The sequence below is a fragment of the Stenotrophomonas sp. STEN029 genome (assembly GCF_056760015.1).
In genome coordinates this window covers 1-57,671 of sequence record NZ_JBRREC010000014.1, presented here as the reverse complement: position 1 = coordinate 57,671, position 57,671 = coordinate 1, and the positions used below count along the sequence as shown (strand labels likewise).

At 61.3% G+C, this 57,671-nt stretch carries 51 protein-coding genes and 1 pseudogene (1 of these 52 running past the window's edge); 21 read left to right on the top strand and 31 right to left on the bottom strand.

The features are described from left to right. The 6 genes and pseudogenes from ACVOLI_RS05155 to ACVOLI_RS05130 form a co-directional block, all read left to right on the top strand. On the top strand, positions 1 to 172 hold the 3' end of the coding sequence (locus ACVOLI_RS05155; protein ID WP_481533784.1) for a cation diffusion facilitator family transporter. It extends 458 nt beyond the left edge of the window; only the last 172 of its 630 coding nucleotides appear in the window; its start codon lies beyond the left edge, outside the window; it ends in the stop codon at positions 170 to 172. Between the two features lie 29 nt (positions 173 to 201). Further along, the gene (locus ACVOLI_RS05150) at positions 202 to 1,488 is read left to right on the top strand and encodes a TolC family protein (RefSeq protein ID WP_296247968.1); all 1,287 of its coding nucleotides are present in this window, start codon (positions 202 to 204) and stop codon (positions 1,486 to 1,488) included. Next, positions 1,485 to 2,504 carry an efflux RND transporter periplasmic adaptor subunit gene (locus ACVOLI_RS05145; protein WP_296247966.1) on the top strand — a complete coding sequence of 340 codons (1,020 nt, stop codon included), beginning with the start codon at positions 1,485 to 1,487 and terminating at the stop codon, positions 2,502 to 2,504. The genes ACVOLI_RS05150 and ACVOLI_RS05145 overlap by 4 nt, the downstream gene beginning before the upstream one ends. A 10-nt stretch (positions 2,505 to 2,514) precedes the next feature. Continuing rightward, positions 2,515 to 4,566, top strand: a pseudogene (locus ACVOLI_RS05140) (efflux RND transporter permease subunit); the annotation flags it as partial. Between the two features lie 232 nt (positions 4,567 to 4,798). After that, positions 4,799 to 5,461: an ArsR/SmtB family transcription factor gene (locus tag ACVOLI_RS05135; protein ID WP_296247981.1), complete on the top strand. Its 663-nt coding sequence runs from the start codon at positions 4,799 to 4,801 to the stop codon at positions 5,459 to 5,461. A gap of 87 nt (positions 5,462 to 5,548) precedes the next feature. Next, positions 5,549 to 5,929 (top strand): OsmC family protein, encoded by a 381-nt coding sequence (locus ACVOLI_RS05130; protein ID WP_296247984.1) that lies wholly within the window; start codon positions 5,549 to 5,551, stop codon positions 5,927 to 5,929. A 100-nt stretch (positions 5,930 to 6,029) separates the two neighbouring features. On the opposite strand, the gene ACVOLI_RS05125 is transcribed toward ACVOLI_RS05130, so the two are convergent. The 9 genes from ACVOLI_RS05125 to ACVOLI_RS05085 form a co-directional block, all read right to left on the bottom strand. Next, entirely contained in the window at positions 6,030 to 7,364 is a 1,335-nt protein-coding gene (locus tag ACVOLI_RS05125) for an MFS transporter (protein ID WP_296247986.1), read from the bottom strand. 74 nt (positions 7,365 to 7,438) lie between these two features. Further along, a complete protein-coding gene (locus tag ACVOLI_RS05120; protein ID WP_296247988.1) occupies positions 7,439 to 7,687 on the bottom strand; it encodes a hypothetical protein in 249 nt (82 codons plus the stop codon). A gap of 59 nt (positions 7,688 to 7,746) precedes the next feature. Further along, complete coding sequence (locus ACVOLI_RS05115) at positions 7,747 to 8,388, bottom strand: hypothetical protein (protein ID WP_296247990.1); 642 nt, start codon at positions 8,386 to 8,388, stop codon at positions 7,747 to 7,749. Between the two features lie 13 nt (positions 8,389 to 8,401). After that, positions 8,402 to 9,085, bottom strand: coding sequence for a HupE/UreJ family protein (locus ACVOLI_RS05110; protein ID WP_481513629.1), 684 nt, complete (start codon positions 9,083 to 9,085; stop codon positions 8,402 to 8,404). Between the two features lie 44 nt (positions 9,086 to 9,129). Continuing rightward, a complete protein-coding gene (locus ACVOLI_RS05105; protein ID WP_296247992.1) occupies positions 9,130 to 12,261 on the bottom strand; it encodes an efflux RND transporter permease subunit in 3,132 nt (1,043 codons plus the stop codon). A gap of 9 nt (positions 12,262 to 12,270) precedes the next feature. After that, entirely contained in the window at positions 12,271 to 13,506 is a 1,236-nt protein-coding gene (locus ACVOLI_RS05100; protein WP_296247994.1) for an efflux RND transporter periplasmic adaptor subunit, read from the bottom strand. After that, complete coding sequence (locus ACVOLI_RS05095) at positions 13,503 to 14,738, bottom strand: TolC family protein (RefSeq protein WP_296247996.1); 1,236 nt, start codon at positions 14,736 to 14,738, stop codon at positions 13,503 to 13,505. The genes ACVOLI_RS05100 and ACVOLI_RS05095 overlap by 4 nt, the downstream gene beginning before the upstream one ends. A 646-nt stretch (positions 14,739 to 15,384) precedes the next feature. After that, positions 15,385 to 16,437, bottom strand: a complete 1,053-nt coding sequence (arsB, locus tag ACVOLI_RS05090) for an ACR3 family arsenite efflux transporter (protein WP_481513624.1) — start codon at positions 16,435 to 16,437, stop codon at positions 15,385 to 15,387. Further along, positions 16,437 to 16,751, bottom strand: coding sequence for an ArsR/SmtB family transcription factor (locus ACVOLI_RS05085; RefSeq protein WP_296247998.1), 315 nt, complete (start codon positions 16,749 to 16,751; stop codon positions 16,437 to 16,439). Before ACVOLI_RS05085 ends, arsB begins: the two co-directional genes overlap by 1 nt. Before the next feature lie 38 nt (positions 16,752 to 16,789). On the opposite strand from ACVOLI_RS05085, the gene arsH reads away from it, so the two are divergent. The 4 genes from arsH (at position 16,790) to chrA (ending at position 19,780) form a co-directional block, all read left to right on the top strand. After that, positions 16,790 to 17,527: an arsenical resistance protein ArsH gene (arsH, locus tag ACVOLI_RS05080; protein WP_296248002.1), complete on the top strand. Its 738-nt coding sequence runs from the start codon at positions 16,790 to 16,792 to the stop codon at positions 17,525 to 17,527. After that, the gene (gene arsC, locus ACVOLI_RS05075; protein WP_296248004.1) at positions 17,524 to 17,946 is read left to right on the top strand and encodes an arsenate reductase (glutaredoxin); all 423 of its coding nucleotides are present in this window, start codon (positions 17,524 to 17,526) and stop codon (positions 17,944 to 17,946) included. Before arsH ends, arsC begins: the two co-directional genes overlap by 4 nt. 36 nt (positions 17,947 to 17,982) lie before the next feature. After that, positions 17,983 to 18,411: an arsenic resistance N-acetyltransferase ArsN2 gene (arsN2, locus tag ACVOLI_RS05070; protein ID WP_296248007.1), complete on the top strand. Its 429-nt coding sequence runs from the start codon at positions 17,983 to 17,985 to the stop codon at positions 18,409 to 18,411. Positions 18,412 to 18,577: 166 nt separating this feature from the next. Beyond that, on the top strand, positions 18,578 to 19,780 hold the full coding sequence (gene chrA / locus ACVOLI_RS05065) for a chromate efflux transporter (protein WP_296248008.1): 1,203 nt from the start codon (positions 18,578 to 18,580) through the stop codon (positions 19,778 to 19,780). Positions 19,781 to 20,622: 842 nt separating this feature from the next. On the opposite strand, the gene ACVOLI_RS05060 is transcribed toward chrA, so the two are convergent. The 10 genes from ACVOLI_RS05060 to ACVOLI_RS05015 all read right to left on the bottom strand — a co-directional run bounded on the left by ACVOLI_RS05060 (position 20,623) and on the right by ACVOLI_RS05015 (position 33,608). Then, the gene (locus ACVOLI_RS05060; RefSeq protein WP_296248009.1) at positions 20,623 to 21,372 is read right to left on the bottom strand and encodes a hypothetical protein; all 750 of its coding nucleotides are present in this window, start codon (positions 21,370 to 21,372) and stop codon (positions 20,623 to 20,625) included. Between the two features lie 63 nt (positions 21,373 to 21,435). After that, positions 21,436 to 22,161 carry a response regulator transcription factor gene (locus ACVOLI_RS05055; RefSeq protein ID WP_296248012.1) on the bottom strand — a complete coding sequence of 242 codons (726 nt, stop codon included), beginning with the start codon at positions 22,159 to 22,161 and terminating at the stop codon, positions 21,436 to 21,438. Positions 22,162 to 22,163: 2 nt separating this feature from the next. Then, on the bottom strand, positions 22,164 to 24,158 hold the full coding sequence (locus ACVOLI_RS05050; RefSeq protein WP_296248014.1) for a heavy metal translocating P-type ATPase: 1,995 nt from the start codon (positions 24,156 to 24,158) through the stop codon (positions 22,164 to 22,166). A gap of 77 nt (positions 24,159 to 24,235) precedes the next feature. Continuing rightward, entirely contained in the window at positions 24,236 to 27,463 is a 3,228-nt protein-coding gene (locus ACVOLI_RS05045; protein ID WP_296248016.1) for an efflux RND transporter permease subunit, read from the bottom strand. An 11-nt stretch (positions 27,464 to 27,474) separates the two neighbouring features. Continuing rightward, entirely contained in the window at positions 27,475 to 28,722 is a 1,248-nt protein-coding gene (locus ACVOLI_RS05040) for an efflux RND transporter periplasmic adaptor subunit (protein ID WP_296248018.1), read from the bottom strand. Next, a complete protein-coding gene (locus ACVOLI_RS05035) occupies positions 28,719 to 29,972 on the bottom strand; it encodes a TolC family protein (RefSeq protein ID WP_296248020.1) in 1,254 nt (417 codons plus the stop codon). Before ACVOLI_RS05035 ends, ACVOLI_RS05040 begins: the two co-directional genes overlap by 4 nt. A gap of 59 nt (positions 29,973 to 30,031) precedes the next feature. After that, positions 30,032 to 30,370 carry a hypothetical protein gene (locus tag ACVOLI_RS05030; protein ID WP_296248022.1) on the bottom strand — a complete coding sequence of 113 codons (339 nt, stop codon included), beginning with the start codon at positions 30,368 to 30,370 and terminating at the stop codon, positions 30,032 to 30,034. Positions 30,371 to 30,508: 138 nt separating this feature from the next. Then, a complete protein-coding gene (locus tag ACVOLI_RS05025) occupies positions 30,509 to 30,880 on the bottom strand; it encodes a diacylglycerol kinase (protein ID WP_296248024.1) in 372 nt (123 codons plus the stop codon). 60 nt (positions 30,881 to 30,940) lie between these two features. Continuing rightward, on the bottom strand, positions 30,941 to 32,596 hold the full coding sequence (locus ACVOLI_RS05020) for a phosphoethanolamine transferase (protein ID WP_296248027.1): 1,656 nt from the start codon (positions 32,594 to 32,596) through the stop codon (positions 30,941 to 30,943). 820 nt (positions 32,597 to 33,416) lie between these two features. Further along, positions 33,417 to 33,608: a DsbA family protein gene (locus ACVOLI_RS05015; RefSeq protein ID WP_296248029.1), complete on the bottom strand. Its 192-nt coding sequence runs from the start codon at positions 33,606 to 33,608 to the stop codon at positions 33,417 to 33,419. 134 nt (positions 33,609 to 33,742) lie between these two features. Here ACVOLI_RS05015 and ACVOLI_RS05010 point away from each other — a divergent pair, with 134 nt between their 5' ends. Together ACVOLI_RS05010 and ACVOLI_RS05005 are read left to right on the top strand one after the other, a co-directional pair. Beyond that, positions 33,743 to 34,108 carry an ArsR/SmtB family transcription factor gene (locus ACVOLI_RS05010; protein ID WP_296248031.1) on the top strand — a complete coding sequence of 122 codons (366 nt, stop codon included), beginning with the start codon at positions 33,743 to 33,745 and terminating at the stop codon, positions 34,106 to 34,108. Between the two features lie 138 nt (positions 34,109 to 34,246). Then, a complete protein-coding gene (locus ACVOLI_RS05005) occupies positions 34,247 to 35,212 on the top strand; it encodes an arsenic resistance protein (RefSeq protein WP_296248033.1) in 966 nt (321 codons plus the stop codon). Between the two features lie 562 nt (positions 35,213 to 35,774). Here ACVOLI_RS05005 and ACVOLI_RS05000 read toward each other — a convergent pair. Beyond that, entirely contained in the window at positions 35,775 to 36,215 is a 441-nt protein-coding gene (locus tag ACVOLI_RS05000) for an N-acetyltransferase family protein (protein WP_481533783.1), read from the bottom strand. Positions 36,216 to 36,442: 227 nt separating this feature from the next. Between ACVOLI_RS05000 and ACVOLI_RS04995 the strand changes: the two genes are divergently transcribed. Further along, entirely contained in the window at positions 36,443 to 36,922 is a 480-nt protein-coding gene (locus ACVOLI_RS04995) for a hypothetical protein (RefSeq protein ID WP_481533782.1), read from the top strand. Positions 36,923 to 37,005: 83 nt separating this feature from the next. On the opposite strand, the gene ACVOLI_RS04990 is transcribed toward ACVOLI_RS04995, so the two are convergent. The 9 genes from ACVOLI_RS04990 to ACVOLI_RS04950 form a co-directional block, all read right to left on the bottom strand. Next, entirely contained in the window at positions 37,006 to 37,536 is a 531-nt protein-coding gene (locus ACVOLI_RS04990; RefSeq protein ID WP_481533787.1) for a lipocalin family protein, read from the bottom strand. Between the two features lie 38 nt (positions 37,537 to 37,574). Then, entirely contained in the window at positions 37,575 to 38,651 is a 1,077-nt protein-coding gene (locus tag ACVOLI_RS04985; protein WP_481533781.1) for an SAM-dependent methyltransferase, read from the bottom strand. Beyond that, a complete protein-coding gene (locus ACVOLI_RS04980) occupies positions 38,648 to 39,433 on the bottom strand; it encodes a DUF1295 domain-containing protein (protein ID WP_481533780.1) in 786 nt (261 codons plus the stop codon). Before ACVOLI_RS04980 ends, ACVOLI_RS04985 begins: the two co-directional genes overlap by 4 nt. After that, a complete protein-coding gene (locus tag ACVOLI_RS04975) occupies positions 39,430 to 39,978 on the bottom strand; it encodes a DUF2878 domain-containing protein (protein WP_481533779.1) in 549 nt (182 codons plus the stop codon). Before ACVOLI_RS04975 ends, ACVOLI_RS04980 begins: the two co-directional genes overlap by 4 nt. A gap of 1 nt (position 39,979) precedes the next feature. Then, positions 39,980 to 41,239 (bottom strand): class I SAM-dependent methyltransferase, encoded by a 1,260-nt coding sequence (locus tag ACVOLI_RS04970; RefSeq protein WP_481533778.1) that lies wholly within the window; start codon positions 41,237 to 41,239, stop codon positions 39,980 to 39,982. Then, the gene (locus tag ACVOLI_RS04965; RefSeq protein ID WP_481533777.1) at positions 41,236 to 42,003 is read right to left on the bottom strand and encodes a DUF1365 domain-containing protein; all 768 of its coding nucleotides are present in this window, start codon (positions 42,001 to 42,003) and stop codon (positions 41,236 to 41,238) included. The genes ACVOLI_RS04970 and ACVOLI_RS04965 overlap by 4 nt, the downstream gene beginning before the upstream one ends. Then, positions 42,000 to 43,277 (bottom strand): NAD(P)/FAD-dependent oxidoreductase, encoded by a 1,278-nt coding sequence (locus tag ACVOLI_RS04960; protein ID WP_481533776.1) that lies wholly within the window; start codon positions 43,275 to 43,277, stop codon positions 42,000 to 42,002. The genes ACVOLI_RS04965 and ACVOLI_RS04960 overlap by 4 nt, the downstream gene beginning before the upstream one ends. 1 nt (position 43,278) lies before the next feature. Next, on the bottom strand, positions 43,279 to 44,235 hold the full coding sequence (locus tag ACVOLI_RS04955; RefSeq protein ID WP_481533775.1) for an acyl-CoA desaturase: 957 nt from the start codon (positions 44,233 to 44,235) through the stop codon (positions 43,279 to 43,281). 83 nt (positions 44,236 to 44,318) lie between these two features. Then, positions 44,319 to 45,086 carry a hypothetical protein gene (locus ACVOLI_RS04950; RefSeq protein ID WP_481533774.1) on the bottom strand — a complete coding sequence of 256 codons (768 nt, stop codon included), beginning with the start codon at positions 45,084 to 45,086 and terminating at the stop codon, positions 44,319 to 44,321. 133 nt (positions 45,087 to 45,219) lie between these two features. Between ACVOLI_RS04950 and ACVOLI_RS04945 the strand changes: the two genes are divergently transcribed. The 3 genes from ACVOLI_RS04945 to ACVOLI_RS04935 are packed head-to-tail and all read left to right on the top strand — an operon-like array spanning position 45,220 to position 47,218. Next, positions 45,220 to 45,843 carry a sigma-70 family RNA polymerase sigma factor gene (locus ACVOLI_RS04945; RefSeq protein WP_282266405.1) on the top strand — a complete coding sequence of 208 codons (624 nt, stop codon included), beginning with the start codon at positions 45,220 to 45,222 and terminating at the stop codon, positions 45,841 to 45,843. Further along, positions 45,840 to 46,514 carry a ChrR family anti-sigma-E factor gene (locus tag ACVOLI_RS04940; RefSeq protein ID WP_481533773.1) on the top strand — a complete coding sequence of 225 codons (675 nt, stop codon included), beginning with the start codon at positions 45,840 to 45,842 and terminating at the stop codon, positions 46,512 to 46,514. The genes ACVOLI_RS04945 and ACVOLI_RS04940 overlap by 4 nt, the downstream gene beginning before the upstream one ends. Positions 46,515 to 46,531: 17 nt before the next feature. Then, positions 46,532 to 47,218 (top strand): Rossmann-fold NAD(P)-binding domain-containing protein, encoded by a 687-nt coding sequence (locus tag ACVOLI_RS04935; RefSeq protein WP_481533772.1) that lies wholly within the window; start codon positions 46,532 to 46,534, stop codon positions 47,216 to 47,218. A gap of 39 nt (positions 47,219 to 47,257) precedes the next feature. Here the strand turns inward: ACVOLI_RS04935 and ACVOLI_RS04930 are convergent, their stop codons facing one another. Continuing rightward, on the bottom strand, positions 47,258 to 47,743 hold the full coding sequence (locus ACVOLI_RS04930; protein WP_481533771.1) for a TspO/MBR family protein: 486 nt from the start codon (positions 47,741 to 47,743) through the stop codon (positions 47,258 to 47,260). Positions 47,744 to 47,950: 207 nt separating this feature from the next. Continuing rightward, positions 47,951 to 49,486 carry a TerC family protein gene (locus ACVOLI_RS04925; protein WP_481533770.1) on the bottom strand — a complete coding sequence of 512 codons (1,536 nt, stop codon included), beginning with the start codon at positions 49,484 to 49,486 and terminating at the stop codon, positions 47,951 to 47,953. Positions 49,487 to 49,850: 364 nt separating this feature from the next. Between ACVOLI_RS04925 and ACVOLI_RS04920 the strand changes: the two genes are divergently transcribed. The 5 genes from ACVOLI_RS04920 to ACVOLI_RS04900 all read left to right on the top strand — a co-directional run bounded on the left by ACVOLI_RS04920 (position 49,851) and on the right by ACVOLI_RS04900 (position 57,501). Continuing rightward, positions 49,851 to 50,366, top strand: coding sequence for an RNA polymerase sigma factor (locus ACVOLI_RS04920; RefSeq protein WP_481533769.1), 516 nt, complete (start codon positions 49,851 to 49,853; stop codon positions 50,364 to 50,366). After that, a complete protein-coding gene (locus tag ACVOLI_RS04915; protein ID WP_481533768.1) occupies positions 50,363 to 51,400 on the top strand; it encodes a FecR family protein in 1,038 nt (345 codons plus the stop codon). The genes ACVOLI_RS04920 and ACVOLI_RS04915 overlap by 4 nt, the downstream gene beginning before the upstream one ends. 135 nt (positions 51,401 to 51,535) lie before the next feature. Further along, positions 51,536 to 54,469: a TonB-dependent receptor gene (locus ACVOLI_RS04910; RefSeq protein ID WP_481533767.1), complete on the top strand. Its 2,934-nt coding sequence runs from the start codon at positions 51,536 to 51,538 to the stop codon at positions 54,467 to 54,469. A gap of 11 nt (positions 54,470 to 54,480) precedes the next feature. Continuing rightward, positions 54,481 to 56,073 carry an alkaline phosphatase D family protein gene (locus ACVOLI_RS04905; protein ID WP_481533766.1) on the top strand — a complete coding sequence of 531 codons (1,593 nt, stop codon included), beginning with the start codon at positions 54,481 to 54,483 and terminating at the stop codon, positions 56,071 to 56,073. Positions 56,074 to 56,235: 162 nt separating this feature from the next. Beyond that, complete coding sequence (locus ACVOLI_RS04900; RefSeq protein WP_481533765.1) at positions 56,236 to 57,501, top strand: glutamate carboxypeptidase; 1,266 nt, start codon at positions 56,236 to 56,238, stop codon at positions 57,499 to 57,501. Positions 57,502 to 57,671: the final 170 nt, after the last annotated feature.

Genomic DNA, 57,671 nt, shown 5'->3' with positions numbered 1-57,671 from the left:
CGATGTCGCGGCAAATCTGGGGGTCCTGGTCGCTGCGGGGGGCGTTGCGCTGACGGGCCAGGGTTGGCCGGATGTTCTTGCCGGCGTGGTCATCGGCCTGCTGTTCCTGCGATCGGCCATCAGCGTGATCGCTGAAGCATGGCCTGCCTGGAAGGCCTCGCGCACTCCCTGATCTCCCACTTTCTCATTGGATCTACCGGCATGAAGCCTCGTCTAACCTCGTTTTTCCTTTGCCTGGGACTCGTCTGTGCGCCAGCGTGGGCGGAAAACAACCAGCAACTAACGCTCGACGCAGCCATCGAACGCGTCGCTCAAGGGCATCCAGAACTCCGCCTTATTGAAGGCCAGCGGCGTGTGCTGGATGCTCGCGCCGAGATCGCCGCTCAACGCCCGCAGATGACCGCGGGATTGGAACTGGAAAACGTCCTTGGCAGCGGAAGTTACAAGGGGGCCGATCAAGCCGAATTGAGCGTCAGCCTGGCGGGTACGCTGGAGCGTGGCGGGAAGCTGGATGCTCGCCGAGTTTTGGCGAGTGCGAATATCGACCAACTTGCTCCCCAGCGCGAGATGGCGCGATTGGATCTACTGGCAGAGACGGCACGCCGCTATCTCGTCATCGCTGGGGCCGTGCAGCAGCAACGCATCGCCAAGCTGGATATCACCCACCGCCAACGTGCGGTGGATGCAGCGCGGCGTAGACACCAGGCGGGTGGTGCACCGGAGTCGGTCGTGCTGACTGCGCAATCTTCGTTGGCCGAAGCAGAGCTTGACCGTGATAGTGCAGCTCAGGCCGAACGGGCCGCGCGTCAAAGCCTCTCAGCCTTGTGGAACAGCACCACACCTGCTGCGGGAGACGTGACCGGTGATCCGCTGGTATTACCGGCAGCAGGCGAGTTCGCAGCTTTCTCCGAGCAACTCACCCGATCGCCTGAACTGGCGCTCCTGCAGGGAGAGGCAAGGGTGCGAGAGTCCGAATTGCGGCTGGCCCGCACTGCGTCCCGCGCGGACATCGGTTGGCAGCTCGGTGCACGCCGGTTTCAGGACAGTGACGACACCGCCTTGTTTGCCGGCATTTCACTGGGGCTTGGAAGCAGTGCTCGCGCGGCTCCGGGCATTCGCGCCGCGGAAGCAGAACTGGCTCTGATTCCGTTGCAGCGTGAGGCGTTGCAAGTCCGCTTGCACGCTGCCGCAGCACAGGCGTTTGGCGAGTACCAGACATCGCGGTTGGAAGCTGCGCGTCTGGGCAGTGATGTGCTGCCGCGCTTGGCGCGCGCAGAAAAGTCTGCAGCGGCAGCTTGGGCAGCGGGTGCAACCAGTTACCTGGAGTGGGCGCAACTGCAGGACCAGCAGGCACAAGCCATGCGCCGGCAGCTACAAGCTGCGCTGGCGGCACAGAGTGCACTGATCGAACTGCAGCGCCTGACCGGCCAACCAATTATTGATTCCACGAAATCTCCTTCATCCGCACAGGACCCGACCTCCCCATGACCCTCCTTATGACGCATGCTCCCCGCTGGCTGCTGGTTGCGACGCTGGCCTCCGCGCTGGCTGCCTGTGGTGGCAAACAGGCAGGCGAGGACAGCCAGCAGCCAACCGACCCCCATGGTCATGCGGAAGGAGAAGACTCCGGCAGCCACGAGGAGGGACACACGGAAGCTCATGCTGACGATCACGAAGATGGTGCACTTGAGAACACCACCATCTCCGCGCAGGACGCCAAGGACAACGGGGTTGAGGTCGCGGCTGTTGCGCCCGGCGCAATTCGCACCCAACTCGAAGTGCAGGGGATGATCATCGCTGGCGACAGCGCCCAGTCGCAGGTCACGGCAAGGTTTCCCGGCACGGTGCGAGCGCTGATGGCCAACGTGGGCGACAACGTAAAGGCGGGTCAGGTGCTGGCGACGGTCGACAGCAACCTGAGCTTGAGTGCCTACAGCATCAACGCACCGCGTAGTGGGGTGGTGGTGACACGCGCGGCTCAGGTGGGTGGGGGCGCTGCGGAAGGGCAGGTGCTGTTCGAGATAGCCGATCTTTCACAGGTGTGGGTCGATGTGCACGTATTCGGTGCAGAAGCCGCATCACTGCGGCCTGGAGATGAGATCGAAGTGGTCGACCTCTATGGCGGTGAGCCTTCGGTTGGCCGCTTGCAGCGCATTCTTCCCGGGACAGCGATTGCCAGCCAGAGTGTGGTGGGGAGGGCGGTCCTGGAGAACCCGGCCAGCAACTGGCGGCCCGGTGCGGGAGTAAACGTCAGGATCACCACTGCAAGTGAGAACGCCGACCTGGTCGTTCCGCAATCTGCAGTGCAAAGCATGGATGGACGCGACGCTGTCTTTGTTCGCACTGGAGATACCTACACCTCTCATCCGGTGACGCTGGGAAAGCGCGACGCGACGCATGTACAGGTACTCGAAGGTGTTGCTGCCAGTGACGAGGTCGTGGTGGAACAGAGCTACCTGATCAAGGCAGATATCGAGAAGTCGGCGGCTGGCCATGACCACTGAGGATTCCCGAATGCTGGAACGTTTGATCCGGGCCTCCATCAGCCACCGCTGGCTGGTCATGGCATTGACACTTGTACTCGTTGCCGTTGGGGTCTGGAGTTTCCGCCACCTGCCCATCGACGTGACGCCCGATATCACCAATGTCCAGGTGCAGATAAACACCGCTGCTCCTGGCTATTCCCCGCTGGAGGTTGAGCAACGCATAACCTTCCCGGTCGAAACGGCGATGGCCGGCCTGCCGAAGATGGAGTCGTTCCGCTCGTTCTCACGCTACGGTCTTTCCCAGATCACGGTGGTGTTCAAGGACGGCACCGACATCTACTTCGCCCGCCAGCAGGTCGCTGAGCGCTTGCAGCAAGCCAAGTCGCAGATTCCCCAGGGAATGGAGCCCATGCTCGGGCCTATCGCCACGGGAATGGGGGAGATTTTTTCATACACGATCGACGCTGACCCCAAAGCGCGTAAGCCCGATGGTAGTCCTTACAACGCCACGGACCTGCGGACCCTGCAGGACTGGGTGATCCGTCCCCAGCTGCGAAATGTTCCCGGTGTTGCCGAGGTGAACACCCTAGGTGGCTTCAAGCGTGAGTTCCACGTCACGCCTGATCCCGCTCGTCTGCGTGCGTTGAATCTGACGCTGGAAGACGTGGTTCGTTCTCTGCAGGCAGCCAACCAGAACATAGGTGCCGGCTACATTGAACGCAGCGGTCAGCAGTATCTGGTGCGGGTCCCGGCTCAGGCAGACCCCGGGCAGATCGGCGACATCCTGGTTACGCGTCGCGAGGGGGTTTCGATCCGGGTCCGCGATGTAGCCACAGTCGGTGAAGGGCAGGAGCTGCGCAGTGGTGCGGCTTCACAGAATGGCCATGAAGTGGTTCTGGGCACCGCCATCATGCTGATGGGCTCGAACAGCCGTGAGGTCTCGCAAGCGGTCGCCAAACGGTTGGAGGAGGCCTCCCGTAGCCTGCCTGCAGGCGTCACGGTGACACCTGTCTATGACCGGACCTTGCTGGTGGACCGGACCATCACGACGGTTGCCAAGAACCTGACGGAAGGCGCACTGCTTGTCATCGTCATCCTCTTCCTGTTGCTTGGGAACTTCCGTGCAGCGCTCATCACGGCGCTGGTCATCCCGCTTGCCATGCTGTTCACGCTGACCGGCATGGCGCGTGGCGGCGTCTCAGCCAATCTGATGAGCTTGGGAGCATTGGACTTCGGTTTGATCGTGGACGGTGCGGTAATCATCATCGAGAACTGCCTGCGCCGTTTCGCCGAACGTCAGCACGAGCTCGGCAGGACGCTTTCGCTTGAAGAGCGCTTCGAGTTGACTGCCGCTGCTACCGCGGAAGTTATCCGTCCAAGCCTGTTCGGGCTCGGCATCATCACTGCTGTCTACCTTCCAATCTTTGCCCTCACCGGCGTCGAAGGGAAGATGTTCCACCCGATGGCAATTACCGTTGTTCTGGCGCTGACCGGTGCGATGGTGCTGGCGCTCACCTTCGTGCCCGCAGCCATCGCACTCATGCTCGGAGGACGCGTCCAGGAAAAAGAGAATCGCCTGATGTCCTGGATGCGCAGGCGCTATGAACCGCTTCTTGATACCAGCTTCCGACATGCGCGGATTGTAGGTGGCTTGGCTATCCTGCTGGTTGCAGGTAGCGGTGTGATCGCATCGCGGATGGGCAGCGAGTTCGTCCCCAGTCTGGATGAAGGCGACATCACGATCGGAACCATGCGCATTCCCGGCACCAGTCTTACGCAATCCGTGCAGATGCAGAAAATTCTGGAGACGCGACTTCTCGAAGTTCCGGAGGTCGAGCGGGTCTTCTCAAAGGTGGGCACTGCGGAGGTAGCATCAGACCCGATGCCGCCGTCTGTGGCTGACACGCTTGTGATGATCAAGCCGCGTTCGCAATGGCCTGATCCACGTAAGACCAAGACAGTGCTTGTAGAGGATATTGAAGCAGTCGTTGCACGCGTGCCTGGCAACAACTATGAGTTCACCCAGCCGATCCAGATGCGGATGAACGAGCTCATCTCCGGTGTTCGTGCAGATGTGGCGAACCGCCACCGACGTCGTACTCATATCGCTTCAGCTTCCGGATGACCGGCGTTAACGGCACTGGTAGCCATGCTGTGATGCCTTTCGAAACCGGGCGCGGCCACGCGCTTGCCGCGCAAGCGACACGCCAGGTTTGCTCGCAGGTGCTGTCCAAGGACCATGGCTTGCCACCCTCTTTGTACAATGGCATCATTCAATCAATGAATTGAATGATTGTTTGGAGGGGTAGGGAATGTCAAGCACTCCGAAGCACGAGATCTACGAGCATTTGGCCGAAGTGGCTCAGGCACTCGGGCACGCCAACCGTCTCGAACTGCTCGAGCACCTTGCCCAAGGCCGCCGTAGTGTCGACCTTCTAGCGGAATTGACGGGTATGAGTGTTGCCAACACGTCCCGCCATTTGCAGCTTCTACGTCGTGCCCGTTTGGTGGACGCCGAGCGTCGAGGTAAGCAGGTCTTCTATCGTTTGGCCGGCGATGCTGAAGTAGTGTCCGTCCTTCAAACGCTGCGCCATCTCGCTGAACGCAATGTCGCGGAAGTTGATCGAATCGTTCGAGACTATTTCGACGCCCGCGACGCACTGGAGCCGGTGTCTCGGGAGGAGCTGATCACGAGGATGCATAGCGGGATGGTCACCGTGCTTGACGTGCGTCCAGAAGCTGAGTTCGCGCTCGGCCATCTACCTGGAGCCGTCAGCATGCCTATCGAGGCACTGGAGGACCGTCTGGCGGAGCTGCCCAAGGATCAGGAGATCATCGCCTACTGCCGAGGCCCGTACTGCGTGATGTCGTTCGAGGTCGTGTCCGCATTGCGGATGAAGGGTTACCGCATTCGTCGTTTGGAGGAGGGGTTTCCCGAGTGGAAGGCAGCGGGACTCGAGGTCGTCACAGACTAGATCTGGCGTATCGGCCCCCCAGGCCTGATAGACGCGAGATAGTCTGTCGCACGACGTTACTGAAATATGCTGTAGAGAGGTGTTTTGATGATCACGGTCAACAGCTTACCGGCTCCTTACCAATCAGAAGTCAGCAACGAGACCCAGGTTATTGTCTGCGATGCACCCGCCGCGAAAGGTGGAAGCGGAGCTGGATTCGGCGCCCATCAGTTGCTGGAGGCAGCCTTCGCCACCTGCATCAACATGGCGATCCGGATGTACGCCGATCAGCATTCGATAGCGCTTGATCACGTTTCCACAACGGTGTGGATCAGCAAGCCTGATCAGACGAGAACATGCTTCAACTACGAAATCGAAATTGTCGGTGACATCAGTGACGCAGAGCGCATTAAGTTGGAGGCTGTTGCTGATAGCTGCCCAGTGCGCGAGACCCTCTCTCGAGATCTAGAGTTCGCACGACAGCGGTAGCAAATCCCTCTGGGCATATGCCGGCCGCTAGCTTATTCCAACTGCCTGAAGTCGCTAGCCATCCAAGACGTAAGCGCTATGTGGCACCGGCGTGCGTTCATCATGATGGCCATCGACGGTGCAGTTCATCGATGACGAATCGATGTGAATGCGTCTTTTCGTTCCCGTCCAGATTCGTCAAATGTGGGTGTTCGCCTGGTAGATCATCGTGACGATGTTCTATCTCATCAGGATCAAGTTGCGGCCACGAATACCAGGCAGCGATCAGCCCGGAAACAGCCAGGCCGGTCAGCGCGCTGATCGCCACGGGGATTCCCCAGCGAGCTCCAACCATGCCAGCAAGTGGATATGCGATTAGCCAGCAAACATGAGACAGCGAAAACTGCGCAGCGAACAAAAATGGTAGATCAGCAGAATCAGCGGAACGGCGAAGCAAGCGACCTCCGGGGGTGACAAGTCCTGCATAAGCCATCCCGAGAAGTACCCAGCCTGGAATGACTACGGCCCAGGTGACGACTCCGTTCAATCCAATCCAGGTGCCGAGCAGGCCCGCTAGTACTGTGCACATCAGGCCAGCTGCTGCGAGCATGACCAGTCGGTCCGAGATTTTTCCCAGGATTTTCGGTAGAAGCATGGCGATCGTCATCGACCCGATACCGAACGCAGCCAGGGCCCAGGCCACTTCACGCTCACCGCCATGAAGGACGCTGCGCACCACAACCACGGTATTGACGAATACCAGCGATCCGCCCGCAGCAGCGACCAAGTTTAGCGCCAGCAAACCACGCAGACGCGGTGTGTGCAGGTAGATGCGCATTCCTCGAATGGCTCGCGTGTACGGTCCCTCATTTCCTCGCTTGTCCGCGATCAAGGGAAAGACGGTTGAGAAAACTAGTATCGCGGAGAGTACGAAGCCAACAGAAGTCCCGGCAAATAACCCATGGAAACTGATCAGAGTAAGCAACGCCGCAGCCAACGCAGGGCTCAACAGACTTTCAAGGTCATACGCCAAGCGGGAGAGCGATAGTGCCTTGGTGTAGTCCTTCTCATCCTTGAGAATCTCTGGAATGAGTGACTGGAAAAGGGGAGTGAAACATGCGGAGGCGGATTGCAACAGTGCAATCAGGATGTAGACCTGCCAGATTTCGGTGACGAACGGCAGGGTAAGAGCAGCCGCGGCTCGGGCCAGGTCAAGTGCGATCAAGACGGTCTTTCGCAATGCTGGAGGTACTACGGCCGCTGAGACTGGGGCGAGTGTCACATAGACGATCATCTTGATCGCCAGTGCTGTCCCCAGCACGGCGCCAGCTTCGGCACCGGCCAGGTCGTAGGCCAACAAGGCCAATGCAACCGTAGCCAGGCCTGTGCCCACCAGAGCTACGACCTGGGCGGCAAACAGGTTCCGGAAGCTTGAGTTCTTCAGAACGTCGATCATGGAAGGAATCTCGAGAAGTGCATGCAAGGAGATAGAGCGGGACCAGTTGGGTCCCGCTCGCTCTTTCAAACAGATTACTTCTTTGCCGCACCCGCCTTCTGAGCATCACAGGAGGTCTTCAGCGCCTTGGTGGCCGAGTCATTGTGATTGACGTCATACTTGGATGCATCAGCCAACTGCTCGCAGGTGGTGGGCTTGGGCTTCTTCACTACCGCTGCGGGAGCCGGGGTGGACTCATGCAGGGCAGGGTCATGCGCGACTGCAGCTCCGGAGGTGGAGGCTGCTGCGAGGAAGCAAGCTACGAGAACATTGCGGATCTTCATGGGTAACACTCCGGAAAATGCGGTGTACACACCGCGGGTTGAAATCAAGTGTAGGGAGATCAAGGGCGATACAGGTCAGCTTGGAAACCGACGACTTCGACCGAAACGTCCACCGGTGTGGTGCCACGGTTCTGCCAGTACCAGCCGTGCGTCCCATCGAAGGGGGCAATGAAAGTGCCTTCGGCTTGGGTCTGCGCGGCCTCGACTGAATAACTGGTCCAAGCGCCCTTCACCTCCGGGCGCTCACCGTGCATATCCACCGCCACGTCGCCGGTAGCTTTCCAGCGGTAGATAGCGCCGGCACCCTGCTTAAGATGTGCTTTTACTTCAGCGCCCTTGCCCGGCTCCAATGTCACGGTAAGTGCGTCTGTACGCATTGGACCTGCGGTAAGTGAGTTTGCAGCGGCATCCAACGTCTGCCCCTTGTTCTCACCAAAAGCGGCTTTGGCTTTTTCGGCCAAGGTCTGGTTGGCCTGGTTGTTGGAACCCGTGACCGGAGCCGCGGCATCTGGCGCATTGTCCTCAGTAGTCTCGGCCAGCTTGGTCAGGCCCAACGCCCGACCGACACCGGTCGGGTCAATGCCGTACTCGGCAGGCATGACGGTAGTGACCAGCAGCACAGATGCTACGGCTGCGGCGATGAAGGTGGCGCGGACCAGGCGGCCGGTGCTGGGAAGAGGCTGATTTGCAGTAATGGACATTGAATTATCTCGATCAGGAAACGAAGTAGCCGGTGAGCTGGTAGCCGATGAGCAGGAAACCAGCGGTCATCAACACGGCGTTGGCACCAAAGGCTTGGCGGGCAAACATCGGCGAGCGGCGCCAGAAGCCCATGACGATCAGGATGAGCGCCAGAGCAAGGATCTGGCCGATCTCCACGCCAACGTTGAACGCCAACATGTTGGCGACGAGACCTTCCGGGGACAGTGAAAAGTCCTGCAGCTTGGTGGCAAGGCCGAGGCCGTGGAACAGACCAAAAATCATCACTGCAGCCTTCGTGTTGGGCTGAAAGCCGAACCAACGCCGGAAAGCACCCATGTTGTCTAACGCCTTGTAGACAACAGAAAAGCCGATGAGGGCGTCCACAATGTATGGATTGACGTGGAAGCCGCCCAACACGCCGAGCAGCAGCGTGATGCTGTGCCCTATGGCAAAGAGCGTGACGTAGATGCCCACATCCTTCATGCGGTACAGGAAGAACACCACCCCCAGCAGGAACAGGATGTGGTCGTATCCGGTGAACATGTGCTTGGCACCCAGATAGGTGAATGCCAGCAGATTGCGGCCGGAACTTTCTTCGAGGAAGGCGGCGTCCCCCTCGCTGACGCCATGGGCCACCGCAGCTGCTGTTGTGGTCAGCAGCGCAAGGCCTGCGAGTGCGGCCGCAGGTAGCTTGATGTTGCGCAAGAAACTCTCCTTTACTTTCGGAATTGAAGGAGCGCTCATGCGCGCTCCGTGTTGTTGAGGTCCCCATCGCGATGGATGAGGCGATAGAGCGCCGGTAGCACCAGCAGGGTCAGCAAAGTGGATGACACGATTCCGCCAATAACGACTGTGGCCAGCGGGCGCTGCACTTCTGCGCCAGCGCCGACGTTCAGGGCCATGGGCAGGAATCCAAGGCTGGCCACCAGCGCCGTCATCAGCACCGGCCGCAAGCGGGTAATCGCCCCCTCATGTACGGCGTGTTCCAGAGAGGCGCCGTCCTCGCGCAACTTTTTGATGAAGCTGATCATCACCAAGCCGTTGAGCACCGCGACGCCGGATAGAGCGATGAAGCCAACGCCCGCTGAGATGGATAGCGGGATTCCCCGCATTGCCAGTGCCAGTCCGCCGCCTGTGAGTGCCAATGGCACACCGCTGAAGACGATCGCGGCATCCTTGCCCGAGCCGAAGGCCATGAACAGCAGGCCAAAGATGAGCACCAGCACGACCGGCACCACGACCGAAAGGCGCTTGCTGGCAGAGATCAGCTGCTCGAACGTGCCGCCATACTCCACCCAGTAGCCCTCTGGCATCGCCACCTCCGTACCCACGCGTTCGCGCAGCTCCTCCACGAACGAGCCAAGATCCCGACCGCGAACATTGCTGGTGATGACCACCCGTCGCTTGCCGTTCTCCCGGCTGACCTGATTCGGACCTGGGGCGACTTCCACCTTGGCCAGTTGGCCCAGCGGCACATAGCCACGTGCCGCTTCCTCACTAACTGGCAACGCGACGGGTAGTGACGCCAAGGTCCTCGGGTTTTCGCGCATGCTCTCGGGCAGGCGAACCACGATGTCGAAGCGGCGATCCCCCTCGAACACTTGGCCGGCTGTTTCGCCACCCAATGCCATGGAGATCGTTTTCTGCACGGCGTCGATCGATACGCCATAGCGGGCCAAGGCATCCAGATCGGGCGTGATGGTCATCAGGGGCAGGCCGGTGACTTGTTCCAGCTTCACGTCGGCATTGCCCTCGATGCTGCTGGCAACCTTCTCGATCTGCCCACCGATGGCTGCCAGCTGGTCCAGATCATCGCCATACAGCTTGATCGCCACCTCGGCGCGAACACCCGCAATGAGCTCGTTCATGCGCATCTGAACCGGCTGGGTGAACTCATAGTTGTTGCCGGGAATGGCGCGCACGGCCTTTTCCAGCTCGGCAATGAGTTCAGCCTTGGGTTTACGTGGGTTTGGCCATTCGCTGCGGTCCTTCAACATGATGAAGGTGTCAGCCACCGAAGGCGGCATCGGATCGGTGGCCACCTCGGCGGTACCGATCTTGGCTACAACTTCATCCACCTCCGGGAACTCCTTGATCCGAGCTTCCAGTTGCCGCTGCATGCCAATCGCTTGGGTCAGGCTCGTGCCTGGAATACGCAGGGCATGCAGAGCGATATCACCCTCATCCAGGTTCGGGATGAACTCAGTGCCCAGACGGGTCGCTAGTGCGCCTGAGAGAACAATGAGAACAACTGCAGCCGCCACCACCAACTTGCGTGCAGACATGACCTTGTCCAGCAAGGGACCGTAGAAACGGCTTGCCTCACGCATCGCTCGGGTTTCCTTCTCCGAGACCTTCCCGGTCACGAACTGGGCCACTGCCGCCGGCACGAACGTCAGCGATAGCGCCATCGCTCCGGTTAACGCGATGATCACCGTCAACGCCATCGGGTGGAACATCTTTCCTTCCACCCCGGACAGGGCGAAGATCGGGATGTAGACGGCGGCGATGATGAACAAGCCGAACAAGCTTGGCTTGATCACTTCAGCGCTCGCACTAGCAGCAAGCTCAAATCGCTCTTGGCGGGTGAGAAGGCGTCCCAATGCATGCTGTTGCTCGCCGAAACGACGCAGGCAGTTCTCCACGATGATTACTGCACCATCAACGATCAGGCCGAAGTCCAACGCACCCAGGCTCATCAGGTTCGCCGAGACGCGGTTCTGCACCATTCCATTGATCGTCAACAACATGGTCAACGGGATCACCGCGGCGGTGATCAACGCTGCGCGCAAGTTCCCTAGCAGCAGGAACAGCACAGCGATGACGAGCAGGGCACCTTCCAGCAGGTTCTTGCGAACGGTTTCGATGGTGCGGTCAACCAGTTCAGTGCGGTCGTATACAGCGTGTACACGAACCCCCTCAGGCAGTGTCTTGTCAATTTCTATGAGCTTCGCAGCGCTTCGCTGTGCGACTTCCCGGCTGTTTTCCCCGATCAGCATGAACACGGTGCCAAGCACCACTTCCTTGCCATCCTTGGTAGCGGCACCCGTACGGAGTTCGCTGCCCTCAAGCACTTCGGCAACATCGCCTACGCGCAACGGAAGTCCGTCGCGTGTGGCCACCACAATTTTCCGAAGTCCGGCGATGTCCGCCACCTGGCCGGGCACACGGATCAGGTACTGCTCGCCTGATCGTTCGATATAGCCGGCACCGACGTTGGCATTGCTGCGATCTACTGCATCAAGAACGTCCTGCATGGTCAGACCGTAGGCCTGAAGCTTCGAGGGGTCAGGGGTGACGTGGAATTGGCGAACATACCCGCCAACGGTGTTGACCTCGGTGACTCCCTTGAGGTGGCGCATCTGCGGGCGCACGACCCAGTCCTGCAGTGTGCGTAGTGCCATGGGTGTCCAGGTGTCTTCTGCACCGGGCTCCGCTTCGACCGTGTACATGAAGATTTCGCCCAGGCCGGTGGCAACCGGTCCCAGCGAAGGTTTCAAGCCAGAGGGCAGGGCAGAGGCCGCCTGTTGCAGGCGTTCTGCGACCTGCTGACGGGCGAAGTAGATATCGGTTCCATCCTCAAACACCACCGTGACCTGGGAAAGACCGTAGCGGGAAACCGAACGGGTGTACTCAAGCTTGGCCAGGCCGGCCAATGCTGTTTCGACAGGGAACGTGACGCGCTGTTCTGCCTCCAATGGCGAGTAGCCGGGTGCTTCGGTGTTGACCTGCACCTGGACGTTGGTGATGTCTGGCACAGCATCGATGGGGAGCCGGTTGTAGTTCCAGATGCCAAGGCCGCACAGCCCAAGCACAAGGAGTAGCACCAGCCACCTGTGAGCGATCGACGCTCGTATGATTCGTTCGAGCATGGCCGTTCCTTAGTGGTCGTGGCTGGCGCCGGACTTTTCGATGTCTGCGCGGATCAAGTAGCTTTGCTCTGCGACGTAGGGTGTCCCGGGCTTCAGCCCGCCCAGTACCTCGACGTACTCGCCGTCCCTGCGACCCAGCTCAAGCATGCGTACCTCGTAGGTGTCCTTCACCTGCGCAAACACGACGGTGAAATCGCGAAATCGCTGTAGGCCGGACTCCTTCACCGCAAGCGGCACTTCTTCGGAAGACAACGTCACTTCGGCTGCGACCGTCATTCCAGGCCGCCAACGGCCATCCGGGTTGGGCAGACTCAAGCGGGCGACCACGCTCTGCCCGCTGGATGCCACTGGCAACAGGGAGGCAATGGTGGATTCCACGGTGGTCTCGCCGGTCGCCGAGCGAACCAGTACAGCCTGGCCGACCGCCAAGCGCTCGGCGTCGGTGCCGATGGCCCGCAGATCCACCCATACCTCGCCCAGGTTGGCTATTTCGATCAAGGTATTGTCGGCAGCCACATCGCCCACGTTGGTTGTACGCGTCAGCACGACGCCATCAAACGGGGCGGTCACGGCGTAGGTACGCATGCTCTCGTTGCCCTCGATCGTCGCCAGGGTTTGCCCGTGTGCAACGTGGTCGCCCACTTGAACCTGCACCGCACGAACGATTCCCGGGAACCTTGCTTTGATTGCAGCAAGACGGTTCTCATTCAGCGCGACCGTTCCCATCAATTGACCGGTGTCACGAATCGTTGCTGGACCTGAGGTCTCAATGACAACGCCGGCATCCTTTGCCGCTTCAGCATCAATGGTGGTTCGACCTTCATAGGACGCGTAGGTCCAGTTATGGGCTTTTCCGCCGAGCGTGGCATTGACCTTCACGTCGAACGAATGCGGCTCCACAACCTCGGCACTCGCGGCTAGATAGTCTTTCACCACCTTGAAGGCGAAGGCGTTGACCTCGCCGTCGAGTCGCGCGACCTCCATACTGGCGGTTACCTCACCCGGGGCGATCGGTTTATCGTCCCGGTATGCATACAGGCGGAAGTGCGGCGGCGTGTTGGTTTCGTACACCGTCACCTCGATGGCGACGTTGCCATCGCGCAGCATTCGGCCACGATGAGGGCCGCGCTCATAGTCGGCGCCGGCAGCTACCGAGCCGTCCTCTGCAGCAGGTACAGCGTTCGGCTTGTCGCCACAGGCGGCGAGCATCAGCGGTAGCAGGATCAGGAATGCATAACGCTTCATTGGGAGGCATCCGGAAATTGAGCGGTCAGGCGTTCAACCTCGACCAGAAGGGTGTAATAGCGAGCGGCCGCTTCGACCTCGCGTTCGCGCAGGTCGAACAGGGTCTTCTCGGCTTGCGCAAGCGCCAGGAAAGAGAATCGACCGGCTTCAAAGCCACGGCGCGTCAGGCTGATCGCCTCCTGCGCTTTGGGTAGCATCCGGGCGCGAAGCGCTTCCACTTCCGAGCGGGCTTGCTGCATCAACTGATAGCGATCGAACAATTGCTGGCGTTGTTCCAAACCTGTGACTTGGGCGCGAGCATGCACAGCAGCCAGATCCGCATCGGCTTCAGCAACGGAGTAGGACGCGCGGCGTTGGCTTCCAAGTGGCAGGGAGAAGGACATCACCAGCCCCTGATCACCCGTAGCTTCCAAACGACGAACGCCAAGACTGACGTTCACATCAGGCTTTCCACTCGCAACTGCAATCCGACGACGAGCCGCAATAGACTCTGTTTCGAGCTGCGCAAGACGCTGTTGCGGTGTCTGCGGCAGGCGGCCGGCCAAGATTCCGAAATCCGCGAGTGGGGGCAGGGTGTCCAGATCCGCGATAACGGTATCGAAGTCCGGGGTGAGGGCTCCCCAGCTGGCAGCAAGGCGTGCCTTGGCTCCCTGAAGGGCTTGAAGCGCCAGCTCGTGCTTCAGTTCGGCATCGGCCAATGTAATCTCTGCGGCCCGAAGGTCGGAGTCCGGATTACGTGCTGCCTGCACCCACCTGGCAACTTCTCGACGCGTGCTGTTCGCGTGGCGAACCCGTTCTTCGGCGTTCTCCACGTGCTCCTGAGCGACAGCGGCCTGAATGAATCTCTGCGTAGTGCTATTGGTGATGTCGAGTTTGGCCACGCCTTCAGCGCCTCGCTGAAGGTTGATCTCTGCATCACCCAATGCGGCGCGGGCATCACGCTTCCCACCCAACTCGAGGACGCGTCCAATGCGCAAGGTGGTTTCAGCTGAGTCAACACCGCTCAGCCCGCCGGTACCGGCAACGTTTTCGAAATCGGCTCCCACTACATAGGTAGCGGGAAGGGCCTCTCGGTTTGCACGATTACGTACCGCCTCCAGGCGGGCGACTTCGGCTTGGATTGTGGGATTCGCCAGGAGAGCGCGGGCAACGGCTTCCTCCAGGCGCAAAGGTTCAGCAGCGAAGCCGCACGGGGCAACGCTGCAGGTACCGACCAAAGTCAGTACCCACATGCAACGCAAATTCACGGGATCTTCTCCGATTGTTCGACGAATAGCGCAGCCGGCCGCAAATTGCGACCAGCACTGTCAGGCCGCTATAAGGCGGCCGGATTCGTCAAACGATTGGAGGTCTGAAGGGTGTAGAGGGTTGTTGCGAAGGACGCCAATAGACGTCTAGAGGCGGGACCGTGGTATCTGGAACACCTGATGGAGTCCAGTGACTGTGGTTGCAGAGGTTGATTGCACCATTGGCGTCAACCGAGTGGAGCAGGGCATGCGGCCCCTTGGCATGCTCAGGATCGGAATCCGAATCAGGCTCGCCAGGGTGGTGATGGCCATGCTCAGCGGCTTCAACGATCGCGTGATCTGTGGAGTGTAGGTCACCCATCAGGTTCAACATCGGACGCACCAACGAAACTATGGCCAGCAGCGCAAAGAGGCTGACACGAAGCAGATCGGAAGTGGCCGACGTACGGTACATTCCATTAGGGTAAATGGCTTTCTAGGCTTTTGTCGATATAGGCGCGAGCAACAGGAGAATCCTCACGGAGGACGTCCAGTGCCTTTGTGAAAGACTCGGAATCCCTCGCGGGTATGGACGACTACCTGTTGGCTCTAGCCAACGTTTCCCCGCCACATGCGTTTTCTTGCGGGGGATCTAGGAGAAACAGCGTTGCTTCAGGCGCAGTGCCACGTTCACCAAGATGATCAGAACCGGCACTTCTATCAGCGGGCCTATGACGGCTGCGAATGCGACCGGCGAACTGATGCCGAACGCAGCCACTGCCACCGCGATAGCCAGTTCGAAGTTGTTGCCGGCAGCGGTGAAGGCGATGGCGGTTGTGCGCGGGTAGTCTTTAGCGATCAGCTTGCCCATGAAGAAGCTGATGATGAACTGGACCAAGAAGTAGATCGTCAGTGGAACGGCTATCCGCAAAACATCCCGGGGGAGTTTGACCACATCGCCCCCCTTCATTGCGAACATCACCACGATCGTAAACAACAGGGCCACTAGCGTTATCGGGCCGATCGCAGGTAGAAACCGGTGCTCGTACCAGTGAAGTCCTTTTGACTTGGTCAACGATCGACGTACCAGGTAACCGGCAGCGAATGGGATGCCGAGATAGATCAGGACAGCTTCCGCAACTGGCCAGAATCCAATGTTGAGCACCACGCCTTGCAGGCCCAATGCCGTCGGCAACACGGAGAGAAACAGCCAGGCATAGACGCTGAACAACGCGATCTGGAAGATTGAATTGAACGCCACCAAGCCGGCAACGTACTGGTTGTCGCCTTTCGCAAGCTGGTTCCATACCAGGACCATTGCGATGCAGCGGGCCAGCCCTATCAGGATCACCCCGGTCATATAACCCGGCTGATCGCGTAGAAATATCACTGCCAGGGCGAACATCAGAACTGGGCCAATCACCCAGTTCTGAACCAGCGATAGCGCCAATACCCGCTTATCCCTGAAAACCACGCCCAGCTGCGCGTAGTCAACCTTGGCGAGTGGGGGGAACATCATCAAGATCAGCCCGATAGCGATTGGCACGTTCGTAGTGCCGATGCTCAACGCGTCTACCTGGTGCTGCAGGCCAGGGAAAATGATGCCCAGCCCCACGCCAACCGCCATGGCCAGGAAAATCCAGACGGTCAGGAAGCGATCCAGAAATGACATGCGCTCAGGGCGCATCTCAGCCACGTCGTTCATCAGCAGCAGCCGGGCGTGCTGCTGGACTGATCGCCAGCACAACAGTTTTCTGTCAGGTACTCGACCAGACTTGTCATGGCATCAAAGTTTGCACGGTAGCAGATGGTTCGACCGAGTTGCTCGGAAGTGACAAGGCCCGCAGCAGCCAGCTCTTTCAGGTGAAAGGACAGCGTGGCACCGGGGAGGGCAAGTGCCTCGGCGATCTCACCGGCCAGCTTGCCGCCGCGACCTGCTTCGACAAGTAAACGGTAGATCGACAGCCTTGTGCCATGACCGAGGGCTGCTATAGCTCGCGTTGCAGTTTTATGTTCCATAGATCTAGAATAATGGAAATAAAGAGAAGGAACAAGTTATGCCCAATCTCCCGAACATCCATGCCGAGTCCCTGCAGTCGCCTTCGTGCTCAGACCTTGATGTGGCTGATCCGAGCAAGCATCGACCGCGCATCCTGATTCTCTATGGTTCGCTGCGTCCACAGTCCTTCAGCCGGAAGCTCGCTTTGGAGGCACAGCGCCTACTGGAACAGTTCGGCGCGGAGACTCGGCTGTTTGATCCACACACGCTGCCGATGCTGGATGCGGTACCGGCCGATCACCCCAAAGTGATCGAGCTGCGTGAAGCCTCCACGTGGTCAGAAGGCCAGGTCTGGATCAGTCCGGAGCGTCACGGGACGATGACCGCCGTGTTCAAGAATCAGATCGATTGGTTGCCGCTGGAGGAGGCTGGCATTCGCCCAACCCAGGGCCGCACACTCGCAGTGATGCAGGTCAGCGGGGGCTCACAATCTTTCAATGTGGTGAACGCGTTACGCGTGCTGGGCCGTTGGATGCGCATGGTCACCATCCCGAACCAATCGTCAGTACCCAAGGCTTGGCAGGAATTTGACGAGCGAGGTCGAATGAAGCCATCTCCGTACTACGATCGGGTTGTCGATGTAATGGAAGAGCTGGTGAAATTCACGTTGCTGGTCAGAGATCGCAGTGACTATCTGGTTGATCGCTACAGCGAGCGCAAAGGTGACGCAGCAGCAGCCGCTCTGGCGACAGCGTCCGGAGCCAAATCCTCTGCAACAGCGGGAGCCGCAGCATGAAGGCAACGATCTACCACAATCCCAACTGCGGAACCTCCAGGAACGCGCTTGCTCTGATCAGACATGCAGGCATCGAACCGGTGATCGTCGACTATTTGATCGAAACCCCTACCAAGACACGCTTGGCGGGCCTGATCGACCAGGCCGGATTGAGCGTACGCGAGGCGATCCGGCAGAAGGGCACACCTTACGAAGCGCTGGGTCTGGCTGATCCAGCTTTAAGCGACGATCAATTGCTTGATGTCATGCTGGCTCATCCGATCCTGATCAATCGACCGTTTGTGGAAACCGATCTAGGCGTGCGACTTGCTCGCCCCTCTGAAGTCGTTCTTGAGATATTGCCTGCAGTAGATGCTCCATTTATGAAAGAAGACGGTGAGGTTGTCATCGATGAACACGGTAGTCGTCCTAAATCCTGATCACCGCCAGATGGCCAAACCCCTGAAGGAAACGCCATGACTACGTTCGCGCCTGTTGCCTTGAACGCCGCGGTCGTGTCCATGCTGGTGGACGCCGGTTTGCCAGTGAGTGACCTGGAGGACGGCAGACGCAAGATCTTTGGTGGGCTCCACGACAAAGGCGAACTCATTGGTGTTGTCGGTGTCGAGCTGCACCTGCCTGTCGGCTTGCTGCGCTCCCTTGCGGTCGTCCAGAGTCACCGAGGACTGGGCTACAGTTCGGTGCTGGTGAGCCATGCAGAACAAATGGCAGCCAAGGAGGGAATCACAGAACTGTTCCTACTGACGGGTACTGCAGCACCTCTATTCGAACGTTGCGGATACAGTCATGCGTCCCGGATCGATGCGCCTGAATCGATCAGTCGGTCGGCGCAGTTCGCAAGCATATGTCCGGAGACCGCGGCATTCATGGTTAAGCACTTGTAGTCATCGTGGCCGGAGGAATTGCTCAGCAGGGCAGGGAACTGGGATTTTTTCGGAGCTTGCGTTGACTACCGCTGGTGACCGAAGCGGATACGTCTGGACTTCGATGCAGTAGAGCCTTTTCCGGGTTGAGCTAACCCTCGTTAATAACTGCAGGAGGCCATGCCTAGTGTCGTCGCTCGATCCCACAACAAGAGAAAGCGCTTGGCACGTATTCCTGGCGTTCCTGCGACTAGGCCTGACATCGTTCGGCGGTCCGATCGCACACTTGAGCTACTTCCGTCTTGAGTTCGTCGAGCGCCGCCGTTGGCTGACCGACCGCAGCTACTCCGATCTGGTGGCCCTTTGCCAATTACTGCCAGGTCCCGCCAGCAGCCAAGTAGGAATGGCGTTGGGCTTGTGCCGCGCAGGCTGGCCCGGTCTGCTAGCCGCTTGGGCGGGCTTTACCCTGCCATCGGCCGTGCTGATGATTCTGTTTGCCTTGGGAGTTGCCAGATACCAAGGCATCGTTGAATCCGGCTGGCTGCATGGCCTGAAGATCGTAGCAGTTGCCGTGGTAGCGCAAGCCGTATGGGGAATGGCCCGATCCCTGTGTACGGACCGTTTGCGAGTAGGGATGGCGTTTTTCTCCGCCGTGGCGACGTCGGTATTGCCCTCGGTCGTCGGCCAGATGGCAGTGATCATTTTCAGCGGGCTACTCGGTCGCTGGGCGCTAAAAATCGAACCAGCATCCGATCAGTCCCCGTGCAGCTATCCCGTCTCGCGAAGAACTGGCACGGTGGCACTGACATTGTTCGTGCTGCTACTTGCTCTGCTGCCGATGTGGGCGGCTGCGAGCAATTCCCCCCTGGCTGTTCTGCTGGAGGGCGTATACCGCGCTGGCGCTCTGGTCTTTGGCGGCGGCCACGTTGTTTTGCCCTTGTTGCAAACTGCGGTCGTGCAGAGCGGCACCGTAAGCACTGCGGATCTGCTTGCCGGGTACAGTGCGGCGCAGGCTGTGCCAGGCCCTCTATTCACTCTTGCAGCGTACTTAGGGGCAATGGCCGACGGACCGCTAGGTGGCTGGGTAGGTGGCTTTGCGATGTTGGCAGTCATTTTCCTACCCGCCGTACTCATCCTCGTGGGGGTCCTGCCGTTCTGGGAGTCTTTGCGCTACCGCAAGGATTTGCAGGCTTCGATTGCCGGCGTCAACGCCGGGGTGGTCGGAATCCTGCTGGCTGCGTTGTACGATCCGGTGTGGACAAGCGCAATCCATAATCGATGGGATGTTGCGGTGACGCTGGTGGCATTCGGGCTACTGGTCGTCGTGCGTACACCTCCGGTCCTGGTCGTGTTGCTAGTTGGCATGGCGGGTTGGGCGATGGCGCGATAAAACCACTAGATCGGACAGTCACGACAGCGGAAAGTTCTAGCGTTCGCCTCGCTTACGCTATGCGCTGGAAATTTCGGTGGGGACCAAAAACAGGTGCGCGGTAACGCACGCGATGGACGCCAGTAGTTCCGTTGCCTACTCCGCACGTCTCCATGGCTAGCAGTCTCGTTGCAATGGGAGCATTGGCACCCCGCACATACATCGCGACTTACCCCGACGTCGCCATGAATGCAAAGGAAAGATGCATCGCGAGCACACGTCGCTCTTAGCCAAAGATAGCCGTTGTCTAACCACACCCAGCCCAAAGCCTGCGCGCGCAAGCGGTGCGCGGAACATCGATCGGTGGTCAGATCGAAAGGCAGGACGAAGAAAGCCGAGCCGCCTCCGGTAGATAAGCTCGCCACGCACGCAAAGAGTGCCCACCTTGCAAGGTGGGATGGCGGATCCAGCGATCGCGAACGAGGACTAGGGGATTTCGGGATTCAGGGTGTCTATCGGGGGGATGTCTGCATTTGGCCGAAATCGGACACTATTGCATCAGTTCAGAAAGGGCCTTGGCTAGGTTTTGGCATTAAATTTCGTTCTTACTAAGCCAATCCCGGCAATAAATTTTTGCGAGACTGTTTTCTGCCCGGCACATGGAAGTCCTCTGGCATCGACCTATGCTTCGTTCGATGACGGGTGCGTCGAATCCTTAAGGAGAACAAAGACACTCATCCTCCGCGTCCGGGGTGTGACAGGGGGCAGCTCGACCTTGACCGGCAGTAGCTCGCGGTTGTCCAGCGAGAGGCGGTATCACTTGGGGCCCCCAATGAGGTCGTGGTGCAACAAGAGCAGCATCCTCATCGTCTCCGCTGCACTGGCCGCGTTCTCCTTCGTGACTTGCCGCCGCGCCGTGTTCTTACAGAAGGGTCACTGCGAGATCGAATAAGGTGCTTGCTGCACCACTCTTTAGCCCTCGATTCCCCTGTTATGAATCGAACGAGCGATCGCAACATGGGTGAGAAGGACAGAGAGGGATCACGTAATGCCGCAACCCAGTATGTCGATACGAAGACCGCGGAAATACCGCAAGCAAGAATGGATGCGGCGAACCAACCTTCGCTTAATGCCCCCGCTTCTGGAGGGTTAGATGCTGAAAGAAATGCGGAAAATGCAAAAGCAATCGAATGAATCACCATTACGGAAGTCGATGCGGTTATGCGCGCTTTGTATCGGACGGACGCAAAAACGAATGTTGTTGATGCGATCAGTACGAGAACAAATGCAGCACATAGCACCACAAGTTCAAACACCTCTCTCATTTGTGCCATCGAGGTCATGACGGCAAGCAATACCAGCGCAACTATCATGACGCTGCTCCCCAGGAACAACCATGTATGTGCGGCGGAGCTAATCTGAGAAGCCGCCGCACGGTCTACAATGACTGCAGCGACCCACGCCATGACCAAGCTCCCGCCTGCGACAGTGGCAGGAATCCACATCATCGATTCGTGCGGATTGGGTGCTAATGGCTGCATTGCCAGCATGCCCCACACAGATGCGGCGACGAATGCAGCCAATGGGACGCCCGCTCGGTAACTGCCCTTCATGACCGCCCTCGAGTGCGAACAGCTGGCGACTGGATCCCACCTTCAGGGGTGACGAGAATCCGCTTATTCACTTCGACTGAGCCCCTCCATCAGCACAGCTCGTGCCTCGATTGAGGACTGGATGGAGAGCCTGTAGCCAAAACGCGGCAACGTATGGATCAACTTCTCTTCGCATGGCCCGTCAACAATCTTACGCAGACTCGATATTTGCGAACGGAGCAGGTCACGGTCAGGCGGCTGGTGACCCCAGACTGCGTATTCGAGTTGCTCCCTAGACACTGCTCCTGGACTCTCCCGCATCAGAACTTGCAGAAGCTTCCAGGAGGCCGGGTAGAGATGAAGTCGCCTCCCTGCACGGAACACCTCTAGCGTCGTCAGGTCCATGGTCAAGTTGCCCACCGTGAGTTGACGCATCCCCACTCTTCCGCGAGAGCGGGCGACCAATGCCTCCAAGCGAACCTCAAGCTCAAGCAGTTCGAAGGGTTTGGTGAGGTAGTCATCCGTGCCTGACCGAAATGCATTGATCTTGCTAGCGAGATCGGACCTACTCGCCAGCATGAGTACCGGAACAGACGAGTTGTGCTCCCTCCGCAGACTTCTCACCACGTCCAGCCCGCTGACGCGAGGGAGTTCCCATCCCACGACGACAACGTCGTAGTTGTTGGACAAGGCTAAGTGCAGGCCTGTCACACCATCCAGCGCAACGTCCACGCTGTGATGCTTCGCTTCGATCTCGGCAAGTACGTTCCGGACGACTTGTCGGTCACTGTCAATCAACAGAATTTCCACGATTAGGATTCCCGGAATCCAAGCAACCTAAGTGCATTGACTACCACCAACAGCGTGGTCCCCTCATGCACCGCAACGGCGGGGCCTATGCCCAAACCCATGACCGTGGCAGGCACGAGCAAAGCCACCACGCCTAGGCTCACGTAAAGATTCTGGCGAATAACATTTTTGGTACGTCGACTGAGCGCCACGGAAAAAGCGACCTGCCGCAGGTCCTCTGACATGAGAGCAACATCCGCCGTTTCCAGGGCGACATCGGACGAAGCCGCGCCCATCGCGATACCCACATTGGCGCTGGCCATGGCGGGTGCGTCATTGACGCCATCGCCAACCATTGCAATCCTCTGACTTGCCTTTATCTTCCGTATGGCGGAGACCTTGTCGTCCGGCATGAGGTTGCCCCACGCTTCATCTACCCCGACGTCTCTGCCTACGGACTGCGCGACGAGTTGGTGATCACCGGAGATCATGATCATCTGGCTCACGCCCAGACCACGCAACTTGTCCAGCGCTTGGCGTGCCTCTGCCCGCGGAGTGTCCATTAAGCCGATGACGCCCAGATCCCTATCGCCGAGCCGCACCGCCATCGTCGTTCGCCCGCGACTGCGCAGCACATCGATGCCTTCTTCGGCGGACGGGCCCAAAGCCGGAACCCCGTCAGCCCCAAACATTTCCATCTTCCCGATCCAGGCAGTCTGCCCACCAACATCCGCACGCACTCCTCGTCCGGCGAGATTCTCGAATGCATTGGCCACCAACGTGACCGACTCGGAAAGACGTGTCTTCCCATCAGCTACGATGGCGGCCGCCAACGGATGGTCACTCAGCGCCTCCACAGCGACGCTGACCTCTAGTAACTCTCTCTCGGTTACGCCCTCTGTCACAACAATGTCGGTCACGCGGGGCTTGCCCTCGGTCAGGGTGCCGGTCTTGTCGAAGGCGATTGTCGTGACCATGCCAAGCTCCTCAAGCGGCGCACCGCCCTTGATCAGCACCCCGCTACGCGCCGCGCGTGCAATGCCGGCTAAAACAGCACTGGGGGTGGCAATGGCCAGTGCGCACGGGCTGGCAGCAACCAGCACCGCCATGGACCGGTAGAAGCTGTCACGGAACGGCTCATCTATCACCACCCAAGAGAACAGTAGAACGCTGGCAAGCACCAGAACGCAGGGAACGAAGATGCGCTCAAACTTGTCCGTAAGGCGTTGAGTGGGTGATTTTCGTGTCTCAGCCTCGCTGACCATCTTGACCACGCGTGCAAGCGCGGATTCCGTAGAGCGCCGGGTAACCTCTACCTCCAACGATCCGGAGCCGTTGATGGTTCCGGCAAACGCTCTCGACGCCATGTCGACTGCGTCGGGACGGCGCCTCGCTTCTTCGGCGTCAGATACGGGATGTTTGTCCACCGGGATGCTCTCACCTGTCACCGGTGCCTGGTTGACGTTGCTGGATCCCTTGACCACGAAGCCATCAGCAGGCAACCGATCATTCGCTCTTACCAGCACGATGTCACCGATCTGCAGCGCGGCGACCGGCACCTCCACAGGTCCGCCCTCCTTCACCACCAGGGCGGTCTCCGGTGCCAGTTTGGCGAGGGCCTCGATGGCGCGCTTGGCGCGCCCCATAGCGTAGTTCTCCAGCGAATGACCCAGGCTGAAGAGGAATAGCAGCAATGCGCCCTCTGCCCAGGCTCCGAGGGTGGCGGCACCTGCTGCTGCCACCAACATGAGCGTATCGATCTCGAAACGCTTCTGTCGAATGTTCTCTATTGCTTCGCGCAGGGTGAACCATCCACCGAACACGTAGGCAAGCATGTACAACGCCGTAGGGATCCATGCGATCCTGAACGCACCCGATTTCTCAATTATGAAGCCGGTCACGAGCAGTAGCCCGCAGATTATGGCGAACATCAGCTCTGCATTGGCTCCAAGCAGGCCATCGTGGGAATGGGCGTCTCCCTTATTCGGGGATGCGCCACTTTCTGTTGCTTGGCTCATCTCTATTCTCCGATTGTGATCTGAGCATTCAAGGCTCGGGCGCAGCAGATTCTGCGCCCGAGCACGGTGTCAGCTAATCAGTGATCTTTGTCCTTTCCTACGACAGCGGTGCTTGGCTTGGCTATGCGGCCAGCAAAGGTGGGAAGCACCAGCAACGTGAGAATGGTCGCGGTAAGCAAGCCACCAATAACGACGGTAGCGAGCGGCTTTTGGACCTCTGCACCCGAACCGCTGGCGATGGCCATGGGAATGAAGCCGACAATGGCCACCAGCGCAGTGGTGAGGACGGCGCGGATACGACTCGCTGCCCCGTTGAGAGACGCCACCAGTGGTGCATCACCTGCATCAAGCCGTTCCCGGATGGCCTGCATCAGCACCAGGCCGTTCAGCGTGGCAACGCCGGACACCGCAATGAACCCCACGGCGGCAGACACCGAGAACGGCATCCCCCTCAGCAACAAAGCCAGGATGCCGCCCACCAACGCCAGCGGTACGCAGCTGAACACTAGAATGGCTTCCTTGGCGCTACGGAGCGCCATGAACAGCAGTGCACCAATCAACAGGAAGACAACCGGAACCACCGCCGCCAGTCGCTTCTCTGCCCGCTGCAGGTTCTCGAACTGCCCGCCCCAAGTGAGATAGGAACCTGCAGGCAGCTTCACGTCCGCTACCGCCGTCTGCGCTTCGCCAACAAACCCGCCTAGGTCACGCCCACGGACGTTTGCTTGCACCACGACGCGACGGCTGCCGTTGTTGCGACTGATCTGATTGGGGCCTTCGCTTATGGTGATCCGGGCGACTGACGAAAGCGGTATTACCGCACCGGAGGGTGTGGCAATGGGCAACGAGCTGAGCTGATCCGGATTATTGCGGGCGGCGTCATCCAAGCGCACCACCACGTCAAAGCGGCGGTCACCCTCGAAGATCTTTCCGGCAGCAGTGCCGCCGATGCCAGTCGACAGAGCGTCGCTCACATCGGCCGCCGTCAACCCGTACTGCGCAGCTGCAAGATGGTCGATCTTGACGTTCAGGGTTGGCAGGCCGGAGATCTGCTCGACCCGTACATCCGCCGAGCCTTGGACGCTACGCAGCTTGAGCGCCACCTGGTCTGCAACCTTCTGCAGCTCACCGAAGTCATCACCGTAAATCATCACGGCAAGGTCGGTGCGCACACCAGAGATGAGCTCGTTGAAGCGCAGTTCAATGGGTTGGCTGAATTCGAAGCTGTTGCCGAGCTGCTTCGAGGCCACGGACTCGAACCGACCGACGAGCTCATCCTTCGAAAGTTTCGGATCCGGCCATGCGCTTCTGGGCTTTAGCACGATCACGCTGTCGGATATGTTGGTGGGCATCGGGTCGATGGCCGCCTCCGCGGTACCTGTCCGGGAGAACACCGTCTCCACTTCCGGCTCCTTGGCAATGGCTTTCTCCAGTGCCAACTGCATGGCCAGTGACTGCTCCAACGAGGTCGAAGGAACTCGCAGCGCCTGCATGGCCAGGTTGCCCTCATCCAGCGTAGGCATGAATTCACGGCCCAACATCATGAAGGAGGTCACACCCACAGCCAGGGTGAGCACGGCGCCACCCAACACGACGCGCGGCATGGCGACAGCCCGCTCAATCACAGGCTCGATCCGAGTGCGCAGCACCTTGATGAGTTTGGTCTCGTGCTCGCCGTGATGGAGCTCCTCGCCCGGCTTCATCTTCGGCTCGCGCACCCAGAGGGCGGTCAGTGCCGGCACCAGGGTAAAGGAGAAAATGAACGCGCCCAGCAGCGCCAGCATGAAGGTAGCTGCCATTGGCTGGAAGGTTTTTCCTTCGACACCTTCCAACGTCATGATCGGCAGGAAGACCAGCAGAATAATCAACTGGCCGAAAGCCGCAGGGCGCGCCATCTTTTTGGCCGATTCCGTTGCCACCTTCATCCGCTCCGTGGTAGTCAGTGGCCTGCCCAGTTCGGCGCGGCGCTGACCCAGCATCAACAGCGTGGATTCAATGACGATGACCGCACCGTCCACAAGGATGCCGAAGTCCAACGCACCCAGGCTCATCAGGTTTCCGCTGATCCCGAACCGGTTCATGCCGATCACGGCAAACAGGAACGACAGCGGAATCACCAATGCCGTAATGGTTGCGGCACGCAGGTTGCCCAGCAGCAGGAACAACACCACCACGACCAGCAGTGCGCCCTCGGTCAGGTTCTTGGCAACCGTCTTGATGGTTGAGTTGACGAGCTGGCTTCGGTCCAGCACGGGCACGGCAAAAATGTTTGGCGGAAGCGACTTGTTCACCTCGATCAGCCGGTCCGCAGCAGATTGAGCGACGGTGCGGCTGTTGCCGCCAGCGATCATCAGCGCCGTACCCAGCACGGCCTCGTGTCCGTTGCGGCTGGCGGCACCGAGACGCGGAGCGCGACTGAGCTCGACATCGGCAACGTCGGCGACACGGATCACCACGCCGTCCTTGGTAGCCACCGGGGCCTGCGCCAGGTCGCCCGTGGTCAGCGCCAGACCGTCGGCACGAACCACGAGGCCCTCGCCAGCGCGTTGGACAAAGCCTGCGCCAGCTTGCACATTCGACCGCTCAAGCGCTTGGACGAGGTCGGACAATCCCAGTCCGTATGCAGCCAAACGTGCGCTATCCGGATGGACGCCGTACTCCTTCACATAGCCGCCCACCGTATCCACGCCGGCAAGGCCTGGACTGGAGCGCATTTGGGGGGCGATTATCCAATCCTGCACGGTGCGCAAGTAGGTGGCACGCTCTTCTGCAGTTGTGAGTCGGTTGCCTTCTGGCGTTAGGTAAACCTCGCCCTCCTGCCAGCCGGCTTGCCCCTTCGGTGCCAGGTTCTTCGGGTCGTAGTCGGTGAAGTCGACCGTCCACATCAGCACCTCGCCCAGACCGGTAGTCACCGGTGAAAGGACCGGGGATACACCTTCCGGCAAGTCTTCCGCTGCTTCGCGCATGCGCTCGGCAACCTGTTGTCGCGCGAAATAGATGTCGGTCTGGTCGGTGAAGATCGCCGTGACCTGCGAGAAACCGTTGCGCGACAGCGAGCGGGTGGTGTTCAGGCCCGGAATGCCGGCCAATGCCGTCTCAAGTGGATACGTCACCTGACGCTCGATCTGCTCCGGTGTCAGTGCGGGCGCGATCGAATTGATTTGCACCTGTCTGTTGGTGATGTCCGGGACCGCGTCAATGGGCAGCTTGCTCAGCTGAAAGAGGCCCCAACTGGCCACCATTGCGGCGAGGAATACCACCAACCAGCGGAAGCGGACCGCTGATTCAATGATGATAGTGAACATGTATGGATTCCTTAGTGGCCGTGCTCGGCTTCACCCTTAGCCAGTTCGGCCTTGAGTAGAAAGGCATTGGTGCCTACGATGCGCTCGTCGCCTTTGAGGCCGTTGACGATCTCGACGCTGCCGCCGGCACGACGTCCCACCATCACTGGCGTGGCTTTGAAGCCTTCCGGGGTTTCGATAAACACCACGCTGGCACCGTTCACTGTCTGCACGGCATCGGCCGGTACGCTGAGCGAATCGGCGTCTCCGTCGGCCACCACCAGCGCCGAAATCGGTGAGCCTGCAGGCGGCAACGCTGCGGTCAGCGGCTTCGCACGAATCACCGTGGTGCCACCCTGCTGACGGATGTCGGCGGCCACACCGGTGACCTCTGCCTGGAACGCGCCCGTCGGAGCGGTCACCTCCAGCTTCATACCGGCGGCGACCTGTGAGGCCAGTGCAGGTGGTGCAGTGAAGACCAGCTCGTTCATGTCGGGATTCGAAACGTCGGCGACCACACTGCCCGCTGATACAACCCCGCCCGGCGTAACCTGCACGTTGCCGACGACGCCCGACACCGGGCTGGTAATGCTCACGCGGCCGGAACTGTCGGGCGAGCCATTGGCCGCCGCCTGGGCGCGTGCCGCCGCAGCCGCCGCTTCAGCGGCGATCGAGCGCGCACGCGAGGTTTCCATCTCCTGGCGGGCAACGACGCCTTGTTCCACCAGCGCCTTATCGCGCCCATACACCAATCGGGCGACTTCGGCCTCGGCTCCCGCCGAGACTGCCGCTGCACGGAATGTAGCCGCGTCACCGCTAACCACGACAGCAAGCGTCTGGTTGGCCTTCACTTGGGAGCCCGGTGCCACCAGGACACGTTCAACGCGACCGGTGACGGTTGCCGCGACCGATGCACGCGCGCCAATGGAGGGCTCTACGCGTCCTGCAATGCGCGTGGAAGCACCACCGCCCCGCCCTACGGCCATCACGCCCACGCCAGACGCCTTGATCTGGTCTGCGGTGAGCTTGACCACGCCCTCTGGGGCCTCTTCTTCTGCATGTGCGCCAGCTTCCTCACCGGCATGGGCGTCGGCGGGCTTGGTATTGCCCTCACCTTCGCCTTTATCCTCCTGGTGGCCATGGCCGTCATCTTTTCCCGATGCTTCCTTTTCGGTCGCGGGGGCTTCGCTGGAACCCTTGCAGGCGGTCAATCCACCAGTGAGAACCAGGGCCGACAGCAGCAGCGCGCCGACGAGAATGGGGTTACGGGGCTTGTTCATTTCTGCTCCAGAAAGGGGACGCGTCCTTCGAGACGGGCAAGTTCAATTTCGGCGGCGACGCGTGCCAGTCTTGCGTCTACGGCAGAGGCGCGCGCAGCGATCAGGGTCGAGCGGGTGCTGCGTAGCTCCAACTGGGAGATGCGGCCTGTTTCAAACCCGATGCGGGCGAGTCGGTAGGCCTCCTCGCCGGCCGTGACGCTATCGTCCGCAGCCCGCGTTCTGCTGTTGGAAGCCTTCAGTGATGCGATCGCGGAAAGGCGATTGGCTTCACTCTCGCGCTTCTGTTGCTCGAGCCGAGCATCGGCAGCACGCTGCTCGGCATATGCTGCGCGAATCCCGCCGCTGTTCCGGTCGAAGAGCGGGATCGAGAGACTCACTCCGATGTTGTAGGCACGCTCGTTTGCGAGGCGGAAGTTTGTCTGTGCCACGGTTGCGCTCAGGTCGGGAAGCGCGCGCTTGCGTTCCACGTCCACGAGCCTGCCCGCCGTCGCCGCTTCGGCCTCGGCGATCCGGACCGCCAATGCTGCACGGGTATCGCCCATGGGCAGCGGGGGTGCACGATCCAGCAGGCTTTCACCGATGGCGTTTACGGATGCATCCAGCTGCGCTGCTCCTGCCAGTCGCGCAAAGGCTGCATCCCTGGATGCCAGGGCTTCGTCGAGCGCGGCCTTTGCATTGGACACTTCACTCTGCGCTTGCAAGGCACGGAGCTGGGGCTCCCGCCCCTGTTGGACCATGGCACTGGTGGCGTCCGCGTCGTCCTGAATGAGCTGGAGTGCTTCATTAGCGAGCTCATAGCGTCTCAGTGCGCTCTCGGCCTGTGCATAGGTCGTTGCTAGGAGCGCGGCCACTTCGCTCCGGCTCAATTCGCTACGCAGCCCTGCGGCCTGGGCTTCGCTCTGCGCTGCACGCACACGCGCACCTCGCTGACCGAACAGCTCCAGCGGTTGGGACAAGGTGATGATCGAATCGGCGTTGCTGGTGCCGCGATATGCGCCGGTGCCCTGCGTGTTCTCGAGGTCGTAGGAGAGCGTCGGATTCTTGAGCGCACGAGCCTGTTGAACACGGGCATCGGCGGCTTCAGACAATGCAACGCCTTGAATGGTGCCCGACAGCTGATCAAGACGAACCAGCAGGTCGTCATAGGAGGGCGAAGCTTGCGCTGACGCAGGCCCCGCAGGCGCGAGCGCCAGCAGGACAGCCACGAACAGCCCGGCCGCCTGAAGCGGCCGACGTGTGGAGGTCGACATTTAGAGTTTTCCAGAGGTGAAAAGAAACGAGATCCCGCACTACGCGGGTCAAGCTCAGATCAGCCCTGGGGCGGACGCGTCAATCCATCAAGTACAACGGCATAGGCGTTGATGTCAGTAAACGCGTCCCATGCCGCCGACACCACCTGCGGCGGAGGGCTCACAGCTTCCAAAGGAAGACTGGCATTGGAATGATGGCAGTGGCCATGACTGCAACCGGCTGCTGGGACCTCGTGGCCTGCCTTCCCATCCGGATCACTCGCAACATCCTGTGCAGCACTCACCGTTGCGTGCGACTCAAGCGCGCAAGCCAGTGTGTCGGAAATGGGCACGACCACAAACGCCGCCATCAGCAGCATCATCAGGTAGAGCCCAATTTTCCGGGAAGTTTTACGCATTCGGGAAGGCTATCAATGGCTTGGGCATGGATACAATAACAATAGAGGCCGTTGCGACACGGGTTCAGATCTAAGCGCCCGTTGGACAGCTACAGAACCCACCAGCCCCCAGCTAGCGTAATGATTGGAACATGCACTTCACATGAGCCCGATAACACCCCATGCCAACACCGCATTGACGAGCATCATGAACACAGCGGCCGAGCCCATGTCCTTGGCCCGTCCGGCCAATTCGTGGCGTTCAGGCCCGTACCTCTCTATAACAGCCTCAACAGCGGAGTTGAGCAGTTCCGCCGCCAAGACCAGCAGCAACGAGCCCAGCAGCAGCACGAACTCGACCGGAGTTTCGGCTACCCAGAAGGCTGTGGGGGTAAGCAACAACAGAACAACCGCCTCGAGGCGGAATGAGGACTCGTGCAGCCAAGCCGCGCGAATCCCCAGCATGGACCATCGAAATGCCTTCAGCACGCCGAGCGGGCCGCGAGGTCGGTGTCCATAGGTGTCAGCCATGTCTATTCCTTGTTCTTCCGTCATGTGTGAAGGTTGCAGCCAGTGGGGATCTCTTCCCACTCATCTCTCGGCGCGGTCAAGCGACTTCTCGCATCGGCCAAACAGATTCAATGCTTCGTCCCTGGATCTGGTCTGCACTTGCATGAGCCCGAGCACCGAATGAAACAGGTTGTCATGACTTAGGGGTTTAGTTGCCTGCTCCCGAAGACATGCAGCATCGATTCCACGGCTCTTCTGGAGGCCATCCGACAGCCACACAACCATTGGCACCTTGACCTGTGTGGATGGGGCGATCGCATAGGGAAGTCCGTGGAGGTAGAGGTTTGCTTCCCCTAGCGACTCGCCGTGATCCGACAGGTAGATCATGGCGGTGTCGTGCGACGAATCCGCCGCTAGCATGTCAACGGTTTTTGCAAGAAAGTCGTCAGTTGCGACAATTGCGTTGTCGTAGGCGTTGACGATCTCCTCTCTAACGCACTTTCCAAGATCAGCGCTGCGACAGTCCGGCACGAACGTCCTAAATTCCTCACCGTAACGTTTGAAGTAGGCCGGACCGTGGTTTCCAAGCTGATGCAGAACCACCACGACGTCCCCAGGATTGTCGTCAATGGCATCGTGTAGTCCGCTGAGCATCACTTCGTCTCGGCAGGCCTGGTCCGTACACAGCGGATGCGTGGGGGGGACCCTGTAGGATTCAAACGCAAGGTCTGCGCAGACGCCTTTGCATCCAGACTGGTTATCGCGCCATAGCGTCTTGACGCCCGCACGCTCCAGCACATGCAGTAGCGACTCAGAGCGCCTGATCCTATCCCGGTCATAATTTCGCCTTCCATACACGGAGAACATGCAGGGCACGGAGACCTCTGTGTTAGATCCACAGGCGGTCACGTCTTCGTAGTTGACCACATTGCGCCTAGCCAGCTGCGGCGTTGTCTGCCGTGCGTAGCCGTTCAGCCCCCAGTTCTGCGCGCGGACAGTCTCACCTACCACGATCACTAAAAGATGGGGCTTCGAACCTACCGGATGCATCTCGATCTGTGCATCCTCGGCCACCTTGGCCAGGGGGCCGGGCTGAGCGCGGCGATCCTGTTGGAGCACGCGGATGCTGGACACGATGTAGTTCTCGGGTGTGATCAGGTAACGCGCGGATTTGTTGTTGCGCATGAGCGAGGACAGATCATCGAACTGTGAGAGGACCGCACCGCCGCTGATGCCAACGGTTACGATCAGCAGCAGCAGACGCGCGGCCAATAATCGCTTCAGACTGCGGGCAGGACGAATGCGAACCCATAGCAACGCAAGCAACGGAGGCGCACTCTTCAGGAGCATCGCGCCCGCAAAGCCTAGCGTCATCAGCTCACTGGCTTCCGCCGTGTCTGTCCTGAACACGTTGCGCAGCATGCTGGCGTCAAAAACGATGCCGTAGTTGTCTGCGTAGTAGGCCGTCGCGGCGGACGCAGGCACCAATACGAAAAGGATAGGCTTCAGTGACCAGCGCCAGCCGATAACGGCGAACAGCACCACATGAATGCCGGTGATGAAGATCAGTGCCGCGCCCAGAACCAGTGCCTGCGCAACTCCCTCTTGGTTTGCCGCACCGATGACGAATCGAGCGAATGCGTTGTTGAACACCGCCGTGAAGTAGAGCGACGAAATGAGAATCAGCGCTATCTGACCGACTTCCGGACGATTGCGCCAACGCGGTAAGCCGGTCATGCCAAGACTCGCCGTGGTGGGACTGAATAAATCAGAAAAACAGATAGTGCGGCCCGGAGCGCGTAATGCGTCCAAAGCAGGAAGATGGCCATGGATATACCCAGGAGGAAAGCGTGCGATGGGGGCGACAAGCACACGCGGTTCCGCATCCACAATTCCCCATCACAACGACGTGAATCGCTGCGCTGTGTCATTCGCACAGCTTGGGGAACTACCGAGGGTGCAGCGGTGATGCCGCCGTTCAGTCGCTCAGCAGGCGAGCGACACGGGTTCTGTCAGCCCCTGGGAGGCCGGATCAAGCCGTCGCGCCTGTCCGATGGGAGGTTGCCTGCGGAGACCAAGGCAAGGGATTCAGATGCAGCCGCAACATCTTCCATAGTCAACGCAACGGGCACTTGGCACACGCCACCGTGATGACAGTGTCCGTGCGTGGAAACGCTATCTTTTCTTGGGTCAGATAGCTTCGACGATTCCTGCAATGCATGCACCTCCCCTTGATCACCACACACCATGGTTTCGATCGATGGCACGGCAAGAAACACCGCCATAAGTAGTGCGAGCAGAAGACGGATGGCTGGGGAGGTGCCTCGATGCATTGAGCGAAATGACCAGATGCTGGCGGAAAATGAACGCTGCTCCATAGGGCGTCCGTGGCTGCATTGTCTACGATAAGAATGGAAAAAACACCTGAATTCAAGGCGAATTTAGATGATACAACCGCCCTCATCGCCGCATTCCGACATTCCTCAGACGTTTGCTTTTCCGCGATGCCTTTGGCTGCGGGGTGATGCAGGATCAACTACAACGTTTTTCCGACAATCTAGAATCGGCACGCGGAATTGGTCACGCAGCTCGATACCGCTGCGCGCAGCGCGGTGGGTGATAGTGCCATCAGCGACTTCCCGTTGATGTAGAACGTTGCTGTACCCCAGATGGCAGCCACCTTGGCGTCTGCATAGTCCTGGGCGATGAGCATCTCGACAGGCTTGTCCTGTAGGAACTTCAGTGCCATTCCAACGTCCAGCTCGGCACAGCACGCAACCAACGAGATCAGATCAGACGATCTGACGATGTCAGAGGAAGTGCGTTTGACACCAATTTTGCGCGTGGATACCCTTACATTTAATCATTACATGAATAGTTGAAATGAATGAGGCGGAAGCGCTGCGAGGATTTGGCGCAATTGCACATCAAGACCGTCTGCGCATCATACGAATGCTCGTGGTGGCCGGGCCGGCTGGAATGTCCGCCGGATCTATTTCGCACGAGTTGGGAAATGCAAGCCCGTCTAGGGTGTCCTTTCATCTCAAAGAACTGGAGCATGGCGGCCTTGTTGCGGGCCGCCGTGCGGGCAGGTCAATCATCTACAGTGCTAGCTTCGCAGCCCTGTCCGACCTAGTTGCGTTCCTGATGCGTGACTGCTGCAACGGCCACTGCATCCACTGCGATAGAGCGATCAAACTCTTTGCCCAGTGCACTGGCCGGCCTGCTCGATCAGTCGTTGATCCGTGAGAAAACGCAGTGAATACGCGGCCCGCAAGAGTAAAGCGTGCAAGAACCCACGCTTCTGCCCAAGCTGGGAAACGGATAAAGCGATGACGGCGAGATGCTCAGGTGTGGCCGAATGACTGAACGATCTGGGGTTTATAAGTGAAGCTGCATCACCTGCGCGAGCAAATGGAAAGGCACCAGACGGCGATCTACTTCGCCGCCATGGCCATGGGTTTTCTTCTGGCTCTCAAGGTCCCTGGGACGGGACGGCTGGAGGTGCTCATCACGCCGGCCTTGGGGGCGATGCTCTTCGTGACGTTCCTGCAGGTGCCGCTGTCATCTATAGCAGCGTCCTTGAGGAATTTGCGATTCGTCGCTGCCTTGCTAGTCACCAATTTCATAGCAATCCCGTTGCTAGTTGCATTGATGGTACCGATGTTCCCGGAGCAGCCGCTGATCGCCATCGCCATGCTCTTTGTACTTCTATGTCCGTGCATCGACTATGTGGTTACTTTCTCGCATCTTGGCAAGTCGGACGCTCCACTGTTGCTGGCAACAACTCCAATCCTCTTGATTGTCCAGATGATTCTGCTGCCACTCTACCTTAAGATCTTTCTTGGTCAGGCTGCCGCAGATCTGGTTCGGCCAGGTCCATTCCTGCATGCCTTTGGCTTTCTTATCGTCATCCCAATATTGCTGGCTGCTACTCTGCAGGGATTGGGCCGAAGATCCGTCTGTATGGAAGAGGTCGAGCGAATTGCTGGCGCCCTTCCGGTACCAGCCACAGCTGCAGTCCTGTTGATCGTCATAGCCGCGGTAACTCCTCAGCTGGAGGCTGCACTGCAAGCCGTGGCTGCGGCGCTTCCGGTCTATCTCATTTACGCAGCTATCGCCCCCCTAGTCGGCCTGGCCGTAGCAAGAAGTTTCAACATACCAGCCGCTGCCCAGAGGGCCATCGCGTTCTCGGCAGCTACCCGCAACTCGCTGGTGGTGTTGCCTCTGGCTCTAGTTGTGCCCGGAGCTTTGCCAATCATTCCCGCCGTGATTGTTACTCAGACCTTGGTAGAGCTTGTCGCCACGTTGGTTTACATCCCTTTGATCCCGCGACTGGCGAAAGCGCCATGATGTAGGTCAACGCTTCAACAACCCAATCTTGCAGTTGCACCTAGGTAGAACAAGACTCCGCCAAGCGTACCTTCTGCGAAGTCCGCGCTCATCCTCTATCCGCGCGAGGGTCTCGGTTTGAGCGGAGATAAAGCGGATTGGCAGTAGATCATGGATGTTTATTGAGGGCTGCCGGATGTCCGCTTCTGGCCGGCAGCGGAAGTCACCCGTGACTCCGGGCGACAGTTCCATGTAGCAGGAAATCTACAACTAAGGTGAGCGTCGACAAACGGCACTGCTGTCCAGGTAAGTCCGACCGCATCCAACCAATCAAGGGGTACAAATGGGGGTATTTTGAATGTGATATCTATTTTTATTGTATTTAAAACATATGGTTGTATCGACTATTTGGGTCAGATAAGCGCACCATCGCCTGATCCCATGGCGTCCAGGCACGTCCGGAATTCATAAAAAGCCCGCAGAGATGCGGGCTTTTTTGTGCGTATGGGCCGAGGCGTTTCGTCAGCGCCGTTGAGCAGGGAAGCTGCACCGAACTGCGGATTTGCAGCGCAGGCGTCCTTGACTACCTCCTGTGCTTTTCAAACCGGACATCACCCTCCGGCAAGTTCGCCACGGGCTGCCAACCCAGGGCTCTATAGAAGCCGCTGGCCCGACTGGCTTCAGCTGTCTCCAGCCAGATCGTCTGGTGGTGCTGGAACAGGAGTTCCTCCGCCTTGTCCATCAGGCTACGGCCCAAGCCCAGCCCCTCGAACTCCGGCAGGACGAAGGCGGCAAACACGCATGCGTCCCCGACATCCACCATCGAGAAGCCAACCGGTACGCCATCTACCTCGGCGACCCAGGCGCATGGAGCCCCCAGAATCGCCTGTTGAATCGCCTCATGGGTTATTCCCATCTCGGCAAGTTGGCCAAGGGACAGATGATTCTCTTGAACGCTGGTACGGATGTGGAAAATGGCGTCGATGTCGGCCGGGGTGGCCAGCCTTATTGATCTTCCCTTCACGGAATGCTCCTTCAACTTCGGTGGACATGATGCAACGGTCTTCGCATGTCTGGCCAATGACTTGTCCAAGCTGCGTCGCGGACGCTGATCGGTCCAGCGCACACCGAATTGTGGCTGGTCGGCAGGCGGTCGCGTCATACCTTTGCCTGGCTTGGGGCGGCACGTGGCAAACTTGGCACTGGTGGTCACAAGCGCACTGTTGCGCGCCTACTTCGGGAGGAGTGGCGTTGAAAGACTTGTCCGTCGAGGAACAGATCGCCAGGTTTCGGCCTGGGCTGGCGTTGGGAATCGTTGCTCGTTTCCACTACTGGTTGTTGGCCATCGCCGTACTGTGTGCGATTGCTGCGCTGTTGCTCTGGCATCCGCTACCGCTACTGTTTGCGGCCTTTTTCTGCATCGTCGCGCTGTCTGATCGCGGCGCGGGTCGCAACATTGCCGCTGCAGTCACTGCCTACGATGTAGGCAGGCCGACGCCATGCGAAGTTGTCATTGAACTGCGCGAGTGGAGCGACGTGGTGACCTGCCACGCCAAGATCGTGCAGGGTGAAGCGGTGGTCTGGACCTTCGCGTTCGTTCCACAGGGCTGGCATCCGCTTGCCGGCCGGTATGCCGGCAGCGTCTGGAGCAAGGGAAGCAACGGTGCGCCGGTGCTTGCGACCATTGACGGTGGGGCGCTGATTCCACGGCGCGATCCGGTACGTCTGTGAGCGCCCTACGGATGACGAGCTGACGGCGACCTGCTGGAGCATACGCGTCGCCACCAGTAGATCACTGCCGAAGCGACGCTGTTTCAGTGTCCGCCCGCTGCGTCTTGCCGCACCGACTGCGGTACCCGTCGCAGCTTGCTGACGTCATAGCCCATGGCCTTGATGCGCTCCACCGCATGTTGGTAGTCCGCTTCCGAAACCTGCGGTGTGCGCGCCATGTACCAGACGTAGTCGCGCTTGCTGCGGGCGACGATGGTCTGGCTGTAGCCCTCGTCCACCCAGGCGATGATGTATTCGGCCTGGATCGGCCAGATGAACTGCATGTCCCAGACTGCGCCATTGCCTTCGGCCTCGACCTTGCCGATGGGGTGCATGGTTTTCAGTGGCGCCTGGAAACTGCCCTTGCGGTAGGTGAAGGTTGTCTGGATACGTCCATCAGGCCGCGGTGCATAGCTTTCAACCGCATCGAAGGCTTCTCGTTCCGGTCGCGACGGAATATGCGCGATCACATACCAGTCGCCCATGAAGCGCGGAACATCCACCGATGCCGGGCGCGGGATCGGGCGCGTGTCCAGGTTGCTGCAGCCAGCGCCGAACAAGGCGATGGACAGCATCGACAGCAGCGGCAAGGTTCGCATGCGCGTGTCCTTGTTCAGCGGGGACGGAACAGGTAGTGCGCCACCAGCCATTGCTGGCCGTCGTCGTAACCGAACAGTTCCGCGCAGGCCATCCAGAACATGCGCCAGCGCTGCCACCAGATACGCGCCGCGGCATCACTGCCGTAGGTCTGCGCCAGCAGCGGCATGAGCTGCTCGCGGGCGGCATCCTGGCGCTGCAGCCAATGGTTGGCGGTGCGTTGATAGTGGCGGCCATCCAGCAGCCAGCGCTGCTGCAGCCGCATGTCACGCTGGAAATGCAGCAGGGTATCGGCAGCCGGCATCAGCCCGCCGGTGAAGAAATGACGCCCCATCCAGTTGTCCTCGCCCATCGTGTCGAACGGATACATATGCGTGCGATGGGCAAAGATATGCACGAACAAGGCGCCGTCCGGCTTCAGCCAGCGCGAGATGCGGCCCAGCAGGCGTTCGTAGTTGCGGATGTGCTCGAACATCTCCACCGATACACAGCGGTCGAACGTGGCGGCAGGCAGCTGCAGTTGGTTGACATCGATGGTCAGCACTTCGACGTTGTCCAGGCCGCGTGCCTTGCACTTGGCGAGGATGTGCTTGCGCTGGCTGTGTGAGTTGGAGACTGCGGTGATGCGCGCGCCAGGATAGCGTTCGGCCATCCACAGGGTCAGCGAGCCCCAGCCGCAGCCCAGTTCGAGGATGTGCTGGCCATTGGCGAGCCCGGCGCGTTCCCCGTACAGCTCCAGCATGGCGTCTTCGGCCTGATCCAGGGTCTCGGTGCCGGTGTGGTAGTAGCAGCTGCTGTACTTCAAGCGGTGGCCAAGGCAGGCCTGGAAGAACGCAGCAGGCACTTCGTAGTGCTGGCGGTTGGCAGCATCCACATGCAGGGCGAGTGGACTGCTGGACAACTCGGCGATGCGCCGGCTGAACCGCTCCGATTGCGCTTGCAGGCCTTCCTCCGATTCCTCTTCCAGTCGCTGTGCGCACAGGCGGCGGATACCCCAGCGCAGTGCGGCATCCGGCAGCCAACCGCGCTCGGCCCAGCCGGTCAAACCGGGCTCGGCTTGGATGGCGGAATCCAGTTGCGTGGCTGCGTTCATGGTGATTGCTCCTTGGCAGTGCGAGGAAACCAGGGGAAGAACATCGGGGTGCTGCGCTGGTAAGCGCGGTAATCCTCACCGCGGCTGCGTAGCGCCTGCTTCTCGGTGAACGGCACGCCGCTCAGGTAGCGCAGGAACAGGTACATCAGCACCGGGCCGGCCCATGCCAGCCACCACAGTGGCGAGCCAACGGCCAGCAGCACGTAGGTGAACCAGTGCAGCCATTCGAAGAAATAGTTCGGATGCCGCGAGTAGCGCCACAGCCCCTGCCGACAGGTGCGGCCTTTGTTGGCTGGCGCTGCACGGAAGCGCGCAAGCTGACGATCGGCGATGGACTCGCCGAGCACGCTCAGCAGCCAAACCAAACCTGCTGCTATTACCCAGATGTAGCCATCGGTGTGCGGATTGCTGGCCACCGCGAGAAACGGCAGCGCGAACAGAACTATCAGCAATGCCTGCGCAATGAAGAAGCCGAAGATCTTGCCCTGATGGCTGTGCCAATGTTCGCGCAGATACGTGTAGCGACCATCTTCGGACTCATGTCGCACGCGCTGCCATAGATGCAGGGCAAGCCGGCTTCCCCATAATCCGCCGAGCACGGCCAAGCTGATGCGCGGCAACGCTGCGCCGTCGCCCAGCCACGCGAGCAGCAGCGCGGCGGCAGCCAGGCCCTTGGCCCAGAGCACATCGACGATGCCGATGTTGCGATGGCGGCGCTGCCAGGCCCAGCCCCAGAGCATGATCGCCACGGCGTACATCAGTACCCAGCCCAGATTGTTCATGTGCAAGCACCTGTTGGTTGCCCTTGGGTTGAACTGCGGGTCCACCTGCGCGCGTTCGTGACCAGCAGCGTCAGCGCCACGCTCCAGCCGATGCCAAGCAACAGCAATCCATGCCAGGCGGGCGCGGCAAAATGCACGGCATCAAAGCCGCGTGCAGCGGATAGATAGGCCAGCGGTGCCAACAGCAGGCCGAAGGTTGCCGGCAGCAAGCTGTTCCGCTGCAGGAAGGCCATCGAGCAGGTCAGTGTCATCGCGAACGCGGCCCACAGCGCCAAGATCCAGGGGGGCGGTGCCCAGCCGAACGGCGCAGCGGCGTAGGCGACACGACCGCTTCCTGCCGCAATCCCATCGACCAGCCAGGCGCACGCGAGTGCGAGCAACAGCAGACGCAGCTCGGTCCGCGGTTGCGCGGCGCTGTAAAGCTGGCTGGCGATGTAGAGGGCGGAGGCCAGCAGCGCCGGCCATTGCAAACCCCGTCCGGCACCGGCCACGGCGCACAGCCAGACCAGTTGGTTGCCCAGCAGGTTGAGCAGGGTCCGGCGCATGTCAGCCGATCAGCCCGGCGTTGGCGGCGGGTTGATGACCGGGCCGCGCCAGCAACAGGTGTGAGACGCCGATCGAACGTTCAAGGAAGCCGCCCTCGCAGTAGGCAAGATAGAACTCCCAGAGCCTGCAGAAACGCGCATCGAAGCCCTGTGCGTGCACCGCAGGCAGCTGTGCCATGAAGCGCTGGCGCCAGGCGCGCAGGGTCAAGGCATAGGAGTAGCCGAAGTCGTGCTGGGCCACCAGCTGCAGGTCGCTGGCTCGCGTCTTCGCCGCCAGAATCGCTGCGATCGAGGGGATGAAGCTGCCGGGGAATACGAAGCGCTTGATGTAGTCCACGCTGCGCCGGGCCTGCTCGTAGCGATGGTCTTCGATGGTGATCGCCTGCAGCAACGCAACCCCATCGGGCTTGAGCAGACGCTGCAGGGTGGCCATGTAGGTGTCCAGGTATTCGGCACCGATGGCCTCGATCATCTCGATCGAGACCAGCTTGTCGAACTGGCCTTCAAGATCACGGTAGTCCTGCATCAGCAGGGTGATCCGGTCCTGCAGTCCGGCCTCGCGCACGCGTTGCGCGGCCAGTGCGTGCTGCTCCGCCGAGATCGTGGTGGTGGTGACGTGGCAGCCGTAGTGCCGTGCCCCGTGCAGGGCGAAGCCACCCCAGCCGGTGCCGATCTCGATCACCCGGTCGCCGGCCTGCAACTGCAGCTGCTGGCAGATGCGGTCCAGCTTGCGCTGTGAGGCCTGCTCAAGCGATGTGTTTTCGTCGGCAAACAGTGCGGAGGAATACATCAGGTCCGGCGACAGGAACAGCGCGAAGAAATCGTTGCCGAGGTCATAGTGCGCGGCGATGTTGCGGCGGCTGCCTTCGCGGCTGTTGCGCCGCAGCCGGTTCCAGCCACGCAGCAGCCAGCCACCAATACGCGCGGGGCCGCGTTCCATGCCATCGAGCAGGTCGCGGTTTCGCACCAGGATGCGCACCAGCGTGACCAGGTCATCGCAACGCCAGTCGCCGTTGATATAGCTCTCGCCAGCACCGACGCTACCTTGTGCGGCAACCTTGCGATAGAACGCGGGATCATCAATGGTCACAGTGGCCTGCAGCTGCGCTGAAGCATCGCCGAGCACCACCTCGCCGAGCACGTCGTGCACACGCAGACAGCCCTCACGCAATGGTGCGAGTTCGGCCAGCAGCCGGCGCCGCAGCAGTGCATCCAGCGCACCGGGCTGTGGCAGGGCCACCGAGGAAGTCATCTGGTTCATCGCGTTTTCTCGGCGAGGGAAGGATGGTCATGGACCGGGTTGCGCTTGAGCCACAGCCGCAGTGCCTGCCAGTGGATGGCGGCGACCACCTGCAGCGTCATCAGCGGGTAGCAGGCCAGCACCCGCGCCAAGCCGGCACCATTGAGCGGGTGGCGCTGCATGGACTGGGTGGCGTCGAACTGGCGCAGGCCTCCGCGCCATACCTGCATATGCACCTGCAGGTCGTCGGCTGGCGCGGTGAGGCGCCAGTCGTAGCGGCAATCCATCGCCATGAACGGCGAAACATGGAAGCACTTGTCGAACTGCCAGCGCAGCGCCCGGCCGTTGCTGAGCGCGGTTGCCGCAGGCAGTACATAGGCGTGGCGTTCTTTCCATGGCGTGTTGGTGATGTCCGCCACGATGCAGTCCAGGCTGACGCCATCGGCCCGGTAGCAGTAGTAGAAGCTGACCGGATTGAACACGTGGCCGGCAACGCGCAGATGGGTCAGCAGGCGCACCGGTCCGGCCGGCCGATGGCCAAGCACGGTTGCAGCGTGGTCTCTCACCGCATCTGCCAGCGGCCGCGCCGGATCGCCGAAATAGTCGCTGCGGCGGAACTCGGCCAGGTTGCGACGGTTCACCGACCACAGCCAGCGCCCGGCAAAGACCTGCTCCAGTTCATCCAGGTCCAGCAGCAGCTGGGCGATGGGATAGCGGAACGCATGTGGATGCGGCAGATGGCGGCGATGCACCACCTGGCCGAGGTAGATCGCACTGTTGGTCATGCGGTCGCCTCCGGCTGCGGCGGCCAGAATGCGTTGGGCCTGCGCGCAGTCAGCGCATCCACCACGCGGCGGGCACTGCGTATGCCATCTTCGTGGAAGCCCCAGCCCCAGTACGCGCCGGCGAACCAGGTGTGGCGCTGGCCCTGGATATCGGCCCAGCGCTGTTGTGCCGCCACGGCGGCGTGGTCGTGCACCGGGTGCGCGTAGCGCATGCGCCGCAGCACCTTGGCCGGATCGATCCGAGCGCTGTCGTTGAGCGTCACCACCAGCGGCGTATCGCCTGGAAGTCCCTGCAGCAGGTTCATGCAGTAGCTGACCGTGCATGGTGCGTCGGTTGCGTCCGGCACGTGCGCATTCCAGGCCGCCCACGCCTTGCGCCTGCGTGGCAGCAGGGAGGCATCGGTATGCAACACCACTTCGTTGTGCTGGTAGTTGATGGCGCCCAGTATCTGCTGCTCAAGCGGGTCCGCGTCATCGAGCAGGCGCAAGGCCTGGTCGCTGTGGCAGGCCAGGATCACTTCATCGAAGCCTTCAACGCCTGCGGCGCTGTGGACCCACGCCCCGTCCGCTTCGCGCTCAACCTTCCAGACCGCGCATTCAAGCCGTTCGCGCACCTGCCAGCGTGCCCGCAGGGCGTCGATATAGCGCGCAGAGCCGCCTTTCACCACGCGCCATTGTGGACGCCCGCTGATCTGCAGCATCTGGTGGTTGGCCATGAACTGGACCAGGTAGCGCGCCGGGAAATCCCGCACGGTGGCGGTCGGCGAAGACCACAGCGCCGATGCCATCGGCAGCAGGTGTTCCTCGACGAAGGCCTCGCCGTAACGCTGGCTGCGCAGGTACTCGCCCAGCGTGGGGCCGGCACCGCCATCCAGCAGCGCCGGTGCTTCACGGTAGAAGCGGCGCAGGTCACGCAGCATGCCCCAGAAGCGTGGCGACAGCAGGTTGCGACGCTGGCAGAACAGGCCATCGAGCGAGGTCGCGTTGTATTCCACGCCGCTGCGTTCGCTGCGCATGGAGAAACTCATCGTGGTCGGCTGCGATTCCACCCCAAGCTCATCGAACAGCGCGCTCAGCAGCGGGTAGTGCTGCGGGTTGAAGACGATGAAGCCGGTATCCACGGCCATCGGTATCCCGTCCACCTGCAGCGCATGGGTATGGGTGTGGCCGCCGAGGTAGTCATTGGCCTCGAACAAGGTGACTTCATGCGCGCCATCCAGCCACCAGGCGCTGGCCAGCCCGGCAATTCCCGAACCAATGACGGCGATACGCATGTCAGTTCCTCGCCTTGGCCAGCACCCAGGCCGGGATTGGCTTGAGCTCCTTGACCAGGCCCAGCATCGCCATCAACCGCAGGCCATACCAGGTCAGGTCGATTTCCCACCAGCGGAATCCCTGGCGCACCGTGCCGGGGAAGAAATGGTGGTTGTTGTGCCAGCCCTCACCGAAGGTGAGCAGCGCCAGCCAGAAATTGTTGCGGCTGTCGTCGCGGGTATCGAAGCGACGGTGACCGAAGCGGTGGGCCAGTGAATTGATGGTGACGGTGGCGTGGAACAAGACCACGGTGGAGATGAAGAATCCCCAGACCAGCAATTGCATGCCGGAGGTCTGCAGGGCCGGTGCCCAGCGTTCAAGCGCCGCGCCCAGTGCATAAAGGGAGGCGGCGAGCAACAGCGGTACCACGGTGTCGAAGCGGTCCAGCCAGCGCAGCTCCGCGAAGCCGGCCAGATCCGGCACGCGCTGCAGGTCGGTGGCGAAGGCTTCACGGGTCAGGAACCAACCGACGTGGCTGCGCCAGAAGCCTTTCTGCTGCGGCGAATGTGGGTCCAGCGGCTGGTCGGCATGGCGATGGTGATGCCGATGGTGTGCCGCCCACCACAGCGGCCCTCGCTGCACGCTGGACGCACCGACAAGGGCGAACAGGAACTGCACCGCGCGCGATGTCTGGAAGGTGCGATGGGAAAAATAGCGGTGATAGAACGCAGTGATCGCGAACATCCGCACGGCATACAGGGCCAGCGCGATGCCAGCCGCCGTCCACGACACACCCACCCAGATCACTCCCAGGCAGCCGATGTGCAGCAGCGCGAAGGGCAGGGCGCGCATCCAATCGATGCGATCGCCCGCCTGCGGCTCGCTAGCGACATCAGCGCTACCCGCGGTGTCGAACCAGCGCTGGATCGTACGCAGCAGGGCCACACGGCGGCGGGGAAGGGGCGCTGCGGATGCCATGGCGCGTATCTCGAGAGGTTTCCTACCTTCCTCTACGGCGCGCGGCGTTGATTGGATGCAGCGTAATGAAGATTTCATCAGGATCAGCCACGCGTGGCGGCACAGCGCGGCACCAGCGCCTGCTGCAGCTCGGCCTGCCATTGCGCAAGCGGGCGCTCCACTGCCTTCTGTGCGAAGCGCACCGTCACCACCGGGTAGTCACCGCGGGCATCGCGCAGGTTGCTGGTACCGTGGAATTCCAGCAGGCGCCGATCGGCATCGGCGTAGACCAGCGCAAGACGCGGCGCGACCACCCCGTACCAGGCATCCAGCTGCACCTGGATGGCCTGGGCATCAAGCCCCTGCCAGCGGATGGTGCCGACACGCTGCACCTGCACCGGGTAGTAGCGCTGGCGGCTGGGGACCAGGAACTGCAGGCTGAGCCGCTCGCCCTGCATCAATTGCTGCCAGTGCGCGCGCACGGCGGCGTCGAACCCTGCATCGATCACCGCATCGGCCGGAAGCGGAAGCCGCTGCGCCCGCGTTTTCGCCGCCGCGTCCTCTTTCCAGTTCAGTTGTACGACGCCTGCCGTCGCAGCAACGCTGGCAGCCTGGCCACTACGGCGATCCTCCCAGCGATAGCTGGGTGCCTGGGCGGAACCGTTGACCTGCATGTGCTTGCGCGCGAAGGGCTGGCCGTCGGGGCACAGGTAGTGCACCCATCGCTCGGCTGCGTCCCCGGCGCCGCGTTGCCAATGCACCTCGCGGTAGGCCACTGCCCCGTCGCGGGTCGTCGCAACGCCTTCACCGCGCAGCAGCGGCGCTGCCGACGCCATGCAGGGCAGGAACAACAACAGGCAGACCAGACGCATGGGAGGCATTCCGGAATGAGCTCTCCCTGCCTACGGGCGAAGCCGGCCGTTGGATGCAGGCACGGCGGTGCATCCAAACGCCGCCACCGCGCGTAGGAAGGACACCACATTCACTGCAGCCCTGCCCACGCAGATGTACCCTGATCCCCGCAACCTCCCTTCCCCCTTAGACACCGCCCGGATCGTGTCCAGTTCACAGCAGCTGAGCAAAGAGCCAATGAACTGGGCCGGTGACATGGACGGTGTGGCGCGGCTGCGTGATCGCGACTGCTTCATGCGCATCTACGACCACTTCATGCCGCGCCTGTGTGTCTACCTGCGCGGCCTGGGTGCCCCGGAGGCGGTAGCCGAGGAGCTGGCGCAGGAATGCCTGCTGCGCTTGTGGCTGCGGGCCGCGGAATTCGATCCGGCACAGGGCGCGTTGAGTACCTGGCTGTACCGCATCGCGCGCAACCTGCATATCGATCGTGTCCGCCACGAGCGCAGCTGGACGCTGGTGCAGGCGGCGGTGGAGAACGCGGCCGCGGCCGATGTGCTTGATCGCAGCAGCGCCGAGCAGTTCGCCGATCATGCGAGATTGCGCCAGCGCATCAACGAGTTGTCGGCGGTGCAGGCGCGGCTGGTGCGGATGTCCTATTTCGAAGCAAAGAGCCACGGCGAGATCGCGCAGGCGTTGGGAATGCCCTTGGGTACGGTCAAATCACATCTGCGGCGGGCCTTCCTGTTGCTGCAGTCGAAGGTCGGGGGGGCGTCATGAACCCGCACCACCACCTGCACGAATCCACCTTGATGAGTTACGCAGCCGGCGCACTGCAGGCGCCGTTGAGCATTGTTGCCGGTACCCACCTTGAGCAGTGCCCGCACTGCCGGCAGCGCCTGCGTGATGCCGAAGCGATTGGCTCGGCGTTGCTGGAACAGACCCAGCCGGTGCTCGAGGACGCGCGGCGCGAAACACTGCGCGCCGCCATGCTGGCGCAGCTGATGGACGCGGGCACGGTAGCGATGCCGCCACCGGCGCGGTCGGCACCACCGGAGCGGCCGCAGGCCGACCCGGAGTACTTGCCGGCGTCACTGCATCCTTACTTCGGTGACTCACTGGCCAGCTTGCGTTGGCGTTGGATGGCGCCGGGCGTGCATTGCATCCGTGCACGGCAGATGCCGTCGCTGATCATGTTGAAGATCGCGCCGGGTAAATGCCTGCCCATGCACAGCCATGGCCGCAGCGAACTCACCCAGGTCCTGCGTGGCTCGTACAACGACGCGCTGGGGCTGTTCGCTCCCGGCGATGTGGCGGACCTGGATGCCGAGGTGGAACACCAGCCGGTGACCGCGCCCGGTGTGCCGTGCATCTGTGTTTCGGCACTGGATGCACCGCTGGTATTCAGTGGCTGGCTGGCACGCAAGGTGCAGCGCTTCGTCAAACTCTAGTTCGTACGGAGGGGCCAATGGTGAACGATGGCGGGCGCCTGAAGATCGTGTTGACCGGAGCCAGTGGGCTGGTTGGTCAAGGCGTCGCGTTGGCCTGCGCTGGCTCCGTGCATGTAAGGCGCACGGTCGCGCTGGTGCGACACGCCGGCGGCCTGGTCACGGCAACCGAGGAGTTGGTGCTGGAGGACTTCATGCAGGCCCATCGTCGCCAGGCCGACCTGGTGGGCTTCGATGCCTGCTTCTATTGCGCCGGTGCCCCGCCCTTGGGCACAGCGGAAGACGCGTACCGGCGGGTCACGCTGGACACCACACTGGCTGTTGCGCAGACCTGGTTCGCTGCCAATCCACAGGGAATGTTCCTGTATGTATCGGGCGCGCACGCCAATCCCGAGAGCCACTTTATGCCGCTGCGCATCAAAGGCGAAACGGAGCGGGCACTGGCCCGGCTGACGGGGCGTACGGTGATGCTGCGGCCGGGTGGCGTACGGCCGGCCGCTGGCACCGGCAGCCGGCATGCGCTGTTGAAGCCGCTGTATGTGGTTGGTGGACCAATGATGCAGCTGGCAACAGCTGCCCTGCCGTCGGCGTTTACCAGCAACCTGATTCTGGGCCGCGCGATGATCGCGTTGGCACGCATGCGTGATCCGCCCGCCGAGGTGGAATGCTCGCAGATCAATCAGCTCGGGAATGCCGACGCAGCCTAGGCCTGCTGCGGCAGCACGCCGAGGCGCGGGCTTTGCCGTTCACAGCAGCCCGGGATTTGCCTGCCAGACCGCGTAGTTGAGCACGCTGGCAAAGCCCACCCAGGCAAGATAGGGCAGCAACATGCAGGCCGCGACCTTGTGGATGCGCCAGAACGCAATCAGCGTGGCGACGATCAACACCAATAACAACAGGATATCGGCGAAAGCCAACGCGCCCTGTTTCCAACCGAAGAACAGCCAGCTCCACAGCGTGTTGAGGCCGAGCTGCAGCAGGTACAGCGTCAGGGCCGGTGTCGCCGCACGCCAGCCGCGCTCTCGCCAGACAAGGAATGCCGCCAGCGCCATCAGCGCATACAAGGCGGTCCACACCGGCCCGAACAGGCTCGCCGGTGGCGCCCATGCAGGCAGCGCAAGGCTGGCGTAGAAACTGGCGGCTGAGATAGAGGCGCGTGCGCCCAACGCAGCGGCGAGGAAGGTGACCAGGAACCAGCCGGAGAAACCAAGGAGCTGTCTAGGTATCTGCATGGCGCTTGCTCGTCCTTTCCGGCGTGATCAGATGTCGCTTGTACGTAACAGTGCAGGGTTTGGATGCAGTGACGACAGCCAAGGATGCTGATCGGTGCCTGGATCACCCCGGCAGGCTGATCCACCTGCCTTGCATCCTGGCCTGAATCGGGACGGCTTTCAGGACGCGCACGGCTGCATGTGGCAGCCGTGGCGCCCTGGCGGTGGTTACTGCTTGTCGATCGCGGAGATCCGTGTCTTGCCGATTCGCCTGCCTTCCAGATCAATCACCTGCAGGCGCCAGCCAGTCGACTCAACGGTATCGCCAGCCACCGGCAGCCGCTCCAGCGCACGCAGGAACAAGCCGGACAAACTGACATACATCGGGCTTCGTTCCAGCGTGATGCCGCTGATGCGCTCCACGTCTTCGATCGACATGGAGGCGTCGACGATCCAGCTGCCATCCACCTGTTCGGCGCCGAAGTCGGCGTCGCGGGTATCGGCAAGATCGCCTGCAATCGCCGCCAGCAGATCGTTGGCGGTGACCAGGCCCTGCACGCTGCCGTACTCGTCGACCACCACCGCCAATGGAATCGGATGCTGCTTGATCCGCTCCAGCGCACGCAGCGCGGTCGCGCCTTCGGGCAGGGTCAGCGGCTCGCGCAGGTAGTCGGCCAACACCAAGGGCTTGCCGGCGAGCACGCCCGCCAGCAGGTCGCGGCTCTGCACTACGCCTTGCAGGTTATCCAGCTCGCCATCGGCCACCAGCAGGCGGGTATGCGGCGAGGCCATCAGCTGCGCGGTGGTGTGCTCCGGGCCCTTGCCCAGATCGATCCATTGGATATCGGCACGCACCGTCATCACGCTTGCGACCGAGCGGTCGGCCAGGGCCAGCACGCCGCGGATCATGTCGTGCTCGGATGCGGCCAGGCCCGATGGCAGCTGATCCGCTGGCTCGTGGCTCTCACCGGCAACGGCCTGCGTCGGGCGTGAGCCCAGCAGCTTGAGCACCGCGTTGGAGGTGCGCTGCCGGAAGGACAGGTTCTGTGCGTGCTTTTCGCGATTGAACTGCGTCCACTGGTTGAAACCCTCGATCAGGATCGAGAAGGCGATGGCTGCGTACAGATAGCCCTTGGGGATCTTGAAGCCCAGGCCTTCGGCCACCAGGCTGAAGCCGATCATCAACAGGAAGCCAAGGCACAGGATCACCACCGTCGGATGACGGTTGACGAAACTGGTCAGCGGCTTGCTGGCCAGCATCATCACGGCCATCGCGATGGTTACTGCGGCGAACATCACGCCGAGGTTGTCGACCATGCCGACCGCGGTGATCACCGAGTCCAGCGAGAACACCGCATCGAGGATGACGATCTGCGTCACCACCAGGCCGAAGCTGGCGTATACCTTGTTGTCGCCGGCTTCATGCGAGCGCCCTTCCAGCCGCTCGTGCAGTTCCATCGTCGCCTTGAACAACAGGAACAGGCCGCCGACCAGCAGGATCAGGTCGCGGCCGGAGAGCGCGTGGTCGAATACGGAGAACAGCGGCGTGGTGAGCCGCATGATCCAGGACAGCGTGGCCAGCAGGCCCAGTCGCATCAACAGCGCCAGGCTCAAGCCGATGAGGCGGGCCTTGTCACGCTGGTGGGGAGGAAGCTTGTCCGCAAGGATCGCGATGAAGACGAGGTTGTCGATGCCGAGGATGATTTCGAGAACGACAAGTGTGGAAAGACCCATCCAGATTGTTGGGTCGGATAACCATTCCATGCAGTGTTGGGGTAGCGGAGGAACCCCGATCATCGCACGCGCGAACAGTTTGCTTCCTTTTTTGGGCGAAGCCGCTGTTTTTGTTCACTTTGCTGTTCATGGAATCGTTGTTGCATCCCGTCGATGCGGCCGCGTGCACGGAGTTGGTGAAGCGTGGCGCCTGCGGACGGAGCGGTATGGCACCGCAGGCTGGGTCGGGACACCTCCCCTCTGACATGCAATCACACGCTTTCTGCCACCGGGAATCCATGCATCACGGCTTGACCGCTGCCATTGCCATTGCCATTGCCAGGCGATGAAATGCTGCTGTCATCTCCGCACGCCACCATCTGCCGCTTTATCGGCGGCGGGACCTTGGGTTGTCGTGAAAAGCGCCAGGATCTGGGAGCAGGGCTATGAGCTGCGCCGACGCTTGCTGCGGGGATTCTTCCTGCGCCGGGGCTCCCACGCCGATGATGCCGAGGATCTGGCGCAGGAGGTCTACCTGCGGCTGCTGCGTCGCAGTGACGACGATGCCGAGGCCATCGCCAATCCAGAAGGCTATCTCTTCGCGGTCGCCGCCAACCTCGCCCGCGAGCACGCGCGCACGCAATCCGCGCGTCCACCGCTGGACGATGTCGATCTGCTTGCCGAGGTGCTGAAGAGCGAGGAAGACATCGAGGGCGAGTTCGAGCAGGTGCAGCGTTGGAGTGATATCCGCGGCGCCATCGCGCGCTTGCCTGCCACCACCCGCCGGGTGATGGAGCTGCACTATCGCGAAGGCGTGGAATGCCTGCAGATCAGCGCGCAGCTTGATGTGTCCGTGCACATGGTGCGCAAGCATATTGGCAAGGGGCTGGAAGCCTGCCGGCAGGCCCTTGGCACCAGGGAGGGTGCATGAACCCGGATACCACCGATTGCATGGATGGAAGTGTTGCCGAGCAGGGCGTGCAGTGGTTCCTGATCAACCGCGACGGGGCGCTGAGCGACGTACAGCGGCGCGCATTCCTGGCCTGGCTGCGGCGTTCACCGGAGCATGTGCGTGCCTATCTGCGTGCGCTCGATCTGCACCGGCAGGTAGGCGAGGCAATGCCGGCAGCATCGTCCGACCTGCTCGAAGGCATGCTGATGGAGGCGGGCGCACGTCGACCGACGGCCAAGGTGGTGCCCTTGTTTGCCAGAAACGCCGCCAGCAGCGCGGTTCCGGCGCGACGTGGACGGCGCCGCTGGGCTGCCTTGGCCGCGGCTGCCTGCCTGGTGCTGGTGCTGGGGGCGTCGTTGTCACGGCTATGGCCGCAGGAGCAGGTGTTGGCGGCAGGGCACGGTGAACTGCGCGAACTGGTGCTGGCAGATCGCACCCAGGTGCGGTTGAACGCGGACAGCGCCATCCGTGTGCGCATGGGCTGGCTGGATAGACGGGTGGAGCTGCTGCGCGGTGAAGCCAGTTTCGATGTCGCACCGGACCGACGCGCATTCGAGGTGCAGGTAGGCGAGCTGCGGGTGCGCGATATCGGCACCGTGTTCGATGTGTCGCGACGGCTGCAGAACACCCGCATCGGCGTGGTCTCGGGCGAAGTCGAGGTGTGGAGGGGGGACTCGGACCAGCAGCGCCTTGCCCGGCTGGTCGCAGGCCGCGTGGTGCTGGTGGACAACGATACCGGCGCGGTGCAGCCCTTGGACATGCCTGCATCGATGCTCCTGGATTGGCAGCACCGCAAGGTGTCCTTCCTGGACGAACGGCTGGATGAGGTTGCGGCAGCATTCAATCGCCATAACCGGGTGCAGGTCGTGATCGAGGACGACGCAGCGGCGGCCATGCGCCTGTCCGGCAGCCTGGATGCGGACCGGATCGTGGCGCTGCAGGCATTCCTTGCCCGCGACCCGCGCTTCAAGGTGCAGCGGCGTGGTGACACCGTGCATGTCCATAGCCGCTGAAGGCAGCGCGTTGGGCCTGTAAGAAAAAATTCATCGAATCAGCGTTCTCCACTTCGCCGCAGCACCGCTCTTACTAGGGGAAGCCGACGTCACCTGCCGACGCGGCACATGCAATCTCCCTCCCTAGGAACCGTGATGCGGAAGAAGCTCTACCTGTCGGTCGTACTTGCACTATCCCCCTGCATTGCCGTGCCGGCACTCGCTGCCACGGATGGACTGGACGCGAAAGTGAAGACCGCGATCCCGGCGCAATCGCTGGGTCATGCGTTGGAGCAGTTGTCACGCAGTGCCGGCGTGCAGTTCCTCTATTCGCCTACCGGCGCGCCGCGCATGGCAGCGGCGGTGCCGAGCGGCGCCACCGTCAAACAGGCGCTGGAGGTGCTGCTGGCTGGCAGCGGGTTGAGCTACAGCGTGGTGGACGGCAACGTCATCGCCATCGATCCAGCGCCCGCCAAGCCAGCCGCTGCGCAACCCGCGCCAGCGGTGCCACGTGCCGCAGAGGCGGCCGCCGCGCCTACCCTGGGGACGGTGACGGTGATTGCCGCACATGAGGTCATCGACCAGAAGAAGCAGTCGCCGGTGATCAAGGATTCGGTGATCTATGACGAGATGGACAGTTATGGCGACGAGACCCTGGCCGAGAGCCTGATGGCCGCGCCGGGCCTGAGCGCGGTGGAGGACGCAGGCGAGCCGCGTTACGTCACTGTGCGTGGCGTGCAGGCCAACCTCAACTACACCACCATCGATGGCATCGCCATTGCCAGCGTAGGCGGCAGCGGCTCCGGCGAGCGGATGAACAACCTGCAGCTGATTCCCAGCGACATCGGTACCCGCACCGATATCTACAAGAGCTTCAGTGCCGAGCGGGCACCGGATGCCATTGGTGGCGTGATCGACATCATCAGCCGCAGCGCGTTTGATCGCTCCGGGCAGTATGTATTCGCCGACGTGGCAGGTATCTACTCCACCGCCGAGACCGATGTCGGCCGCAGTGCCGGCGGTGACCACAAGACACTTGGGCACTTTGGCAAAAGCGCCAAGATGGTGTTCTCCAACCAGTTCGGCGCTGACCAGCAGTTCGGCATCGTCGCGGTGGCGCGCTATGAACAGCGTTCGCGCAACAGCATCAAGCGCTGGGTCGAGTCCAACTACTACTTCAACGATACGGGCAAGTACCTCACCGATGGCACCACCGCGCCCACCGAGGCGGCAGGTTGGAACGGCCTGCGTGCACCGGGCAACTTCAGTACCGGCACCTATACCAACTTCATCACCAACTTCGGTGGCTCGGCCAAGCTGGAATGGAAGCCAAGCGACGATCCCTTCTACGCGTCGTTGTTGCTGTACTCGTACCGCTTCTACGAGAACTCGACGATGAACAAGACCGATCTGTATTCCAACGCGAAGTTCGCGATCCGTGATCAGACCGCCGATGGCGGCACCACCCAGATCAACAGCATCTACATCAAGAATCGCCACGATCGCTGGGACCGCAACAATCGCGGGGCGATCGCCAACTTCAACTGGGACATCGGTGCGCTGACCAGGCTGACCCTGCGCGGCGGCCACACAGAGGAGACCTTTGACAATACCCAGGTCTATTGGGGCGTGCGCGCCTACCCGAGCAATCTGTTCGTGGACTACGCCAATGACAAGCACGGCTTCCCGAACGCCGTGGGTGTGTCCGACCCGAGCCTGCTGACCAGTTCCAGCTTCAAGCTCAATCCGGCCCAGGCCTACATCTCGCCACGCGACGCGAAGGAGACCATCGACAACCTGCGCCTGGACTTCAGCCACAACATCGATGCCGATGCGCGCGGCTTCGGGCTTGCCGCAGGTGCCGAGTACCGCCACCTCAACATCTGGCAGGACATCGATTTCAATTACTACAAGACCAGCGCGACCTTGAATGACTACCTGTATCCGGGTTCGACGCTGCTCGGCTCGGTGCCGGGCTTTCCGCTGATCGACAACAGCAAGGTCACCGAAGAGCTGCTGCCGACCTTGGGCAACAACAACGCGGCCTATCCGAACGCGAACTTCACCAGCGACTACAAATACGTGGAGGACATCGCCAATGCCTATGTGTCCGCCCACTATGCATGGGATCGGTTGCTGCTGATCGGCGGCCTGCGCTACGACCACACCCGCTTCGATGCGTTCAGCCCGTATAGCAATAACGGCGGCAGCACCTATACCGCCGATTTCCTGAAGACCAGTGGCGGCTACAGCGACCTGCTGCCTTCGCTGAACGCCAGTTTCAAGCTCAGCGAGAACCAGCGCCTGCGCTTCTCGGCGAGCCGGACGCTGGGCCGCCCGACCCCAAGCAACATCGCCCAGGCCACCAACAGCAGCTGTGCGGACGATGACGATGGCCGGGGCTATTGCACGATCAAGCAGGGCAATGCCGGGCTCGATCCGCGCCGCTCGACGAATCTGGACCTGGCCTGGGAGAAGTACTTCAACGGCAACAACGGCATCGTCTCGGTTGCGCTGTTCGACAAGGTGATCAAGGACGACATCTATACCTTGACCACCTTTGAGGACATCGGCGACACCACCTACCGGGTTACCCAGCCGATGAACACCGACGAATCGCGGCTGCGCGGCGTCGAGTTCGCCATCGCCAACCGCAACCTTCGCTTGGGACGTCACCGCTTCGACATGTTCTTCAATGCCACCGGCCTGGACGGGCAGACCAACTACAGGATCAGTGACGGTACATCGCGGCGCCTTGATCGCCTGTTGTACCAGCCGGACTGGTCGCTCAATGGCTCGGCGATCTGGCGCATGCCGTGGAACAGCGCCCAGCTGCGGGTTTCCGGCAACTACCGCAGCCGCATGCTGGTCGACTTCGGTGATACCGAATGGCTCGATTCCTATTACGACCCGTACATGACCTTCAACCTGGCTTTCAGCCACAAGATCAGCAAGCACGTCACGCTGAAGTACGAGGCCAAGAATCTTTTCAACATGCAGCCGACTTACAGCACCGGTCCGAACGGTCGCTTCCGTACCGAGATCGATGACTACGGCCGCTTCTACTACTTCCACATCATCTACAACTGAGGACACGGCCCGTGGACAACTTCAATCGCAGGCGTTTCCTCGCGCTGTCCGGTCTGTCGGCGTTTGGTGCGTGGATGGGCACCGCATCGATGGCCGCACGGGCCGACGCCAGCGCGCTGAATCCGCGCAACCTGCTGGCATCGCCGCGCTTTGCCAGCACGCCGTTCACCCTTGGGGTGGCGTCCGGTGATCCCAGCCCGGATGGCATGGTGTTGTGGACGCGGCTGGCGACCGAACCCTTGGTATTCGGCGGTGGCATCACGCCGCGGCCGATCCCCGTGCAATGGCAGCTGGCTGCCGATGATGGCTTCCGTCGCGTGTTGCGGCAGGGTTCGGCACTTGCGCATCCCGAGCTCGGTCATGCCTTGCATGTGGAGCTGCAAGGGTTGGAGCCTGGCCGACCGTACTGGTACCGCTTCACCGTTGGCGGCCATGAAAGCGCAGTAGGCCGCACCTGCACGCTGCCCGCGGCAACGGCACAGGTGGACAGGGTCCGCTTCGCGGTGGCTGGTTGCCAGCACTTCGAGGAAGGGCATTTCACTGGCTGGCGTTGCATCGCCGAGGAGCCGCTGGATTTCGTCTTCCACTATGGCGACTACATCTACGAGGGTGAGAGCCAGCCTGGCGTGCGGCGGATGAATGGTCAGCCTTTCACCAACCTGCGCAACCACGTTGGGCCGCAGATCTACACCCTGGATGACTATCGGCGGCGCTATGCGCAATACAAGAGTGATGCCGACCTGCAGGCCGCGCACGCCGCCGCACCGTGGTTCGTGACCTTCGACGACCACGAGGTGGACAACAACTGGGCGGGCGCGGAGGACCAGGATGGAACCCCGAGCGAAGTGTTCCTGCTGCGGCGCGCACAGGCCTTCCAGGCGTACTACGAGAACATGCCGTTGCGCCGTTCTGCATTCCCGGTCAACGGGCATATGCAACTGTATCGGCGTGCGCGCTACGGCAACCTGATGGATCTGCACCTGCTTGATACCCGCCAATACCGCAGTAAGCAGGTGGACATGGCCGCGCGCGAGCAGGTCGAGTCGCCGGCACGCAGCATCGTCGGCGCGCAGCAGGAGCGCTGGTTGTTCGATGGGCTGGCGGATGCGGCGCCACGTTGGCATACCATCGCCCACCAGGTTTCGCTGGGCAATTACGCGCGCGAGAAGGATGGACAGGTGGTGTCATCGGATGACCAGTGGTCCGGCTACCTGGACAGCCGCCGGCGGCTGCTCGACCACATCCAGACGCTGGGCTTCAACAACGTGGTTACCGCATGTGGGGACGCGCACCGGCACTACGCCAGTGACCTGGTGCAGGACAACGCCGATTCCGGGGTGATATCAAGCGAATTCCTGGCCACGTCGATCAGCTCCGGCGCCGATGGCCAGGGCGTCGATGCGATGGCGCGCAGTACGCTGCAGCACAGTCCGCACCTGAAGGCCACCACCGACAAACGCGGCTATGTGCTGTGCGACGTGACCCGCGACGCCTGGGTGGGCGACATGAAGACGCTCGACCAGGTCATGCAGCCCAACGGCAAGCTTGAAAGCTGGAAGCGCTATGCGGTGGCGCATGGCCGGCCGGGCTTGCAGGAGGCCTGAGGGCGCCCTCATCCGGTGAAACTCACGGATCATCTCGCTGCCAGCAATGCCGGCGTGATGTGGGCAGCCGTGGTTCCAGCGGATGGCCCGTTCCTGTGCGCCAGGGCTCCCTATCGTCATCGTGTCGCTGATAGGCTACGGCGGCGACCACAGGAGCAGGCCATGAGAATTTCACGCACGGCGATTTTCAGCGGATTACTGGCTGCAGGGTTTTTCGCAGCGCAGGCGCAGGCGGCACAGCTCGATGCGCAGTTGCGGGCAGCGGCGACGGCCCAGCAGCCAGCAGTGATCGAGACACTGCGCGAGCTGGTGCTGATGGAGTCCGGTTCCACGGATCATGAGGGGGTCGGCAAGGTGATGGCCTATCTCGACAAGCGGCTGCAGGCGCTGGATGCGAAAGTTGAACGAGTGCCGTCGGCAACCGGCGGCCCGGATCTGGTGCGCGGCACCTTCAACGGCACTGGCAAGTTGAAGGTGATGTTGATCGCCCACGCCGATACCGTCTACGACCGCGGCATCCTCGAGAAGGAACCGTTCCACCAGAAAGGCAACCTGTTGTATGGCCCGGGTATCGCCGACGACAAGGGTGGCATCGCGGTGATCCTGCATTCGCTGGCCCTGCTCAAGGCGCGCAAGTGGAACGATTACGCGGCGGTCACGGTGTTGTTCAATCCGGACGAAGAGATCGGCTCGCCGGGCTCAGGCGAAACCATTGCGAAGTTGGCCGACGAACACGACGTGGTGCTGTCCTTCGAGCCATCGGCGGCCAAGGCGGTGATCGAAAGCGAAGGCGTGCTGCTCAGTGCCGCCGGCACTTCGCAGGTGCGGATGACGGTGCAGGGCCTGTCCGCACACGCAGGTGCGGCTCCGGAGCAGGGCCGCAACGCACTCGTCGAACTGGCCCATCAGATCATCCAGACCAAGGACGTGGCCGCCGGGGTGCCGGGTGCGCAGCTCAACTGGACCACGGCCAATGCCGGCACGGCGCGCAACCAGATTCCGGAACGCGCCGAAGTGGGTGGCGATGCACGTGTCACCCAGGCCGACAGCAATGCCAACCTGCTGGCCGCATTGCAGGCCAAGGTCAAGCAGAGCCACGCGGTGCCGGATACCACCACCACGGTCACGCTGGAGCCGCTGCGCCCGATCTACGTGGCGGGTGAGCGCGGCCGTGCATTGGCGGATCTGGCGCAGGAGATCTATGCCGAACTGGATGGCCGCAAGCTGCTGATGCATCCCACCACCAACGGCGGCACCGATGCAGGGTTTGCGGGCCGCTCCGGTCATGCCGCGGTGCTGGAAGGCCTGGGGCTCGCAGGCTGGGGATATCACGCACGCAATGAATTCATCGAGATCGATTCGATCCCGCCACGCCTGTACCTGGCATCGCGGATGTTGATCGAGCTTGCCAAGCGCGCGCCGAACTGAGTTCTCGGCGCGTCGGTTGGCCTTATGCAGAGCAAACCGGGGTGGGGGGGGGGGGTGGGGAAGGAGACCCCCCAGGGGGCCCCGGTGGGGGGGGGCCCCGGGGGGGGGCCCCCCGCGGCGGGGGGCCAACAGGGGGGGGGGGGGGGGGGGGGGGGGTGTGGGGGCGGCGG

Bases quoted from the DNA above. Each gene is read 5' to 3' on its own strand.
- ACVOLI_RS05150 (WP_296247968.1), top strand. From the start codon at position 202: ATGAAGCCTCGTCTAACCTCGTTTTTCCTTTGCCTGGGACTCGTCTGT.
- ACVOLI_RS05145 (WP_296247966.1), top strand. From the start codon at position 1,485: ATGACCCTCCTTATGACGCATGCTCCCCGCTGGCTGCTGGTTGCGACG.
- ACVOLI_RS05135 (WP_296247981.1), top strand. From the start codon at position 4,799: ATGTCAAGCACTCCGAAGCACGAGATCTACGAGCATTTGGCCGAAGTG.
- ACVOLI_RS05130 (WP_296247984.1), top strand. From the start codon at position 5,549: ATGATCACGGTCAACAGCTTACCGGCTCCTTACCAATCAGAAGTCAGC.
- ACVOLI_RS05125 (WP_296247986.1), bottom strand. From the start codon at position 7,364: ATGATCGACGTTCTGAAGAACTCAAGCTTCCGGAACCTGTTTGCCGCC.
- ACVOLI_RS05120 (WP_296247988.1), bottom strand. From the start codon at position 7,687: ATGAAGATCCGCAATGTTCTCGTAGCTTGCTTCCTCGCAGCAGCCTCC.
- ACVOLI_RS05115 (WP_296247990.1), bottom strand. From the start codon at position 8,388: ATGTCCATTACTGCAAATCAGCCTCTTCCCAGCACCGGCCGCCTGGTC.
- ACVOLI_RS05105 (WP_296247992.1), bottom strand. From the start codon at position 12,261: ATGCTCGAACGAATCATACGAGCGTCGATCGCTCACAGGTGGCTGGTG.
- ACVOLI_RS05100 (WP_296247994.1), bottom strand. From the start codon at position 13,506: ATGAAGCGTTATGCATTCCTGATCCTGCTACCGCTGATGCTCGCCGCC.
- ACVOLI_RS05095 (WP_296247996.1), bottom strand. From the start codon at position 14,738: ATGTGGGTACTGACTTTGGTCGGTACCTGCAGCGTTGCCCCGTGCGGC.
- arsB (WP_481513624.1), bottom strand. From the start codon at position 16,437: ATGAACGACGTGGCTGAGATGCGCCCTGAGCGCATGTCATTTCTGGAT.
- ACVOLI_RS05085 (WP_296247998.1), bottom strand. From the start codon at position 16,751: ATGGAACATAAAACTGCAACGCGAGCTATAGCAGCCCTCGGTCATGGC.
- arsH (WP_296248002.1), top strand. From the start codon at position 16,790: ATGCCCAATCTCCCGAACATCCATGCCGAGTCCCTGCAGTCGCCTTCG.
- arsC (WP_296248004.1), top strand. From the start codon at position 17,524: ATGAAGGCAACGATCTACCACAATCCCAACTGCGGAACCTCCAGGAAC.
- arsN2 (WP_296248007.1), top strand. From the start codon at position 17,983: ATGACTACGTTCGCGCCTGTTGCCTTGAACGCCGCGGTCGTGTCCATG.
- ACVOLI_RS05060 (WP_296248009.1), bottom strand. From the start codon at position 21,372: ATGAAGGGCAGTTACCGAGCGGGCGTCCCATTGGCTGCATTCGTCGCC.
- ACVOLI_RS05050 (WP_296248014.1), bottom strand. From the start codon at position 24,158: ATGAGCCAAGCAACAGAAAGTGGCGCATCCCCGAATAAGGGAGACGCC.
- ACVOLI_RS05045 (WP_296248016.1), bottom strand. From the start codon at position 27,463: ATGTTCACTATCATCATTGAATCAGCGGTCCGCTTCCGCTGGTTGGTG.
- ACVOLI_RS05040 (WP_296248018.1), bottom strand. From the start codon at position 28,722: ATGAACAAGCCCCGTAACCCCATTCTCGTCGGCGCGCTGCTGCTGTCG.
- ACVOLI_RS05035 (WP_296248020.1), bottom strand. From the start codon at position 29,972: ATGTCGACCTCCACACGTCGGCCGCTTCAGGCGGCCGGGCTGTTCGTG.
- ACVOLI_RS05030 (WP_296248022.1), bottom strand. From the start codon at position 30,370: ATGCGTAAAACTTCCCGGAAAATTGGGCTCTACCTGATGATGCTGCTG.
- ACVOLI_RS05025 (WP_296248024.1), bottom strand. From the start codon at position 30,880: ATGGCTGACACCTATGGACACCGACCTCGCGGCCCGCTCGGCGTGCTG.
- ACVOLI_RS05020 (WP_296248027.1), bottom strand. From the start codon at position 32,596: ATGACCGGCTTACCGCGTTGGCGCAATCGTCCGGAAGTCGGTCAGATA.
- ACVOLI_RS05015 (WP_296248029.1), bottom strand. From the start codon at position 33,608: ATGGCACTGAAGTTCCTACAGGACAAGCCTGTCGAGATGCTCATCGCC.
- ACVOLI_RS05010 (WP_296248031.1), top strand. From the start codon at position 33,743: ATGAATGAGGCGGAAGCGCTGCGAGGATTTGGCGCAATTGCACATCAA.
- ACVOLI_RS04990 (WP_481533787.1), bottom strand. From the start codon at position 37,536: ATGCTGTCCATCGCCTTGTTCGGCGCTGGCTGCAGCAACCTGGACACG.
- ACVOLI_RS04985 (WP_481533781.1), bottom strand. From the start codon at position 38,651: ATGAACGCAGCCACGCAACTGGATTCCGCCATCCAAGCCGAGCCCGGT.
- ACVOLI_RS04980 (WP_481533780.1), bottom strand. From the start codon at position 39,433: ATGAACAATCTGGGCTGGGTACTGATGTACGCCGTGGCGATCATGCTC.
- ACVOLI_RS04975 (WP_481533779.1), bottom strand. From the start codon at position 39,978: ATGCGCCGGACCCTGCTCAACCTGCTGGGCAACCAACTGGTCTGGCTG.
- ACVOLI_RS04970 (WP_481533778.1), bottom strand. From the start codon at position 41,239: ATGAACCAGATGACTTCCTCGGTGGCCCTGCCACAGCCCGGTGCGCTG.
- ACVOLI_RS04965 (WP_481533777.1), bottom strand. From the start codon at position 42,003: ATGACCAACAGTGCGATCTACCTCGGCCAGGTGGTGCATCGCCGCCAT.
- ACVOLI_RS04960 (WP_481533776.1), bottom strand. From the start codon at position 43,277: ATGCGTATCGCCGTCATTGGTTCGGGAATTGCCGGGCTGGCCAGCGCC.
- ACVOLI_RS04955 (WP_481533775.1), bottom strand. From the start codon at position 44,235: ATGGCATCCGCAGCGCCCCTTCCCCGCCGCCGTGTGGCCCTGCTGCGT.
- ACVOLI_RS04950 (WP_481533774.1), bottom strand. From the start codon at position 45,086: ATGCGTCTGGTCTGCCTGTTGTTGTTCCTGCCCTGCATGGCGTCGGCA.
- ACVOLI_RS04945 (WP_282266405.1), top strand. From the start codon at position 45,220: ATGTACCCTGATCCCCGCAACCTCCCTTCCCCCTTAGACACCGCCCGG.
- ACVOLI_RS04940 (WP_481533773.1), top strand. From the start codon at position 45,840: ATGAACCCGCACCACCACCTGCACGAATCCACCTTGATGAGTTACGCA.
- ACVOLI_RS04935 (WP_481533772.1), top strand. From the start codon at position 46,532: ATGGTGAACGATGGCGGGCGCCTGAAGATCGTGTTGACCGGAGCCAGT.
- ACVOLI_RS04930 (WP_481533771.1), bottom strand. From the start codon at position 47,743: ATGCAGATACCTAGACAGCTCCTTGGTTTCTCCGGCTGGTTCCTGGTC.
- ACVOLI_RS04925 (WP_481533770.1), bottom strand. From the start codon at position 49,486: ATGGAATGGTTATCCGACCCAACAATCTGGATGGGTCTTTCCACACTT.
- ACVOLI_RS04915 (WP_481533768.1), top strand. From the start codon at position 50,363: ATGAACCCGGATACCACCGATTGCATGGATGGAAGTGTTGCCGAGCAG.
- ACVOLI_RS04910 (WP_481533767.1), top strand. From the start codon at position 51,536: ATGCGGAAGAAGCTCTACCTGTCGGTCGTACTTGCACTATCCCCCTGC.
- ACVOLI_RS04900 (WP_481533765.1), top strand. From the start codon at position 56,236: ATGAGAATTTCACGCACGGCGATTTTCAGCGGATTACTGGCTGCAGGG.